At 60.2% G+C, this 50,950-nt stretch carries 41 protein-coding genes and 1 pseudogene; 25 read left to right on the forward strand and 17 right to left on the reverse strand.

Annotation, left to right across the window (positions count from 1 at the left end; all coding sequences use genetic code 11):
- Positions 1-192: 192 nt before the first annotated feature.
- The 10 genes and pseudogenes from ONB52_21650 to ONB52_21695 all read right to left on the reverse strand — a co-directional run bounded on the left by ONB52_21650 (position 193) and on the right by ONB52_21695 (position 12,364).
- A pseudogene (locus ONB52_21650) lies at positions 193-1,200 on the reverse strand (macro domain-containing protein).
- A complete protein-coding gene (locus ONB52_21655; GenBank protein MDZ7418738.1) occupies positions 1,197-1,862 on the reverse strand; it encodes a DUF4433 domain-containing protein in 666 nt (221 codons plus the stop codon). Before ONB52_21655 ends, ONB52_21650 begins: the two are co-directional and overlap by 4 nt.
- Before the next feature lie 373 nt (positions 1,863-2,235).
- Positions 2,236-4,272, reverse strand: a complete 2,037-nt coding sequence (locus ONB52_21660) for an oligopeptide transporter, OPT family (protein MDZ7418739.1) — start codon at positions 4,270-4,272, stop codon at positions 2,236-2,238.
- Between the two features lie 220 nt (positions 4,273-4,492).
- On the reverse strand, positions 4,493-6,901 hold the full coding sequence (locus ONB52_21665) for a carbohydrate binding family 9 domain-containing protein (GenBank protein ID MDZ7418740.1): 2,409 nt from the start codon (positions 6,899-6,901) through the stop codon (positions 4,493-4,495).
- Positions 6,902-7,014: 113 nt separating this feature from the next.
- The gene (locus tag ONB52_21670; GenBank protein MDZ7418741.1) at positions 7,015-7,725 is read right to left on the reverse strand and encodes a hypothetical protein; all 711 of its coding nucleotides are present in this window, start codon (positions 7,723-7,725) and stop codon (positions 7,015-7,017) included.
- A 37-nt stretch (positions 7,726-7,762) separates the two neighbouring features.
- Complete coding sequence (locus tag ONB52_21675; protein ID MDZ7418742.1) at positions 7,763-8,071, reverse strand: hypothetical protein; 309 nt, start codon at positions 8,069-8,071, stop codon at positions 7,763-7,765.
- A gap of 83 nt (positions 8,072-8,154) precedes the next feature.
- On the reverse strand, positions 8,155-9,303 hold the full coding sequence (locus ONB52_21680) for a M4 family metallopeptidase (protein ID MDZ7418743.1): 1,149 nt from the start codon (positions 9,301-9,303) through the stop codon (positions 8,155-8,157).
- Between the two features lie 1,102 nt (positions 9,304-10,405).
- The gene (locus ONB52_21685; protein MDZ7418744.1) at positions 10,406-10,699 is read right to left on the reverse strand and encodes a hypothetical protein; all 294 of its coding nucleotides are present in this window, start codon (positions 10,697-10,699) and stop codon (positions 10,406-10,408) included.
- A gap of 61 nt (positions 10,700-10,760) precedes the next feature.
- Positions 10,761-11,063 (reverse strand): RNA-binding protein, encoded by a 303-nt coding sequence (locus tag ONB52_21690; protein MDZ7418745.1) that lies wholly within the window; start codon positions 11,061-11,063, stop codon positions 10,761-10,763.
- A gap of 50 nt (positions 11,064-11,113) precedes the next feature.
- Positions 11,114-12,364: a DEAD/DEAH box helicase gene (locus ONB52_21695; GenBank protein ID MDZ7418746.1), complete on the reverse strand. Its 1,251-nt coding sequence runs from the start codon at positions 12,362-12,364 to the stop codon at positions 11,114-11,116.
- Between the two features lie 1,266 nt (positions 12,365-13,630).
- Here ONB52_21695 and ONB52_21700 point away from each other — a divergent pair.
- Positions 13,631-15,940, forward strand: a complete 2,310-nt coding sequence (locus ONB52_21700; protein MDZ7418747.1) for a hypothetical protein — start codon at positions 13,631-13,633, stop codon at positions 15,938-15,940.
- A 282-nt stretch (positions 15,941-16,222) separates the two neighbouring features.
- Here ONB52_21700 and ONB52_21705 read toward each other — a convergent pair whose 3' ends face one another.
- Positions 16,223-19,321, reverse strand: coding sequence for an alpha-amylase family glycosyl hydrolase (locus ONB52_21705; protein ID MDZ7418748.1), 3,099 nt, complete (start codon positions 19,319-19,321; stop codon positions 16,223-16,225).
- Positions 19,322-19,638: 317 nt separating this feature from the next.
- Here ONB52_21705 and ONB52_21710 point away from each other — a divergent pair, with 317 nt between their 5' ends.
- Positions 19,639-19,980: an MGMT family protein gene (locus ONB52_21710; protein MDZ7418749.1), complete on the forward strand. Its 342-nt coding sequence runs from the start codon at positions 19,639-19,641 to the stop codon at positions 19,978-19,980.
- A gap of 12 nt (positions 19,981-19,992) precedes the next feature.
- On the opposite strand, the gene ONB52_21715 is transcribed toward ONB52_21710, so the two are convergent.
- Positions 19,993-20,727: a hypothetical protein gene (locus tag ONB52_21715; GenBank protein MDZ7418750.1), complete on the reverse strand. Its 735-nt coding sequence runs from the start codon at positions 20,725-20,727 to the stop codon at positions 19,993-19,995.
- Between the two features lie 46 nt (positions 20,728-20,773).
- Positions 20,774-21,709, reverse strand: coding sequence for a DMT family transporter (locus tag ONB52_21720; GenBank protein MDZ7418751.1), 936 nt, complete (start codon positions 21,707-21,709; stop codon positions 20,774-20,776).
- 966 nt (positions 21,710-22,675) lie between these two features.
- Between ONB52_21720 and ONB52_21725 the strand changes: the two genes are divergently transcribed.
- From ONB52_21725 to ONB52_21745, 5 genes are read left to right on the forward strand one after another with little or no spacing between them, the layout of a single operon-like run.
- Complete coding sequence (locus ONB52_21725) at positions 22,676-23,632, forward strand: cysteine synthase family protein (protein MDZ7418752.1); 957 nt, start codon at positions 22,676-22,678, stop codon at positions 23,630-23,632.
- On the forward strand, positions 23,622-24,074 hold the full coding sequence (locus ONB52_21730; GenBank protein ID MDZ7418753.1) for a M67 family metallopeptidase: 453 nt from the start codon (positions 23,622-23,624) through the stop codon (positions 24,072-24,074). Before ONB52_21725 ends, ONB52_21730 begins: the two co-directional genes overlap by 11 nt.
- A 2-nt stretch (positions 24,075-24,076) precedes the next feature.
- Entirely contained in the window at positions 24,077-24,355 is a 279-nt protein-coding gene (locus ONB52_21735) for a MoaD/ThiS family protein (GenBank protein ID MDZ7418754.1), read from the forward strand.
- A complete protein-coding gene (gene moeB / locus ONB52_21740) occupies positions 24,352-25,512 on the forward strand; it encodes a molybdopterin-synthase adenylyltransferase MoeB (protein MDZ7418755.1) in 1,161 nt (386 codons plus the stop codon). Before ONB52_21735 ends, moeB begins: the two co-directional genes overlap by 4 nt.
- A gap of 56 nt (positions 25,513-25,568) precedes the next feature.
- On the forward strand, positions 25,569-26,498 hold the full coding sequence (locus tag ONB52_21745) for an alpha/beta hydrolase (protein ID MDZ7418756.1): 930 nt from the start codon (positions 25,569-25,571) through the stop codon (positions 26,496-26,498).
- 31 nt (positions 26,499-26,529) lie between these two features.
- Here ONB52_21745 and ONB52_21750 read toward each other — a convergent pair whose 3' ends face one another.
- From ONB52_21750 to ONB52_21760, 3 genes are all read right to left on the reverse strand, one after another.
- Positions 26,530-27,957 carry a UDPGP type 1 family protein gene (locus tag ONB52_21750; GenBank protein ID MDZ7418757.1) on the reverse strand — a complete coding sequence of 476 codons (1,428 nt, stop codon included), beginning with the start codon at positions 27,955-27,957 and terminating at the stop codon, positions 26,530-26,532.
- A gap of 392 nt (positions 27,958-28,349) precedes the next feature.
- Positions 28,350-29,024 (reverse strand): hypothetical protein, encoded by a 675-nt coding sequence (locus ONB52_21755; protein ID MDZ7418758.1) that lies wholly within the window; start codon positions 29,022-29,024, stop codon positions 28,350-28,352.
- Positions 29,025-29,068: 44 nt separating this feature from the next.
- Positions 29,069-29,404, reverse strand: coding sequence for a hypothetical protein (locus ONB52_21760; GenBank protein ID MDZ7418759.1), 336 nt, complete (start codon positions 29,402-29,404; stop codon positions 29,069-29,071).
- A gap of 560 nt (positions 29,405-29,964) precedes the next feature.
- On the opposite strand from ONB52_21760, the gene ONB52_21765 reads away from it, so the two are divergent.
- The 14 genes from ONB52_21765 (at position 29,965) to ONB52_21830 (ending at position 45,050) form a co-directional block, all read left to right on the forward strand.
- Complete coding sequence (locus tag ONB52_21765) at positions 29,965-30,744, forward strand: class II aldolase/adducin family protein (protein ID MDZ7418760.1); 780 nt, start codon at positions 29,965-29,967, stop codon at positions 30,742-30,744.
- A gap of 333 nt (positions 30,745-31,077) precedes the next feature.
- A complete protein-coding gene (secD, locus tag ONB52_21770; GenBank protein MDZ7418761.1) occupies positions 31,078-33,147 on the forward strand; it encodes a protein translocase subunit SecD in 2,070 nt (689 codons plus the stop codon).
- Between the two features lie 42 nt (positions 33,148-33,189).
- Positions 33,190-34,119, forward strand: coding sequence for a protein translocase subunit SecF (gene secF, locus ONB52_21775; GenBank protein MDZ7418762.1), 930 nt, complete (start codon positions 33,190-33,192; stop codon positions 34,117-34,119).
- A gap of 56 nt (positions 34,120-34,175) precedes the next feature.
- Complete coding sequence (locus tag ONB52_21780; protein ID MDZ7418763.1) at positions 34,176-34,514, forward strand: STAS domain-containing protein; 339 nt, start codon at positions 34,176-34,178, stop codon at positions 34,512-34,514.
- 116 nt (positions 34,515-34,630) lie between these two features.
- Positions 34,631-35,905: an adenylosuccinate synthase gene (locus ONB52_21785; GenBank protein ID MDZ7418764.1), complete on the forward strand. Its 1,275-nt coding sequence runs from the start codon at positions 34,631-34,633 to the stop codon at positions 35,903-35,905.
- Between the two features lie 58 nt (positions 35,906-35,963).
- Positions 35,964-36,284 (forward strand): heavy metal-binding domain-containing protein, encoded by a 321-nt coding sequence (locus ONB52_21790; GenBank protein MDZ7418765.1) that lies wholly within the window; start codon positions 35,964-35,966, stop codon positions 36,282-36,284.
- A gap of 77 nt (positions 36,285-36,361) precedes the next feature.
- Entirely contained in the window at positions 36,362-36,955 is a 594-nt protein-coding gene (locus ONB52_21795) for an HD domain-containing protein (GenBank protein MDZ7418766.1), read from the forward strand.
- A 369-nt stretch (positions 36,956-37,324) separates the two neighbouring features.
- The gene (locus ONB52_21800; protein ID MDZ7418767.1) at positions 37,325-39,286 is read left to right on the forward strand and encodes a tetratricopeptide repeat protein; all 1,962 of its coding nucleotides are present in this window, start codon (positions 37,325-37,327) and stop codon (positions 39,284-39,286) included.
- Positions 39,283-40,125: a DUF4292 domain-containing protein gene (locus tag ONB52_21805; GenBank protein MDZ7418768.1), complete on the forward strand. Its 843-nt coding sequence runs from the start codon at positions 39,283-39,285 to the stop codon at positions 40,123-40,125. Before ONB52_21800 ends, ONB52_21805 begins: the two co-directional genes overlap by 4 nt.
- Positions 40,122-41,273 (forward strand): glycosyltransferase family 2 protein, encoded by a 1,152-nt coding sequence (locus ONB52_21810; GenBank protein ID MDZ7418769.1) that lies wholly within the window; start codon positions 40,122-40,124, stop codon positions 41,271-41,273. Before ONB52_21805 ends, ONB52_21810 begins: the two co-directional genes overlap by 4 nt.
- 67 nt (positions 41,274-41,340) lie before the next feature.
- Positions 41,341-42,270: a glycosyltransferase family 2 protein gene (locus ONB52_21815; GenBank protein MDZ7418770.1), complete on the forward strand. Its 930-nt coding sequence runs from the start codon at positions 41,341-41,343 to the stop codon at positions 42,268-42,270.
- 96 nt (positions 42,271-42,366) lie between these two features.
- The gene (locus tag ONB52_21820) at positions 42,367-42,975 is read left to right on the forward strand and encodes a sigma-70 family RNA polymerase sigma factor (GenBank protein MDZ7418771.1); all 609 of its coding nucleotides are present in this window, start codon (positions 42,367-42,369) and stop codon (positions 42,973-42,975) included.
- Positions 42,965-43,645, forward strand: a complete 681-nt coding sequence (locus ONB52_21825; GenBank protein MDZ7418772.1) for a zf-HC2 domain-containing protein — start codon at positions 42,965-42,967, stop codon at positions 43,643-43,645. The genes ONB52_21820 and ONB52_21825 overlap by 11 nt, the downstream gene beginning before the upstream one ends.
- Before the next feature lie 232 nt (positions 43,646-43,877).
- On the forward strand, positions 43,878-45,050 hold the full coding sequence (locus tag ONB52_21830; protein ID MDZ7418773.1) for a hypothetical protein: 1,173 nt from the start codon (positions 43,878-43,880) through the stop codon (positions 45,048-45,050).
- A 367-nt stretch (positions 45,051-45,417) separates the two neighbouring features.
- On the opposite strand, the gene ONB52_21835 is transcribed toward ONB52_21830, so the two are convergent.
- Complete coding sequence (locus ONB52_21835) at positions 45,418-45,789, reverse strand: DUF4430 domain-containing protein (GenBank protein ID MDZ7418774.1); 372 nt, start codon at positions 45,787-45,789, stop codon at positions 45,418-45,420.
- Positions 45,790-45,929: 140 nt separating this feature from the next.
- Here ONB52_21835 and ONB52_21840 point away from each other — a divergent pair, with 140 nt between their 5' ends.
- From ONB52_21840 to tnpA, 4 genes are all read left to right on the forward strand, one after another.
- Positions 45,930-46,535 carry a biotin transporter BioY gene (locus ONB52_21840; GenBank protein MDZ7418775.1) on the forward strand — a complete coding sequence of 202 codons (606 nt, stop codon included), beginning with the start codon at positions 45,930-45,932 and terminating at the stop codon, positions 46,533-46,535.
- Positions 46,536-46,549: 14 nt separating this feature from the next.
- A complete protein-coding gene (locus ONB52_21845) occupies positions 46,550-47,527 on the forward strand; it encodes a hypothetical protein (GenBank protein MDZ7418776.1) in 978 nt (325 codons plus the stop codon).
- A gap of 263 nt (positions 47,528-47,790) precedes the next feature.
- Positions 47,791-49,791: a tetratricopeptide repeat protein gene (locus tag ONB52_21850; protein ID MDZ7418777.1), complete on the forward strand. Its 2,001-nt coding sequence runs from the start codon at positions 47,791-47,793 to the stop codon at positions 49,789-49,791.
- A 245-nt stretch (positions 49,792-50,036) separates the two neighbouring features.
- Positions 50,037-50,525, forward strand: a complete 489-nt coding sequence (gene tnpA / locus ONB52_21855; protein MDZ7418778.1) for an IS200/IS605 family transposase — start codon at positions 50,037-50,039, stop codon at positions 50,523-50,525.
- The last annotated feature ends 425 nt before the right edge of the window (positions 50,526-50,950 follow it).

Here is a 50,950-nt window from a genome sequence, read left to right on the forward strand (position 1 = left end):
GCTCGTTCGCTGCAATACTGCTCCCTGTCCGGAGAGGGCCTTTCTCAGAAGATCTATCCCGGCCACAGGGCCGTTATCTGAATTGCCATTCGGTTGCCATTTCCGGCTGGTCGCCACAAAAGTGCGCACTAAAAAAAGTTCGAAAATACCTCTTGCTTCGGCAAGCTTCAAGATGGGTTCACCGGGTGGATACTGCCAGGCCACTCGAATATGAGCCTCCTTGAACTTTTGCCTCTTGCGTTCATTCCAATTGGAGACCGCTGATATTGCCGAACTCTCATCGGTCGCGGATGGCTCGGCATGGCGGGCAGCCCAATGGACGGTGGCAAGTAATTCCATGCCGTAGGGAGTTTCAAAACCTTCGATGATTTCTGCGACTCTCGCCAGCCGCTCTCTTGACTCGTCATTCTCCCTGAGAAACTCCTCTGCCTCCTCGACCACTCCGGGCAAAAGCGCGATTTCAGCGTCCGGCTTCTGCTGGTCCCCATAGCCGCGGATGAAATGTCCCTCCAGCCGTTCAAGCACTTTGTTCAAGTTTGGCGCAAAGGGTCCGTAATGCCCGGCATGATAACGCAACCGGAGCGGTTCTCCCGCCTCTTGCAGAAAATAAGCAAGCTTTTGGATTTCCAACAGGGTCATTCGATAAGAAAGCTCGAGATATTGTGCCATCAGCTTGATGAGCATGGCGCGGGCAGCCGTCATCGCCGGTCTGGGGGTGTGTACCGGCATCTTGGCAGGAGGCGGTGAACCATGCGGCACATACAAAAGCAGATCAACTTCGGGCACATTGGCAAAAGCTTTTCTGATCATCGGTTCGACCACGCTCCACTGCAAACCACCGAGTCCACAGCCCAGTGGCGGGACCGCGATCGTCTTGATATTCAATTTTCTTACCGTTTGAACGAGCGCGTGCAGACCGGACTCGATATCTTCAATCCGCGACTTGCCGCGCCAATGCCGTTTGCTGGGAAAGTTGATGATGTATTTGGGGCCAAGCAATTGCCCCGTTTCAAACACGAACATTTCGCCCGGCTTGACATTGTGGGCACGGCAGGCTTTGGCATAAGCTTCAAAATTCTTTGGGAAAGCCTGCTTGAATTGCAGCGCAATTCCCTTGCCCATGTAGCCGACACGGTTGACGGTGTTGACCAGGGCCTCGGCATCAGCCTCGACAATGTTGCCTTGAACAATTTTGATCATTGCCGCCGCCTCTCAATAGTAGTACCAATCCCTTCTGATCCTGACCGGCCGCCGAGCCTCCGGCGGGTATTGCTGCAGAATCTGCTCGATTTGGTTTTGATTCCGGCATTCATCACCACAATTTCTCTGATCAACGACCAGTCACAGAACTGATAAATGAGAAACTCTGCTTGCTTGCGCCTTTGTCTGTCCTTGTCGTCCTGCGTATCCGCCCAATAGCGCAGGTTGACAGCCGTCCAATCAACCTTGTCAAGATCGCGAAGGTCATTGTACCATTGCGTGAAGCTTGCCAGCCCGTGTCCATCAGCAAAGACAAAGCGAGTTCCATGCTGCTGAATGTCTTGTGCCGTGGCAATGAGGTAAATCAGCGGCTCCTGACCCTCTGCGTAATCTCTCACCTGCCCCGTCTTGAGCTGCAACAGCATGGGGGAGAGAAAGCCAAAATAGAACGAGACGTAATCATGGATGGTACCTCCCGGGCCACAAGGAATTGCGGTCCGCTGCCGGCGGGATTGGATTTCCATGTTGTGAATGACTTTGTAAGTCAGCCCGTCGGCAGGGGTGTGGTTGGGCGCGTAAATTCCACCTCGCCGCAAACAGATGTGAAGATTGTCCTGGTGCATCAGCCTTAAAATTGTCGTGGGAGTGGGTGCCGGTTTCAAGGCTTTCTTTCCTCAATAAAAATGACTTCTGAGGACTGTTGCGGCGAAAACTAAACTTCTGTCAAAATATTGCACATATAACGGCATTTTCCAATCTGTTTTTTCGGCAAGTGGGCGGGTAGCCAGCGTGAATCTCTGGTTCCTGCAGCATTTACGAAATTCTTCACAACCTCAGAAAGCCTGCAGGCGTGCTGCAACCGACTGCGGCAAGAGACCGCGGCGCTGCAACAATCCCGGGAGTCAATCCTGTTTTCCTTTTCACCTCGCGGACAATCTTGCGGGATTGCGAAGGCAAGGCCAAATGCTTCGCAGGCATCCTGGCTGAATGCCCGGAGCCGTGACTGCCTGCTTGCAAAATTCCAACGCCCGCAGCTCACGCCGCCCGTGCCTTGCGCAGCGGTATGACCACCAGGGCAAACACGATGACGCCGAACATCAGCAGCGACATCCACGCCCCGCCGTTGCCGGCGACAAAGTCGAATTCCGCCACGCCAAACAGCACCTGGGTGAGCGAGGTGAAATCCTCGAACGCCAAAACCAGGCCCGCCAGCAGCACGCCGGTGATCGCCTCCCCGGCGATCAACCCCGAGGCGATGAGCGTGCCGGTATTCTCCACAGTTTCTTTGGCCCCTGCCGCCAATTGCCTGGCCGCCATCCAGCGATCGACAAACAGCCGGATCAAACCGCCGGTGAAAATCGCGAAGGTGGTTTCGAAGGGCAGATACATGCCGACCGCGATCAACATCGGTGAGGGGGCTTTGAGCAAAATCAGCGCGCCGGAGAAGCACATGCCGAAGATGATCAAGCCCCACGGCATCTCACCGCCGACAATGCCCTTGGCGAGCTGCGCCATCAAGCCGGCTTGCGGCGCCGGCAGCAGGCGGTCGCCAATGCCGATGCCGCCGCTTTTGAGATTGCCTTCGTGCAAAATCATGATGGGCGCCACCAGCACGAAGGCCACGACAATCGTGCTCAGCAGGCAGGTGATCTCCATTTTGCGCGGCGTGCCGCCCAGCAAATGGCCGACCTTGAGGTCTTGAATCATGTCCCCCGCCATGGCCGTGGCGCACGCCACCACCGCGGCCACGCCGAGCACCGCGCCCACGCCGCGCAGCCCGGTCACGCCGAAAGCCACCATCAGCAGCGCGGCGATCACCAGCGTGGAAAGCGTCAAGCCCGACACCGGTTGATTCGAGCCGCCCACCAATCCCACCAGCCAGCCGCCCACCGCCGACAGCAGGAAGCCCATCACCAGCATCACCACCGCCGAGACAATCGCGCCGGTGACACTTTGGCTGAAATAATAGTAGAGCAGGCCCATGGGAATCACCAGCACGGCCGTGGCAATGAGAATGATCCTGGGATCGAGATCCTGTTCCAGCCGTGAGGGGGAGGCCACGCGGCTGCCTTTGCGCAACGCGTGCTGAAAGGCCTCGCGCAGCGCGCCGCGCAGCCCCCACATGGTTTTCATCGCACCCACAATCATCGCGCCCACCGCAATCGGCCGCACCTGGTTGTACCAAATCGAAAAGATGACCTCGCTCATTTCCGGCGAGGCGCCGGACAGCATGAGGCGGCCGGGCAGGTCCGGATTGAGAAACACCGCCAGCGGAATGAACACCAGCCAGGCGAGCACGCCGCCGGTGAAGTTGATGGCGGCGACTTCATAGCCGATGATGTAACCCACGCCCAGGAGCGCCGGCGAAATCGCCGGAGTCGCGAGCCGCAACGCGCCGGTGTGCGCCACCTCGCCCATGGGGGTGCGGTTGCTGCTGAAATGATGAATCACCGATTGCGGCAGGTGGATGACCCATTCCAAGCTCTCGCGAAAAATGGTCAGGCCCTTGCCGTCCTTGAAGATTTGCAGCAGCATGCCCAGGCCCATGGCGCCGAAGATGTACTTGGCCCCGCTTTCGCCGTGCTGGCCGGCCTTGACGATTTCAAAGCAGGCGCGGCTCTCCGGGAAGGGCAGGTCGGAATCGACGGTGAGCGTGCGGCGCAGCAGGATGATGAAGAGCACGCCCAGCACCCCGCCGATGAGCAGCATCAGCGAGGTTTCCCAGTAGCGGAAACTCGTCCACAGCCGCTCACCGTTCATTTCCACGATGACGAAGGCGGGCACGGTGAAAATGGCGCCCGCCACCAGCGCCTCGCCCACCGCGGCGGCGATGCGCATGGTATTCTGCTCGAGAATGCTGCCGCGAAAGAACGGCAGGCGAAACGCCGCAATCGCAATCACCGCCGCGGGAAACGTCGCGGACACGGTTTGACCGGCTTTCAGTCCAAGATAGGCATTGGCGGCACCCAGCACTGCGGCCATCACCAGGCCGAGGATGAGCGCCTTGGCCGTCATTTCCGGCAGCGAGGTTTCTGCGGGAACATAAGGCTGCTCACCAGGTTTTTCCGGCATTCCTTCCTCCCTTCGGGTTCAGGTTGTGTCAAACAAAGGCGCGTCATGAGAGCGGCGGCCATGAGCCACCCCTCGAGGCTGGCATCATGCAATACTCTCGTTCTGAACGTCGGGCTCCTGAGGGAGCTGGTGCAAAAATTCTCAGAAGAATCCCCCGTCTCAAATGAGGTTTCGTGGCAGTTGCCTTCGACGCGGAAGGGGCGACGGCGCAAGACTCGCGCTAGGGCTGCAGCCAGTAGCTCATCTTCACCAGCACCACATTTTCCGCGGGCAGGGAGAAGGTTCCGCGAAAGTCCCGGCCCACCGGGGTGTAGAAATCATCGTGGGCGCCGCGGCGCGCCTGGGTCCACACCAGGTAAAGCGTGCTGCCCGGCCGGTATTCCCAGCGCCATACCAGGTTGAGATGAAAGGAACGGTTGTTGAAATCGTGGTTGCCGTTGTATGCCTCGGGCACGAGCGTGGTGGGTGAAACCAGCCGTGCAAAATTGTCGAAATGGCCCTTGGCCAGGAAGGTTTGCGCATAGAGCTGCAGGGTGAGATCGCGGGTGAAAGTCAGGTTGCTGCGCAGTGTGAGATTGTATTCTTCGGTGTCACGCCGGCCGAAAAGGGCGTAGGGGTTTTGCAGGAACAGGGAATCCGGCACATTGGGCACCCAGGCGGTGCGATTGCGGCTGCGACCAAAGCCCAGCTCGCTGCTGATTTGTGCCCAGGTGGTGGGCCGCACTTCGATTTGCAGATTGGCCCGCCACTGGCGGTGGCCACCGGCATCGCGGAGATAGTTTTGGGCAAAGCTGGCGATGAGGGAGCGGCGGGGGTCGGTCGCGACGCCGCCCTCCACCATCAGATAATCAGGCTGGTGGTACAGGCCGCGGCCACGCGACTCACGATCATCATTGTTGTTGAAGGCGTATTTGACGCTCAGGTCGGTGTTCCAATAATTCCACCATTGCGCAACGGCGCTGAGACTGGTTTCGCTGATGAGGCGGGCGCCGTCGAAATTCCAGCGCAGATGCCCCAGGCTTTGGAGATGCCACTGGCGCAGCAGGCGGCCGGGTTGGTCCTCTTTGTAACGCAGTGTCAGCACCGTGCCGTAATCATTGGGACGGAAGAAAAAACCGAGGTCGTTGATGTTGTAATGCCGCGTGGTGAAATCGCCGCTGAGCGCGTAAAGCCAGTGGGTGCCGCCATCCTTGCCGAAGCGCAATTTGCCGGCGGAACCGCTGATGCGGCGGGATTCGCCCTGCGTGGTGTGGGAGCCGGCCCAAAAGCCGTCGATCACGTAGCGGCTTTGCTGGAAGCGCAGATTCCAATCCACCCCGCCGGTGAAAGCGGGATAACGCTGCGCGCGTGCCACCGCGGTGGCCATCATGCCCACGGTGGAATGGTCGAGCAGATCCTGTTTCAGACGGACCAGGCTGTAACTTGCCGCCGGCTCGCTGATCAGCGCCTGTTCTTCATCGGTGACGGCTTGCAACATGCCAAAGGACAGGCCGCGGCTGGTCTTGCCGGTGAGTTTGGCGGCCCCCAGAATGGTGGCGGCCTCATTGCGGCCGGTCAGCGGCCGGCCGATGCGGCGCGAATAAAACAAGCCCGGCCCGAAGTCACCGCCAAAAGTGGTGAAGCGCAAAATCTGTGTCCCCTCGATGAAGAACGGCCGCTTCTCTGGATAAAAGGTCTCGAACGTGCTGAGATTCAGCACCGCCGGGTCGGCTTCCACCTGGCCAAAATCCGGGTTGACGGTGAGATCGATGGTGAGATTGCTGGTCAGGCCGTATTTGAGATCGAAGCCGGCAGCGCTGCGAAAATCAGCCGCATTCGATCCCGGCGGCCGCAAGGCGGGGCTGGTAAATTGCCCCTTGGCCACCGCATAAGGCTGCAGCTCCACATGCCGGGGATTGGGCAGGCGGCCGTGCAGCCGCAAATGCCCAAAATGCGAGACGAAACCATTCTGGCTCTTGCGCACCAGCGCCCAAAAGGAGGTTTCCTGCTTGCGGCTGATGCGGCGAATGACATTGAAGCCCCACTCGTTGTCGCCGCCGGCCGCAGGGGTGTAGCGCAGCATGTTGAAGGGGATTTTGAACTCGGCCGACCAGCCGCCCGCAGGCCGGCCGTTGCCGGCAAAGGGGGCGTGGCTGTGCAGAATTTGCGTTTTGACCTCCCAGATGGCATCCCACGAGTTGTCTTCCTCCGCGCCGTCATTGTATTGCAGAATGTCGATTTTGACGCCGGAGGCCAGCACGGTGAACTCGAAGGCGGTTTTTTGATCGTGAAAGCTGTCGAGCCGAATCGAGATGAAATCGGATTCGATTTCGTTGTCGCGGCGCGTCAGGCGGGCGACGATCTTGTCCGGTTCGGCATCGTACATCATGCAGCCGAAATAGATGGCCTGTGCGTCATACAGAATGCGGATCTCGGTTGGCTCGCTTGCAGGCCGGCCTTCGAACGGCTCGTATTGCAGAAAGCCGTTGACGGTCGTGGCTGTTTGCCAGACCGCTTCCTCGAGGCGGCCGTCGATTTGGGGTGGCGTGGTGGTGGGCGTGGCAATGGCGAAACGTTCGTTGTCGCCGGCATGGAGAGCGGTGCCGGGCAACATGCCCGCAGCAAGCAGCAGCAGAACAATTTTCTTCATTCGACCTCACGGAAAGTCATCCGGCCGGTGGCGCTTGCAGGCAGGCGGCCCCGCAACCGGCATTTGAATCCTGCACGACACATTTCAGTCAATTGCCGCAAGACGCAGCCAGTTTATGGCTTTTGCCCCAGCCGCTCGAGATAGAACCCGGCGACGGCGCGCAGGCGGTGCACGAACGATTCTTCGTGCACGAGCGTGCCGAGAATGCCGGCCTTCAAGCGCGCCCATTGCCAAAGGCAGAAATCAAACTCGCCGCGTGCCCGCCGGCGCAGCTCGACCAGCACGAAAAAGTCGCCGATCTCCGCCAACTGCAAGCCCCATTTGCTCACCGGCGAGACGTTTTGCGCCAGCAAGCGCACGCTGGTGCCATCACTCTGCAGGCTCGCGCGGTAGATGACGCGCCCCAGGCGGTTGTCAATTTGATAAAAATAGAAGGCGGTGTCAACAGGCAAGCTGCGAAAGACGGGCGCAGGCACAGCCGAACGCGCGGCTGGATGGGCCAGCACGGCGCTGACTTTGAACAGCGTGGTGTGTTTTTTCTCGGTCCGGGAATAATATTGCAGCCCGGTGAGCCGGTGCAGCGCCGCCAGGCTGTCGGCGATTTGCAAAACCGTGAGCCGGCTCTGCACCCGCCCGCGGGCACGCAGCAACAATTTGAAGGGCCGGTGTCGGGGAAATTCCACGGGCAGCGTGTCCGCGCCCAGCTCCTGCAGTTTGTGAAAAATTTCCACCCGCAGCGAATCGCCGCCACTGCCGGCTGCCGCCATGACCGGCCGGGCAGAAACGCAGAGGGTGAGCAGCAGCACCGTGCAATGCTGCCTCATTGCACCTCCCTGCGAGGGCGGAGCTTCTTCCCTGCCTTCATGCCGATTTCCGCTGCCGGCCGCGCACGCGCAGCCGCGCGAGCAAAGGCTCGAGCGCAGGCGGCAGCGCGGATTCGCTGGTCTCCAAAGTGTGCTGGCGGTCGTTGTTGATCACACGCAAGCGGTAATGAAACTGATCGGCCGTGGCCGCGGCATTTTCCAGATGGCTGGGCAGCTCGAAAAAACCCGTGGCCTCGACCAGTTGCTGCCATTCGCGTGCTTCCTCGGGCGGCAATGTTTCGGTATCGATGACCGTCGTGACCCGGCGGCCCATGAAACCACCGCTGCGTTCAAAGTGAATCTGCATTTTCGGCCTCCGTTGTCAGATTCTCCCGGCTTGCCAAGTCGTGGCGGCATGTCAACATTGCCGGGTGTGGCATCTTTGTTCTTTCAGCGCCGGAGCGCCGCAGTCAGCACACTCACCGGCACCAGCAGGCAGCCCTTGTTGCCGCCGCCGCCACCCGGCTCGGCGATGGTGAGGCCCACTTCCGCCCAGCCGGTGCGCACCGCCTGCTGCTCCAGGCTGCCCCTGCCAAAAAGCTCGCCGGCCACCTGATAAGTGAGATTGGCCGCCTCCTGAAAATCGGAGCGCGTGGCGAGTTTGTCGCGCAACGTGACATACCAGATGCGGCCGGCTTTTTCCCAGGCATGGCCGCCCAGCTCGCGCGCGACGACGTAGAACGCATGATTGGGAATGCCGGAGTTGATATGCACGCCACCGTTGTCATAGTCGACGTTCCGGTAGGCGCTCATGTGGGCCGGCTGTGGATCCTCACCCAGCACGGGATCGTGGTAAGCCGTGCCCGGCGCTTTCATCGAGCGCAGCGCCACGCCGTTGACGTTGGCAGTAAGCAGGCCCTGGCCAATGAGCCAGTCGGCCTCGGCCGCGGTTTGATGGCGCTGGCGTTGCTTGACCAATGCGCCGAACACGTCGGAGAAGGATTCGTTGAGCGCGCCGGCCTGCTCCCAATACACCAGCCGTGCCTCATGCTGGGTGACGCCATGCGTCAGCTCGTGGGCGATGATGTCCACCGCAATGGTGAAGCGGTTGAACAGACGCTCGGCCACCGGCAGATCCTCATCCCCGTCGCCATAGACCATTTGCTCGCCGTTCCAGAAGGCATTGTCATAGCCCTGGTCGTAATGCACCGTGGAAGTCAAGCGCAGACCGTTGCCGTCGATGGAATCGCGGCCGTAGACTTCTTTGAACAGTTGATACGTCGCGCCCGCGCCCTCATAGGCTTCATCCACCGCCGGATCGCCGCTTGCGGGTTCCCCCTCACGGCGCACCTTCTGGCCGGGCAGGGACTTGCCGTGGCGCGCGTCATACACCACGCGCTCCAGTTGTTCCGCACGCGCCAATTTGGCGAGGGTGACATGCTCGGTCAGCGTCTGACGCTGGCTGCGGAATTGTTCGGAGACTTCCAGCGTGCGTCGCGCCCATTGTTGCTGTGCCGGCGTGCCGTGCTCCGCGATGCGCTTGAGCAGGTGTGGCGGCACGATGCATTGCATCCGGTTGCCGCGAGTGTGCTGATGCATGGACCTTGCCTTTTCAGGAAGAGTAAGCGGTTCGAGCTTGCATTATCGGCGGACACGTCTTGTTAACGCCGCCGGCAGTATCGTCGCAATCGGCCTCAACTTACAACAAAACCGCAGAAAGTCAATCGCCAATTTGGGGAGTTGTGATCTGCCCGGCAACTGCCCGTCCTGCCAGCTCGATCCGTCGCAACCGGGCTGTGCGGCTCCGACACCCGGCATCTCCCGTCATTGGGGTTTGGAATAAGCGCCTCTGCCCGCTGGGTCATGCTGCCAGTCTCTCCCCGGCTTTGGGGGGGAACCGCCGATTGCAGAGAAGATTCTGTGCCGGAGTAGATGCTTGCGGGATCACAAGCATGGCGATGCTCCGCACCACAAAAATCACACAGACCGCCAGGTTTCCCCTCGTGCTCTTGGTGGATTGCGTGGTTCGAAAACCTTCGCGGTGACGGTACCGTGCCCTTTCTGATCGGTCACGGCTTGGCCGTGGCATTCCGGCAGAGAGCATCCGCAGGATCGCAAGAGCAGGCCACGGTCGAACCGTGGCGGAACGTTGATCCTTTGCGAAACCCCTGCGGCTTCGCGTCCTGGCGTGTTCTGGCTTTTGGGATTTTATCGTTTCGAAAAAGTTGGCAGCATTGGGCTTCCAGCCTGCCTGCAGGCCTTTTCGTACCTGAATTTTGCACTGAATTGGCTAAAATCGCAATTCAAGCGGTTCAGAAATTGTTTTGATTCACCCAGTGGGTGTTGCAAAAAATTTTTTGCACAGCTGGCTTTGCTTTTAACTCCGCTGGAAGTGGGATGTTTATAGCAGCAGTGCGCTGTTTAGGTTTTGAAAACTCCGTCGGAGTGAAATGTGCTTCTCGCCAAATAATCGAGGCGTGTATCAACGAAGTGCGACATGTCACTCCTGCGGAGTTTGAGAATGGTGGTAACTTGGAATTGACTACAAACATTGCACCCCTGGCGGGGTTAGTCAGAGTGCACAACCGATCACAATTAACTGTGCCCTTTGCTGCAAAATTCAGATCGTAACAAACTTGAACCGCGAAGTCGGGAAGAACACCGGGCTGGTATTGCTTTGTGTACTTGGCGGCCTGGCGCTTCAAAAAATCTTCGTGGTCGGGATTTGGGGGGGGGCATCATTGTCATGCGTGCGCCCATCCGGCACACTGACAACGTTGCGCAGATTTTCTGTCTGCCTGCGGGCTGGAATGCTGTGCCACGGCATTTTCGGAGGAATGTCCATGCCGCTCGCGGGACACCCATCACGATGAAAATGTAGCGCAGACATCTTGTCTGCCTGCAGGCTGGAAGCCTGCGCTACGGCATTTTCGGAGGAATCAAGGGGACGGCGGAGGAATCCAGAGGGCAGTGATTGCGCGGGCTTTTGTTTCATGACAGGATTGCCGGCCGTTGCATGCAACCGCCGGCAATCCTGAATTTTTCCTGTGCCAGGCTTACCAGGAGCGGCGTCCGCCGCCACGGCGCTCGAAACCGCCGCTGCTGCGCCGCTCATTATTGCGCGGCCGGGCCTCATTGACGTTCAGCGCTTTGCCATCCAGATCACGGCCGTTCAAGCTGGACATGGCGGCTTCGGCTTCGCTTTTGGCGGGCATTTCCACGAAACCAAAGCCCTTGGACTCGCCGCTGAATCTGTCCTTGATGACTTCGGCCGAGGTCACCTGCCCGAAGGTCTCGAACATTTGTTGCAGGGCATCGGAGGTGACGCGGCGCGAGAGGTTGCCAACGAAAATTTTCATGGGAAAACCATCCTGAAATTAAATGTGAACAGCATGAGTGTGAGTGATGACTAATTGAAAGCAAAACGTCGGCTGCGCGTCCGGCCGGCGGCCGGACCGCCGTGGCGCCGGGCAGGAACCCGCGCATGAAAACTGCGCGGCCGGCGTTCGCGCGGTTCGGCGGTGGCGGAAGACGGCCGGCTGTAGTCAAAATCCGCCAGGGTGTGGCGCGGGATTTTGACCTTGATCAAATGTTGAATGGCAGCCAGGGCATTTTCCTCCGCCGGTGTGACCAGGGTGAGCGCCTCGCCCACGGCTTGCGCGCGGGCGGTGCGACCGATGCGATGCACGTAATCCTCCGGCGTCACCGGGACGTCGAAATTGATCACATGCGAAATGCCGTCGATATCCAGGCCGCGCGCGGCAATGTCGGTGGCCACCAGGATGCGATAGACACGGTCGCGGAATCCTGCGAGCGCAGCCAGTCGCTGGCCTTGCGTGCGGTCGCCGTGAATCATCGCGGCCTGGAAGCCGCTGTCCTTCAGGCGGAGCGCCAGGCGCACCGTGCGATCCTTGGTGCGCGTGAAAATCAACACTGACTCCATCTCGTGCTGCTGCAGCAACGCCAGCAGCAGCTCGGTCTTGAGATGGCCCGGCACCGGATAAGCAGCCTGGCTCACGCCTGCCGCCGGCGCCGCCTGCCGGCCGACTTGCACGGTGGCCGGGTCGCGCAGAATTTTGCGGCTGAGTTCGAGAATCTCCCGGGGCATGGTGGCGGAAAACATCATGGTCTGGCGCTGCGGCGGCAGACGGGCAATGATGCGGTTGACGTCGGGCAGAAAGCCCATGTCCAGCATGCGATCGGCCTCGTCGAGCACCAGCACCTCCAGGCCGTCGAAGCGGCCCACGCCGCTCTTCATGTGATCCAGCAGCCGGCCGGGCGTGGCCACGATCACGTCGGTGGCCAGGCGCAAGGCGCGCTGTTGCGGCGCCAGCCCGACCCCGCCGTAGATGGCGGCCGTATAAAGTTTGGTGTATTGCATCAGCCCCTGCATGACTTCGTTGATCTGCGCCGCCAGCTCGCGTGTGGGCGTGAGAATCAGCGCGCGAATCCTGCCGCTCAGGATGGGGTGCAGCCGGTTCAAAATCGGCAGGGCAAAGGCTGCGGTCTTGCCGGTGCCGGTTTGCGCGCAGCCGATGAGATCCCGGCCGCGGAGGGCAAGGGGGATGGCCTGTTCCTGAATGGGCGTCGGCTCATGATAGCCCAACTGATCGAGTGCTTTCAGCAGATCGGCATGCAGGCCGAAACGGTGAAACGACATGATGGTCCTTGAAAATGGGTCGCAGCGGGAAAGTGCAAAGAGATCACTCTCTTCCGGAAGCGATTGCAGGGAGAAATGTTACCGTGGCCCGGGAATCTCTTTGTCTTCAAGTCAGCTCTTGATTTCTTCCACCGATGCCAACGGCAGCAGGGCAGGGGAGGCGGTGCGGCAGGCAGCCGCACAGAAGAGATGAATGCGAAGAATTTCGGCAATAACCACTGAATGTTTGTGGTGGGATCACGCGCGGATTGAGAACAACCGGGGCTCATCACCACCTGTGTCACGTATCAACTTTTTGCCGCCGCTCCCGGGCGAATCTTGTATCTTCGCCCTGTGCAGCCCGTTTGTGATACGCGGGGTCAACATACGAATAACTTTCGCCGAAAACAAGCACGATTATAAATTATTTTCAATTTGTCACAGGCGGGCATGCTGCTCACTGCCACAGCCGGTGAGGTCGCACGGCGCGTGACAAAAGCCGGTCCCCGGCAAATCTGCCGTGAGCGTATAATCCCGCCGGCGTAATCCTTCAGTAATGTGCGGAGCACCGCAGGCAACCCTGCCTGCAGACGAGAAGCCCCATGCTGCCAACTTTTTCGCAGCGATAAAATTCAAAAACCAAAACATGCAGGGATGCGCAGCCGCGGGTTGCGCAAAGAATAACCGTTCCGCTGCGGTTTGACCGTGGCTTTATCTTGCGATCCGGCGGAAGCTCTCTGCAGGAATGCCACGGCCAGGCTACGGCAGATCAAAGTGGTTGACCGTCGGGATCAAATCGGCGTTCCCCGCTGACGGGATCAATCTGAGTGCAAAATTCAGGGTGAAAAATTAGTGACATTGGAGAAGAGCGCTGTGCCAAGTCCCAACACGCAACTGAGGCATTACCCTCCGGTATGCGTCGCTCTCCGCCGCACCGCGTGTCGCGCTTGGAGAAAGGCACGGCCCCGGCTCGTGGAATTGCAGTTGCTTTTCGTTTCCGAAAATGATTCTTTGCGCGTGAAAAACGGCCGCCAACCGGCACCTTGGTGCCACAGTGTCAAGCTCTAAAATCCGCTGCACAACTCAAAACTGTCATTCATTCCAGGGGGGAATTTGACATCTGTATTTGTACACCCATCACGATGAAAATGTAGCGCAGACCTCTTGTCTGCGGGCAGGCTGGAAGCCTGCGCTACGGCATTTTTGTGGGGAGATTCTTACAGCGTGACCTCTGGTGGGTGGAGGTGCCAACTTAACGCTGCCCTTCGTCTGATACCGTAATTTGCCATGAAGACCATTCGCCCGAGTCAAATTTTTGCCCTGGTCATCCTGCTTTCCAGTTTTTACTACCTGGGCAATGCGCCACGCCAATGGCAGGATCCCCGCCACTGGCCCGCGCGCGAGCAAATTCTGGACGCGCTCTTTTCCGGCCGGAGGCTGCTTTTTGTCTACGGCACAGGGCGGCCGGAGCTGGTGGCGCAATACCGCGCCCGGGCCGCCGCATACCAAAAGCGCATGCGCCGGTTGCAAGTCATCATCAAAAGCGATCGCGAAGTGACGCGCGCGGAGCTGGCCGCCCAGCCCGTTTATCTTGCCGGCACCCTCGCCTCCAATTCCTGGCTGGCGCATTTCTCCCCCCGGCTGCCGGTGCAATTTCACCATGACAGCTTTCAGTTTTTGGGCAAGGTTTATCGCGAGCCCGGTGATCTCATCGCACTGTTTTATCCCAACCCGGAGAATCCGCAACAGCCCCTGCTGCTGTTGGCCGGCAATCGTGATGAAGCGGTGCTGCGTTCCGAGTTTTTTCGCCCCGGCGGCGATTATCGCCTCTTGCGTGAGGGCGAATGTCTTGTGTTCGGCAACTTCTCACAAGCCGCCGGCCGGCGCTGGGCCTTTGATCCCGCCGGTCACCACGACTTTGCCGCGGAAACGCGCCTGGCGAAGGTCACCGAACATTTTCGCTTCCACCTCCACGGTGAGGTGTTGCCGGCCGCCGGGCTGGAAGCGTTTGCCGCAGAGCGCGAGCGGCACCTGCAACGTCTTTCTGCGTTTCTCGGCAATCCCTCCGCCGGCACGCGTCTGGATTATCATCTCTATCCCAGTTTTGAAATCAAGGGGCTGATCACCGGCAACACGGAAATCGCGCATTGCGATCAGGCACGCCAGGCGGTGCATGTCACGGTCAATTCCTGGGTGCGCGGGGAGACGGAAGGCTGTGAAGCGGATTTGGTGATCGCACGCTCGCTGGGTCTGCCCCGGCACACGCTGCTGGCAACCGGTCTGCGCCTCTCCTTCACGGACAACTGGCGCGGCCGCGGGCATGCGTATTGGGCCGGCCGGCTTCATCTCTCCGGCAATGTGCCGGCGCTGGCCGAGATGCTCGACAACGCCAGTTTCGAGCGCGAATCTTGTCTGCTCATGGCGCCGCTGGCCGCGGCTTTTGTCGATTTTCTCATTCAGCATTGGGGCCGCGAAAAATTTCTGGCAAACTACACTCACTGGTCGCCGGCGGCGGCGGAAGTCGAGCGTCTTGATCGGCAATGGCGCGCTTACCTCGAACGACTGGCGCAAAACTTTCGCGCGCAAATCGCCGAGGATCGGGCGCGTTTTCCCCGGGCAGATGTCTTCCAAAAAGGCTTCTGCCACGCCCACGAAGGTTATCAAATCTTCAACGGCTATCTCTCGCGCCGCTCCGATGCCGCGCTCGCCAGGCTGGCGGAGCTGGGCGTGAATGCCGTGTCGCTCACGCCCTTTGCTGCGATCACAGATCCGCAGCGGCCCGAGTTTTTCCGCTTCTGGCGCAGCGCCGGCAGTGAAAACGATGAAAGCGTGATCCATGCCGCACGCACGGCGCAGCAACTGGGCATGGCGGTCATGCTCAAACCGCATATCTGGGTGGGACACGGCGGTTGGCCGGGTGACATCAAAATGACCACGCCACAAGACTGGCAGCGCTTTTTCGATTTTTATTATCGCTGGATCCGCCACTATGCCCTGCTGGCGGAGATGTACGGCATGGAAAGACTCTGCCTGGGCGTGGAGCTGTCACAGACCACGCTCGGCCATGAGCAGGAATGGCGTGCGTTGATTGCCCGCCTCCGACAGCTCTACAGCGGCGAGCTGGTCTATGCCGCCAATTGGGGGGAGGAGTTCGAAAATATCCGTTTCTGGGATGCGCTCGATTATATCGGTCTCAACTGTTACTACCCGCTCAGTGAAAAGGAGAACGCCAGCGATGCCGATCTCGCAGCCGGCGCCACGGCCGTGATGGAGAAGGTCGCCGCTGTGGCCCGGCGTTTTCGCAAGCCGGTGTTGTTCACCGAGGTGGGGTTCACCAGCACGGCTGCGCCCTGGCGGCAGCCGCATGCCGATGGTCGCGGCCGGCCGCTGAATTTGACGGATCAGGCGCGCTGTTATGAAGCCGTGTTGCAGGCACTCGCCGGCAAGTTTTGGTGCCGCGGCCTTTACTGGTGGAAGTGGCCGAGCGATCTCACGCAGGGCGGGCCGCAAGACACGCAATTCACACCCAACAACAAACCGGCGGAGCAAGTAGTGGCGCGGTGGTATCGCCACGGTCTGGCAGCGCCGGCTGAGTGACGGGAGGAGTCGCATGTCTCAGCGGCGCAACCCGTGCCACCGCCCGGGCGGTGGCATGAAGATGCTGCCGATGTTTTCCGCCAGGCCGCTCGAGACCGAAGGCCTGCGGAGCAAAATTTCGCGGGCGTGATCGTTTTTTGCCGTGTGGCTGTGCCTGTCCGCTTGGGCCGCCAGCACGATGAAAATGCCGCACCGCCCTCTTGTCTGCCTGCCGGCGGACAGTCTGCGCCGGTGTATTTTCATGCAGACAGGCGCGGTCGCCACCGTCCGGGACATTTGTTACTATTTTGCCAGCAACATCTTTTTCACAGCCATGTTTTCACCGGCCTCCACCCGCAGCAGATAAATGCCGCTGCCTGCAGGATGGCCGGCGGCATCCCTGCCCTGCCACAGCAAACTGTGCCGCCCCGCCGGCTGCCAGCCGTCGAACAGGGTCACGACTTCGCGGCCCAGCACGTCGAAAATGCGGATGGTCACATGCCCGGCTTGCGGAAGATCATAAACGATCTTGGTCGCGGGATTGAACGGGTTGGGATAGTTCTGGGACAGGGCAAACACCGCGGGCCAATCGCCGCCGGGATTCTCCACCACCGAAGTGATGGGCGGCAATTGCACGCGCTCCGCCTCTTTTGAAATCACGAAAATGGCCGTGCCGGAGGCGGGCAGCGTCACGTTCACCGCGGCCAATGCCGCGCCGGAGACGGTTTGCTGCGTATCGTTGTAGAGATCATTGAGGTAATACGTCCCGCCGGCCAGCAGACCGCCGGTGAATTTGAGCAAATTGGCGGCGGTCAAATCCAGGGTTACGGATTTCTGCGCTGCCGCGAAATTGACCACGGTCAGGCCGTTGTGATCGGGATAGGGTCGTGCGAAGGCATACACCAGGCCGTCGCCGGTGTTCACGCGAATGAAGTCCGGCTCATCACTACTGTTGACGTTGAAATCGCGGTTGGTATCCTGCTTGTGCTGGTGAAAGGCGGGGAATTGTGCGCGGATGTGCGCGAGCTTTTGATAATGAGGCAGCAGCAGGGCGCGGCCGCTGAAGTTGAAATCCACCACCCGCCGCACGCGGTCTTCCTCGTCGCCGGGGAGGCCTTTGCCGTAGCCCACCTCCTGCCCCTGCATGATGCCGGGCAGGCCGGGCGCGGTGAAAAGCACGCTCGCCATCGGCATGGTTTTCTCGAAGGAATCATAGCGGTAGGTGATGCGATCTTCATCCTGTGTTTCCATGAAACGGAAATAGTGGGAGTTGGTGCCGGGATAGAACTCGCCGTTGAGCAGTTCATTGTGCAGATTGTTGACGGCCGTGGCGCTGAAGCCGAAACTGCGAATCTGGTTGAAATAGAGCTTGAAGTCATAGGCGGCGTCGACCCCGCCGTCGCGATCGGCGTAAATCACTTCGGTGCCCGGGCCGGTGCCGTCGTCTTCGCCGAGCAGCAGGAGGTCGGGTTTGATTTTCTTGAGCGCGGCGCGCAGCGGCCGGTCGAACAAGGTCTCGCCGTAGCGGCGATGCGGCCCCCAGTAAACATCCAGGCGGTAGCCATCCAGGTTGAATTCCAGCAGCCAGTGCTGCATCACCTCGAGCATGTAGCTGCGGGCATCGAGGTCGCTCCAGTCCCAGTTCAGCAACTGCTCGCTGAAACCGCTGTAGTAGTAGAAGCCGAAGGCATCAGCCGACTGCCCCAGGCCGTTGGTGTTGTGCGGAATGTTGCTGTGCTGATAAAACGGCCAGTAGGGGGAATCAATGCCGTGCAGCCGCGCATGCTCGGCAAAGGGATGGAAGCGGCTGCTGTGATTGGGCGTAAAATCGAGAATGACTTTCAGGCCCAACTCATGGGCGCGCACGATGAAATCTTTGAAGTCCTGATTGCTGCCATATTCCGGTGCGACGTTGTAAAAGTCCACGATGTTGTAGCCGATGCCGTAGCGATTGTCGATGGGAAAGGCGTTGTCCATCACCGGCAGAACCCAGAGCACGCTGAAACCGAGGGCTTTGATCCTTTCGAGAAACGGCAGGGCGGCCTTGATGGTGCCGGCGGCGGTGAGGCCTTTGAAGAACATGATGTAGATGCGGGCCTGGCGCACCCAGGCGGGGTTGTTGCGGGCCGTGTTGAGGGTGATTTCGCCGGAGGGTGCGACGGTGACGAACTGCCGGCTCCAATCCTGATTGCCGTCAGGGTCGCGCGCGGTGAGCGTGAAGAAATATTCCCCCGGCAGCCGCGGCCGGTTCACTGTCACCACCGCGCCGCTTTGGCCGTTGACGCCAAGCAGCGCCGGATTGTCAGCATCTTCCTGCCAGGTGAATTGCAACAGCGCCGCCTGGCCGGGATCCGGATCCGTGCTTTGAAAAGCCTGCAGCCGCAGGTCGCTGCGGCTGGTGTCAAAGGTGATCACCGCCACGGGACGGTGATCGACAAGCCGCTTGATCAACACCGGCGAGGAGAGGTGCACCACCCCGCCGGGTGCGGCCTCAAAGCGGAAACTGTTGTCACCTTCCAGCAACGCCAGCGTGGTGTCGAACTTGCCGGCGTTCATGCTCACCCGCCAACGGAGTTCATTCTGGTACAGCACGCCGCTGCTGAGCGCGTGGTCGAGGGAGCCATCGGGTTGGTAGACTTCCCCGCGCACGCGCCAGCTTGCCTTGCGCGTGGTCGCCGGCTGCGTCAGAATCTGCACGACATCGCCCAGCACTTCGAAAGTCGTGCTGTCGGTGGTGAGACTGCCGGCGGTGTTGCGCACCGAGAGTTTCAGCGTGTGCCGGCCGTTGCTGAGCGGGGTGGCGGGCGTGAAGCTCAACAGTTTGTTGTTGGGATCGTAGAAGGATTCGAGATTGGTGTAGGCGGTGCCGTCAATCTCCAGGCGCAGGCTGGCGGGATCGAGGGCATGCTGGCGCGAGGGAAAAATGTAGGCGGTGATGCGCGGCAGGCGCGCCTTGACCACGCCGGCAACCGCGTTCGGCAGGAGGTAGTGAATCGTCGGGCTTTTGACATAAAGGATCGAATTGTTGAAGTCGGAGGGATTCTGCCGCGGATTGAGCGGATCCGACCGCCAGCCCGAGCTGGTGCCGTTTTCGTTGAATTTGTACTGATAGGCGCCCGGCACACGCCCGCCACTCGCCGGTCCGCCCACACGCAACCGCACGGTCTTTTCCCAGCGGCCGGCTGCGGCATTGAAGGTCATGCGGGAAGGCGCGTTGGGTGCAATCACGCCACTGCTGTTGGGCCCCCAGTTGTTGAATTCGCCGGGAAGAAAAACCACGCTGGGATTGCCGGTGGGTTTGTAGTAGAAGAAGACATCGACGCTGTCGGATTGGGCGCGGCCGGCGGGCGACAGCAGCAGCAGAAGCACGGCGGTCAAAACGGGCAAACGTAAACGGCACATGAGTTCCTCCGAAAGGATTTGGCATGCCAACATGCGTGCAGCAAACCACGCGCTCGCTCTGGACAAGGTCGGAACGGACACGCCGCAGCAGGGCTGTTCCGGCGCTTGATGCAAAACCCGCGGGAGTATGATTGGTGTCCAGACAAAGCGTCCCGGCGCTCCGCCCCAAAGCCGGCGCACGTCGAAATAAAAATGATCCGGTTTATGAAGAAGCGCCCGGGCGCCGGCAATTCTGATGATGCGTTTGCAGCAACGGCCCGGTCGTTGCGCCACACTGCATTCCCCGCCCGTCGCAGCGCATGAACTCGAGTGCAACCATGCCGAAATCCGGCCCCGTCTCCTTCACGGCACGCGTCAAGCAACGGCTCAGGAAGATTCCACGCGGCAAAGTGGCCACCTATGGCCAAATCGCCGCGCTTGCCGGCAGGCCGCGGGCCGCCCGGCAAGTCGCCTGGATTTTACATTCCTCGGCGGAAAAGGAACGGCTGCCGTGGCATCGCGTCATCAACCGCTTCGGCAGGATTGCGCTGCCTCACCTGCAGGGTTACGAACGGCAGCGTGAGTTGCTGCGCCGCGAGGGCGTGGCGTTCGGCAGGGGTGAGGTCATCGATCTCGAACGCTTTCAATGGCGGCCGCGGCCGGTTCGGCCACGCCGGTGAAAGCCGCGGATGTCACTCGCTCTTCACCTGCACCCGGTCGAACCAAATCACGCGCTTGCCGTCATGCGAAACCCGTCGCAGCGAAAGCGTCACCGCGCCGAAAGCTTTGTAATCCTGCCAGAAATAGCCGCCTTCACGCCCGCTCTCCAGTTGGTAGCGCCAGCTTTGAATACGAAAACTGACGGGATCGATGGCGAGCCAGTACTGATCGCCCGGCGTCAGACCCACACCCGCGAACGACAGATGCAACACCCGCACACGCTTGCCCTCGCTCTTTTCCGCCGGCATTTCCCGGAGGTTGACGCCGGGATCGAACAGCTTGAATGGCATGATCAGCCAGTAGGTGTCGTTGATGAACAGCGCATAGCCGCGCTCGAGCATCTGTCGGACGGTGGAGTCCGCCGGCGTCCGGCCATCGATCGACACCGTGCCGGTTTTCTGATAAATGTTGTCGAACGCCAGGCGGTAGGCGCTGCCGTTGCGGCTGTCATTCCAGGAGAGAAGATAGCCATTGGTACGGCGATTCCACACGTGATGGCGGCGGGTCACTTCCGTGCCTTCACTGCTGACGACAAAATCGAAAGCCAGCTCGGTGGTTTTTTCCCAGTTTTGGATGCCACCCAGGGCGTTCATCACCTGCCGGGCCAGCTCACGCGCGTCGTCCGCCTGCGGTTGTGCGAGGCTGACCGGCGCGGCGGCTGACAGAGCCGCGGCGATTACCAAATGCAGCGCTGCTTTCGTCATCATGGGGTTTCCCTTGCATACGGTTCAACGGCGGCGCGCCCATGCCGGCTCACGGCCGCCGCGCCAGCATGATGCCGGCGATGACAGCGAGGGCACCGAAAGCCTGCGACAACGTCATGCGCTCGCCCAAAAACAGAACACCGGTGAGCACGGCCACCACCGGCACGAAGTTGGAGTAGATCGCCGTCTGGCTGGCGCCCAGGCGGGCGATGCTGTGATTCCAAATCACGTAGGAAAGTGCGATGGAAAAGATGCCGGAATAACACACGCCCAGCCAGCCGAGGCCATCGATGGCCAGCCAGTCCTGCCGACAGAGTGCCGGGCCACTCCAGAGCAGCATGGGCGCCGTCCCATACAGGTGCGACAACACCGTGAGCTTCAGCGGCGAGAAGCGCTGGAAGGTTGGTTGCGCCAGCACGGTATAGGCCGACCAGCACAGCACCGCCGCCAGCGTGAGCAAATCGCCCCGGAGGTTGCTGTTGGAGAACTCCAAACCCTGCTCGCCGCCACCGATGACACTGACGAGTCCGAGGAAAGCCAGGCCAACGCCGAGCATGGCTGGCAGGCGCATGCGTTCTCCGCCAGTGACATGGCTGGCCACCACCACCAGCGCGGGTGAGGCCGCGAGAATCATCGCCGAGTTGGCGGAAGTCGTGCGTGCGATGCCTTCGATGAAAAAAATCTGATAGAGCGTGATGCAGAGCAGGCTCAAGCCGGCAATCTGCGCGGCCTGCTGCCGGGGCACGCGCAAGTCGAGGCGGCGCCGACGCGCCAGCAGCAAGAGCAGGGCGCTGGAGAGCACAAAGCGCACAGCATTGAAAGCAAGCGGGGAGAACTGGCGCAGACTGGCTTTGATGATCGCGTAGTTCGTTCCCCAAATCATAATGACCAGCAACAGCAGCAGCTCCGTGGCATGGGCGGCGGAGTCGGAGCGGGCGATGGGCTGCGAAACGCGACCGCGCTCCGCCGTTAGCGAGTGTTTCACGCGGGTGGAACAGCTCCTTTCAAAAGCCGGCATAAACGCGGTAGCCGCAACGCCGGTTCTCGTGTTTGGGAGAGCAGCGGGCAATCACGAGGGTGCACATGCAGTCCGCGTCGTGCGCGGAGGAATCGTTGTGTCCGGAATTGCCGGGCAATATAACAATGGCCGGTGGTGGAGTCAAGGTTGGCAGCAGGTGCCTCTGAAAAAGTGCCGGCAGGCAATTTTGTGGCAAACAAATGCAAAGTCGCTGGAAGGCCGGGCCGCCAGCAACCCCGCGAGGTTTTCCTTTGTGGCTTGGTGACACCGCGCCCTGGCGTTTCGAAAAACAGCAACGGTTCAGTCCCCTAGTTGATCTGGCCCGGCTTGGCGTGGCATTCCTGCAGCTTTCGTGGTAATTGCCATGCCGCGCGTGGCAGTCATCAGAATGAAAATGAGTCGTGCCTTCAGGCACCGACCCTGAAGGGTCTACTACAAAAGTATTCGCAGCACAGACCTCCTGTCTGCCGGCAGGCCATTTCGTGGCAGCAGCTTTTTATGGCAAGGCACAGTTCGCCGCAGCCCCGGCGCTTTCACGATAGAAACAGGTGTTTTGCCTTTCTAAAAAAATTGGCAGCATTAGACAAGCATGCCGGCGCTATTCCGCACGCCACTGAGGGATTACCGGGCGGCGCAAATACGTCTTGCATTTGTAAGCGCGTGCGCTTATCTTGGCAGCACATTTGTGACGATATCGACCATGATTCTTTTGATGCAAAATTCGCTTTCCTCTTTTCCCTGCTGGCGCTGCTTGTGTCGCCGGCGGGGAGGCGCCGTCATGCGGTAACCTCGACCTGCCCCGCGATTTTCCGGCCTGCCCTGGCAGGTGCCGCGGCCTCCCCGCCTTCTTCAGCATCCCATAACAGACATCTCCTCTCATCATCACCTGCGCGGGTCCACCCCTGGCCGGACCGGCAAAGGAGGCCCTTGCTCATGCCGAAGCGAATTGCTGTTGCAGTGCGCCGCCGTGATGGTGCGTCAGAATGTGCCTCTGCGCGTTCCGTTTTTGCCCTGGTCGGCAATACCCCGTTGCTTGATTTGTCGACTTACTCGCCGCATCGCCGCGTCAAGATTTTCGCAAAAGCAGAATGGCAAAATCCCGGGCGCTCGGTCAAGGACCGTGCCGCCAGCCGGATGATCCAGGTGGCGCGGCGCCGCGGCCAGCTCACGTGCGAAAAAATTTTGCTGGACTCCACCTCGGGCAATACCGGCGTGGCCTATGCGCTTTTCGGCGCGGCGTTGCACTTGCGCGTCCGCCTGGTGGTGCCGGAAAATGTGAGCCGCCATCAGAAGAATCTGCTGGCGGCCTACGGCGCGGAGGTGATCTGGACCAGTGCGAGTGAAGGCTCCGACGGCGCCCTGCGCGTGGCGCGCGCCCTGCAGGCCGAAGCCCCGTCGCGTTATTTTTACATCAACCAATACGACAATCCGGAGAACTGGCGGGCACATTTCCACACCACCGCCCCCGAGTTGTGGCAGCAGACGCACGGCCGGCTGACGCATTTCATCGCAGGTCTGGGCACCAGCGGCACTTTTGTTGGCACCGGCCGCTGCTTGCGCCAGTTCAACCCCGCCATTCGCCTGATCGCGCTGCAGCCGGATTCGCCGCTGCATGGCCTGGAGGGTTTGAAACACATGCCCACGGCCATCGTGCCGGCCATCTACGATCCCCATCTGGCCGATGACCATCTCGCCATTGCCACCGAGGAGGCCCAGGAGCTGGTGCGGGACGTGGCGCGACGCCACGGCTGGCTCATCGGCCTCTCCAGCGGTGCCGCGCTGGCGGCCGCGCGCCGCGTGGCCGGGGGAATCACGCACGGTGTGATCGCGACCATTTTCCCGGACGGCGGGCACCGTTATCTCGAGGAGAGTTTTTGGCATGAAGCGTGAAAAAGCCGTCATCGCAGCGGAAGTCCTGGCTGCCCTGGGGCAGCAGGCGGAAGCGGCTTTCCCACAGGAATGTTGCGGCCTGCTGCTCGGCAGGCGCACCGAGGCAGGCTGGCACATCGTGAGCGCACAGGCACTGCGCAATGCCAGCCGCCAGCCGGAGCAGGGCTTTGAGTTTGACGCCGTCGAACAACTGCGCGCCTATCGCGCCGCCGATGCCGCGGGCTGGGAAATTCTCGGGCATTATCATTCTCATCCCAACGGCCGCCGGCAGCCCTCGCCGACCGATTTGCGCTTTGCTGTCGAACGCTCGGATCACGGCCTATGGCTGATTCTGGCAGTTGGGCAAGCGCGCTTTCTCGACGCGAGTTTGTGGCGGTTGCACCAGGAGGGCGCTGCCTTTCAACGCGTGACCATGGAAACGAAACCCTCATCAGGAGAATAGTCATGGCATACCTCGTCATTCCCTCCGCCCTGCGTGGATACACGGAACAACAGGCCCGCCTCGCGATCAGCGGCAGGACCGTCGGCGAAGTGCTCGAACAACTCGCCCGGCGCTTCCCGGAATTGCGGCGGCACTTGTACGACGAGCAGGGCCGGTTGCGCAAATTCATCAATGTGTTCGTTGGCGACCAGGACATTCGCCATCTGCAACAGGAGGCCACGCCGGTGTCGGATGACGATGAAATCAGCATCGTGCCCGCGGTGGCGGGAGGTGGCAGATGAGCAACGGCGCCTCGTTTGCCCTCTCCCATGAGGAGATTCAACGCTACAGCCGGCATTTGATTCTGCCGGAAGTGGCGCTGGCCGGGCAAAAGAAGCTCAAGGCTGCCAGTGTGCTGCTCATCGGCACTGGCGGCCTGGGCTCTCCCCTGGCGATGTATTTGGCCGCTGCCGGCGTGGGCCGGCTGGGTTTGGTGGATTGTGATGTGGTGGAGGCTTCCAATCTGCAGCGCCAGGTGATGCATTCCACCCGGTCGGTGGGCCGGCCCAAATTGGAAAGTGCGAAAAACTTCATTGCCGGCCTCAATCCGCACGTGCAGGTGACGACGCATGAAACCCGTTTCACTGCAGCGAACGCGCTGGCCCTCGCCCGCGATTACGACATCATCATCGACGGCACGGACAATTTCCCCACCCGCTATCTGGTAAATGATGTGTGTGTGCTGCTGCACAAGCCGAATGTCTACGGCAGCATCTTCCGCTTCGAAGGTCAGGCCAGTGTGTTCTGGGCGGAGCAGGGACCGTGCTATCGCTGCCTGTATCCCGAACCGCCGCCGCCGGGTCTGGTGCCAAGTTGTGCGGAAGGCGGCGTGCTGGGTGTGTTGCCGGGCATTATTGGCACGATTCAGGCGAATGAAGCCCTCAAGCTGATTCTCGGCATCGGCGAGCCCCTGGTGGGCCGGTTGCTGCTGTTCGATGCGTTGACGATGCGCTTCCGCGAGATGAAACTGCACAAGGATCCCGCCTGCCCAGTGTGCGGCGAGGCGCCCACCATTACTGCGCTGATCGATTATGAGCAATTCTGCGGTATGCCAGGGGCGGGCGATGTACACGGCGGTCACAACAGCTTCGACATTTCCGCCACGGAGCTGGCGCGCAGGCTGAAAACGGAGGACATTTATTTGCTGGATGTGCGCGAACCGTATGAATTTGAAATCTGCGCGCTGCCGGGCGCCCACCTGGTGCCACTGGCGCAGTTGCCCGAACGCCTCGCGGAGATCGATGGCAGCCGGCCGATCGTGGCATACTGCCGCTCCGGCAAGCGCAGCGCGCAAGCGGTCAGGCTGCTGCATCAGGCGGGCTATCCCTCTGCGAGAAATCTGGCCGGCGGCATCCTCGCCTGGTCGGAGGAGGTGGATGCCACGGTGCCGAAGTATTGAGCGCGCGATTGGCGACGGTTTCCGCTTGATTCAGGAGTGAGGAAGGAGTGAGGCGGATGAGTTTGCAAATGTGGGTCATCAAGTTGATCGTGCGGTTGTATCGTTTCATGGCCTTGCGTCCGGACCGCACGATCGCCGGGCAGCGTGCCGTGCTGCAAAAATTTTTTGCGCGCTTCAAGGGAGTGCCCGGGATCGAATGCCGGCGCATTTTTGCGCAGGGCGTGCCGGTGGAATGGCTGCTGCTTGGCACGCCGGCGGATGAGACAGTCGTGCTTTACCTGCACGGCGGTGGTTACAACCTGGGTTCACTCGATACGCACCGCGAGCTGGCCGCGCGTCTCGCGCTGGCCTGCCAGTGCCGTGTGCTCGCGGTGGGCTATCGCCTGGCGCCCGAGCATTTGTTCCCCGCGGCACTGGAAGACGCCATGCGGGTTTACTGCTGGTTGCTTGCTGAAGGTGTGTCAGCAGAACGCATAGCCCTGGTCGGCGACTCTGCCGGCGGCGGTCTCGCCATCGCCACGCTGGTGGCGTTGCGCTACCATGGCGAACCGTTGCCGGCCGCGGCCGTCTGTCTTTCGCCCTGGGTGGATTTGGAATTGACCGGGCATTCGATGCTGGCCAGGGCCGGGCAGGATCCGGTCTTGACGCGGAAGGCCTTGCAGCAATGGGCAAGAAATTATCTCGGCGGCAAAAGTCCGCGCACCCCGCTGGCCTCGCCGCTGCATGCCGACTTGTCCGGTTTGCCGCCGTTGTTGATTCAGGTGGGATCGGATGAGATTCTGCATGATGATGCCGTGCGTCTGGCGGAGCGGGCGCAGGCGGCGGGCGTGCGGGTGGAACTGGAGGTCAGCCCGGGAATGATTCACGGCTGGCATTTCTTTGCCGGCAAATTACCACAGGCGCAACAGGCACTGGCGCGGGTTGCTGCGTTCATTCGCACCCATTGCCGCGAGAGCCGCACGCCCCTGCAGAACCGGCGGGTCTGAGGGGGCACGTACCACGCCGGAAAAGCGGACTTCAACGCAGATAAACTTCCTCCCCAACCTTGAAATCCGGCCGGATTTTCTGCGCGAGTTCGGCGGCGTCCAGCGCGAACAAGGGACTGATTTCGATTCTGGCGCGGACGTTGCCGTCGCGGTCGCGCGGCACGGTTACACCACACTGTTCCAGCCATTCTCCATAGAAATTGTAAAAGTCTCGCCGCGCCGTTTCCGGCGAATCGACGCCGCTGGCATTTTTGATCGGGCTGAATTCCTGCCGGCGCTCCACCTCCAGCACCACACTGCCCCGCGCCTCGCCCAGGGCATCGAAGATGAAGGTTTCAAATTTATAGCCGTTGGGTTGGGTGGGTCTGATCAACTTGCCGGCTTGATTGATGAAGGGGATGGTTTTGTGCGCGACATGCCACGGCAGGGCAGTTCCGCTTTCGATCAGCCGCGCGACGAAATCGACCTGCAGCACGTGAATGGCAATGCTGCCACTGTTGTATTTGAGCGTGCCATCAGGATTGCGCATTTCCTTGTCGGCTGCGCTCATGTCGCTGTATTCGATCACCGTCAGGCGGCCGTGCCGCCTGCCGATCACTCCGATCTTTTCATGCGGGTCGCGTTTGCTGCACACCTTTGCGCTCATCTCGGCGCCGGCGGCGGCGTGATAACCGAGAAAGAGCGGATCGCACATTTTGATCAAAACATTGTCGATCTGGAAATAGAAGAGCTGTTCGAGGCCGCGGCGGCGCATGTCCGCCAGCGCGCCGCTTTTGCCGAGTGCGGCCAGCGTGCCGCCGTGGCCGTCGGGGTTCATGAAAATGTGGTCCGGTGCATCGAGAATGATCCTGCCCTCCGCATCGATCGCCGGCATCATGCCCTGCTGGAAGAAAAAGACATCGGAGGGGGGCAGGCCGAAATATTCATTCTCCCTGAAAAAAGCCTGCGTGGCCGCATGATTGGCCTCGCTGGTCATGATGTACCACGGAATGGCCGCGCCATAGCGCCGTGCCATGGCCCTGATTTTTTCGGCATGCACCTGGAAGAGACTTTTGCCACTCGGTGTGCCGAAGGTATAGATTCCCTTGGGGCCTTCGAAACCCAGGCGCGAACCCTGGCCACCGGCGACCAGGATCGCCGCCACTTTGCCACGGCGCAACAGCTCGGCGCCGGCTTCGCTCATGGCGGCACACTCCCCGGGGTGGCTTCTTTGATGGGAAAGCGAAATCACTTCCGCCGGCTCCAGTGACATCTGGCTGCCACCGGTACGACGCTTCCGGAGCAACTCGGTGTAGATTTTGGACAGTTGTGCGAAATCGATGGTCGAGACTTGGGACAGCAGCCGGCGGCGGCTGTGCTCGTTGAGCTGGTGCCAGTGGCGAAAAATATGGCCTTGACCGGCAGCCTCGGCTGCCTGCTTGAGAGAAGCATAATCCGGATGTGTGGACATCATCGCCATGATGCGGAATCTCCAGTTGCGGGTCCATCTCTTCCCCGGCTTGCGCCGGCACCTCCGGAAGGCCGTCTGCAGACTCTCACTCTGACGCGGAACAGGCCAGAGACAATGCAAGCTGAAAGACGAGCAGGACTTCCGGCCGGTTGACGGGCAGAGCCTTTGGACAGACAATGTACGAAAAAAAATCTCGTGCGCAAACAGGGGGTGAGTGGGTGAATTTTAAAAAAAAGAAATCCTTTGCCGCCAGTGGCAGGGAAATTAGGGGAGCAGGAAGGAGTGTGCTGCAGAATGCCAGGATTTTTCTGAAAAATAAATAGCCTTCGCCTCGGTTATGGTTTTAAAAACGAGGCGCGCTGCCCGGGGCAGTGAGCCGGCTAAAAAAGTTTGAGCCTTGCCTACCTTGTGGTTGTGGCCAGATAGCCACTCGTTTTTTGTTTTTCCTCCTTTTTACGCTCTTTGGCAACCGGATGAGGCGCCGGCCGTGTTGTGAACCGGGCCGAGGTGGTCAGGCCAATCAGGGCCTTTTGCACCTGGAGCTCCAACTCGGCCGCCCGCCGCAGCACTTCCGGGAAGTTTTGAAGTTGAATCAAAGCCAGCATGGATTCGACATCCTTGTGATAGCGCCGCAGGCGATGGACGTGGATGTCATGCCGGTTTTGATCGACATAAGTTTGACGCGGCAGGCCGGCGATGGTTTTCTCCAGAACCTCGAGCTGGGAGCTGAGCAGTTGCACGCGCTGCCGGCTCGCCGCCTCTGCCAGCCGCCGCAGTTGCAGGAAGGCAATGCTGCAACTGTCCAGCTTTTGACAAACGCGGGCGAGCGAGATATTGGCGCGCTCACGGTCGTCGTGGCGAATGAACTTTTTCGCCTCTTCGATGCCCCGCCGTGCCTCGGCCAGCTCATAGGTGAGGTATTGATCCGCCCCTTTGGACTCCAGCCCACTGAGCAACTTTTCCGCTCGGGCCAGTTGCTCAGTCGGTGAAGTCGAACAGGCGACCAGTGCCAGCGCCAAGAGAGCGAAGAAGCCACCTGGCAACCGGCGAGCGACCACACGCACGTTTGCTCGCATCGTTTTGCCCTCCGTACCTCATGTTTGGTTTTTCCTCCATGTTCCTACCCTTTCAGTAAATGATGTTTCAAATTGACCGCCGGCACACGGCACATGCGCCGACCGCTCTGAAACATCAGGATCCAGCACAGCAAATGGTGCTCCGCGGACACCCAGCTACCCTGGTTGGGTGAACCGGTCTTTCCCATGCGAAAAAACGCCAGACTGTCTGTCTCGTTGCCACCGGCAGGGGAGACCGCATCGCGCCCGGCAACAAAACTGATTCGCTCGTTTGAAAAAATCGCTCCGATTGAAAATGAAAACTGAATGATGTAAGGAAAAAGGAAATTGAAAAAAGAAGGAATGTTACGCAGAGGAGAAAATGGCAAGCGGGCTTTCACGTTTGGGGGTATCATAGGCCACGCTCAATCACACGGGCTTGCTTGTTTTGCGCGCGCTTGGATTAGAATCATGTCTGCACCTTACCCCCCCCCCACTCATCCGATTGAGTGATACAGCAGGGACAGTTCCCGCCGCGCGTGCCGTTGCACGCGACCGTTACCCTGCATGAAAGAGTTTTAAACAGTAGGAAGTAACAGCTTGGTTGGAGGAAACGGGGTCACTGTTGCGGTGCGCATTCCATGTCACACGTGTCGCACAACATGGATTACTCCAACCTCCGACAACAACGGAAACAATGTCAGGCAGCGCCTTGCGATTCGTCCTGGCAAGCAACACTTCCATGTGTTTCGAGGGCGGCTCTGCAACAGAGCCCGTCCTTTTCGCGAATGGTGCGCGGAATATAATATCGTTGCAGGCTAAACGCAAACAAAATGTTGCACCGTTTCAACATTTTTGAAAAAAATATTGCGAAGTTGCTTTGACCCGGCCATATTGGCGTTGCCAACCATGAAATCTGCAGGTGAACTTTTGCTGACCATGAGTTCTGAAGCCACGCATCATGTCCGACGAAAGCACATACCGGCAGCGTCTATGTGAAATCGGTAGACGAATCCATGCCCGCGGCTTTGTCGCGGCCAACGACGGCAACCTCAGCGTGCGGTTGTCCCGCGGCGCGATTCTCGCCACGCCCACCGGTATCAGCAAGGGGCTGATGTCACCGGAGGCCATGGTGCTGGTTGATTTGCAGGGCCGGCTGTTGAGCGGTGGCAAGCCGTCCAGCGAGTTGCCCATGCACTTGTTCATTTACCGTGAGCGTCCGGAAGTGAATGCCGTGGTGCATGCCCATCCCGTTTATGCCACCGGTTTTGCCACGGCCGGTCTCTCCCTGGAATCCTGTGTCGCGGCGGAGATCATTGCCACGCTGGGTTCGGTTCCGCTGGCGTCATATGGTACACCCTCCACCGCCGAACTGCCTGAATCCCTGCGGCCGTTCATCCACCGCAGCGATGCCATTCTCCTGGCCAATCACGGCGTGGTGACAGTGGGACGGGAACTGGAAGAGGCCTATGACCGGCTGGAGCGGGTGGAGCACTATGCGCACATCCTGTTTGTGGCGCGGCAACTCGGCGGCGAGCGCCTGCTGTCGCGCGAACAGGTCGAAAAGCTTTTTGCCTTGCGTGGGAAGTACGGACAGACCGGCCTCAATCCCGGTTGTGCCACCTGCGCGGGCGACTGCCTGGAAAGCCTGTGCCCAAACTATGCGGAAAAATTCGACCCCGGCGGCAGGGATCATCTCGGCATGCTGGTCGATCGCATATTGACGCGTCTGCGTGATTAGAGTGCCCGGGCAACGCAGCCAAACCGCCAAAAGCGGCGTGCAGATGTTGTGATAAAGGACTTAAGCCGACCTTTCGCTTGACTTTCAAAAGCAAATCATCTATATTGGCAGCCGTTTTAATTTTTCAAACATCTTTAAACATCATCGACGCATACAACATTCAGCCCGCCTTTCTCATCGCTAGAAGATACCGCACTGCTGTGCACAAGCCGGTCCCTCCATCCGCAGCAGCGGGCAGGACCGGGCCGGCACGGGCTGCATGCAGCACAATTTGGCTGGAACTTTTTCCCCGCGCGACGCGCGCTTACTACTTTTTTGGAGGCAGAGCCGTTCATGAGGCGCAATAACACGCTGCGCACCATCATTGTTGTGGTGATGATTCTATGGGCGATTTATGAGCTGTATCCCACCTTTGTCGTCAGCTCGCTCAAGGGCAAGACCGACGCGCATGTCAGTGCCCTGACCAAGCTCACCCACATTCAATATGACGATATCAACCAGGCGCTCACCAAAGGTGTGCTGGAGCAGAGAGTTCGACAGGCGCTGCAGGGCCGTAATGGCGAGCTCTCTGCCGCTTTAAAAGAAGTGGAAGCCCTGATCAAGCTCAATGATGAGCTGGCCAAATATGAAGGTCGCGCGATCAAGCGCGGCCTGGATTTGCAGGGCGGTTCCTATCTGGTTTATGAAGTCGACCTGGCTAAAATGGCGCGCGATATTGCGAAGAACAAGGACGCGCGCTTCGATGAAATCATGCGTGAAGTCGAAAGCGAGGCTGCCAAGCCCAACGTCGATTTCTTCGAGGTGCTGCAGCAGCGTTTTGCCGCGCGAGAGATTCGTCTGAATCGCTATTTTGGCGAGCGCTCGCAGACGGACACCGAGGTCATCGCAGAGCTGCGCAAGAACGCCACCGACGCGGTCGATCGCAATTTGGAAATTCTGCGCAACCGCATCGACCAGTTCGGCGTGTCGGAGCCTTCCATCACGCGCCAGGGTGACCGCCGCATCGTCATTGAATTGGCCGGCATCTCCGATGTCGCCCGCGCCAAGAACATCATTGGGCAGACGGCCTTGCTGGAGTTCCAACTCGTCTATGATCCTGAAGTCGTCAACGACGTCTTCACCAAGATTGATGCCGCGGTGAAACGCAACCTTGCCGGTGGCAGGGACAGCAACGCAGCCGCCAGTGCGCCGGTCGACACCGCGTCACACGCCGCCAAAGTGCGCGAGGAGCAGGAAGTCAGCGTCAAGGATCTGTTCGGCGGCTCTGCGATTTTGGGTGGCGACACCAGTGCGGCGCAAGCCACAGGCATTGACTCGACCGTGGCTGTGGACAAGGAAATCTTTGGCGAAAAGCCGTTTCTCTCACTGGGGGCGGCACTCGGCCCGGACTTTGCGTTCCCGGCCAGGAATCAGCGCATCGTCGAGCGCATCCTCAACAGTCCGGAAGTGCAGCGCGTCATCCCGCCGGATGCCGAGCTGGCCTGGTCCAGCAAAGCCGAGCCGGTGGCCGACAACCAATATTACCGCCTCTATTTGCTCAAAAAAGAAGCGGAACTGACGGGCACCTATCTCACCGAGGCGCAGGCCACCATCAGCAGTGGCGCGGGAGTGGTGCGGCAGGGTGACTGGCAGGTCAACATGAGCATGAACGACCAGGGTGCCAAAATTTTCTCGCGGGTGACCGCGGCCAACGTCAACAAGCGTCTGGCCATTGTGCTCGACGGCAAAGTGGTGATGGCGCCCAATATTGATGAGCGCATCCCCAGCGGCTCGGCGGTGATCCGCGGCAGCATGAACGCCGAAGAAGCACAGGATCTCGCCATCGTGCTGCGCGCCGGCGCGCTGCAGGCGCCGATGAAAGTCATTGAAGAGCGCACCGTCGGCCCCTCCCTGGGCCGCGATTCCATCGCCAAAGGCCAGTATTCCGCCATTCTCGGCTTTGTCCTGGTCGTCATCTTTATGATCTTTTACTACAAGTTTTCCGGCTTTATCGCCACGGTGGCCTTGTTGCTGAACGTTATCTTGGTGATGGCGGCGCTGGCTTTCTTCAAAGCCACGCTCACCTTGCCGGGGGTGGCGGGCATCATTCTTACCATCGGCATGGCGGTGGATGCCAACGTGCTCATTTTCGAGCGCATCCGGGAAGAGCTGCGCACCGGCAAGACCGTGCGCGCCGCCATCGAAGCCGGATACAACCGGGCCTTCTGGACGATCTTTGACGCGAACCTCACCACGCTGCTGACCGCCCTGGTGCTCTATCAATTTGGCACCGGCCCGATTCGCGGTTTTGCGGTCACGCTTTCCATCGGTATCATCGCCAGCATGTTCACGGCCATCATGGTGACGCGGTTGATCTTTGATTTCATAACCAGCCGCCGGCGCATGGCGGCCCTGAGCATTTGATCTGGCCGATCCTCATCCTGTGTGAAGGAGCAGATTCGTCAAATGGAATTCTTACGCCAAACCAATATCGACTTCCTGGGCCGGCTCAAATTCGCCCTGGCCTTTTCGCTGACCATGATCGTGGCGGGCATCGTCTCCCTGCTGCTCAAGGGGGGCCCGCTTTACGGCATCGATTTTCTGGGCGGCACCGAAGTCAATGTCAAATTTCAAAACCCCCAGCAAACCGCGCAGGTGCGCCAGGCGCTGTCGGCGCAGGGGATCACCAAGGCGGAAATCAAGCAGTTTGGTGACCGCACGGATTTTCTCATTCGTGTGCAACAGCAGGAAAGCGGCACCCAAATTTCGGAGGGTATTCTTGCCGCCCTGCAGAAAGCCTTTCCCCATGACCCCCCTGCCTTGCAGTCGGTGGACAGCGTGGGACCGAAAATCGGGCAGGAGCTGCGCGATGCCGCAATTTGGGCCATCATCATTGCCCTGGGCCTGATTTTGATCTACATCAGTTTTCGCTTTGAGTTCGTCTTTGCAGTGGGCGCGGTGATCGCGCTCGTCCACGACGTGATGATCACGCTGGGGTTGTTTTCCCTCTTCAACATGGAGATCAACCTGGCGATTGTTGCTGCCTTTCTGACGCTGGTGGGCTACTCCCTCAATGACACCATCGTGGTTTACGACCGCATTCGCGAGAACATGGTTTTGCTGCGCCGGGAAGCCATGACCATCGAGAAGGTCGTCAACCTGAGCATCAATCAGACGTTGAGCCGCACCATCCTCACCTCCGGCACCACGCTGATCGTGGTGGTGATCCTGTTCCTCTTCGGCGGCGAAGTCATTCGCGGCTTTTCGTTCTGCATGCTGGCCGGCATCATCGTCGGAACATACTCCTCGATTTTTATCGCGGCGCCATTGGTGGTGGAGTGGTACCACCGCCACCAAACCGCCAAGATCAAGATGAAACCGGTGGGAGTGCGGTAAGCCCGCGCCTGCCCCCAACTGGCGCAGCCCTGAACCCATGACACGAGAGGTGTGACATGAATGTGCAGGAGAAGCAGGTGGGTGAGGTTGTGGTGCTGGAATTGTCGGGCAGAATCATGGGCGGCCCGGATGCCAGCCTGCTCAACGACAAGCTGCATGAGCTGATCGACAGGGGCAAGGTTCATATTGTTGCCGATATCGGCGGCGTGGAGTGGATGAACAGCTCGGGTTTGGGCATTCTGATCAGCGGGCTGACCACGATGCGCAACAACGGGGGGGAACTCAAACTCGTCCATGTCACCGAGCGCATCCAGAATCTGCTGATGATCACCAAATTGCTGACAGTTTTCGAGACCTATGAATCACTCGAGCAGGCGATTGCCAGTTTCCATTGAGCCCGCGGGCCTGCCGCTGTGCAGCCCGCCCTCTGCCGTTGTCCGGCCTGCAACCGCTTCGCCTCCATCCGTTGCTCACTTGCATTCATCTGTTCATCCTTGACTTCCCCGCATCCATGCCCGTTCAAGTCGTGATTGGCGCCCAGTGGGGTGATGAGGGCAAAGGCAAGATTATCGACCTGCTGAGCGAAAGCGCCGCAGTGGTGGCGCGCTATCAGGGTGGTGCCAATGCCGGTCACACCGTGGTTCATCGCGGCGAAAAATTTGTGTTGCATCTCATCCCCTCCGGCATTCTCCACCCTCACATCAAGTGTGTGCTGGGCAACGGGATGGTGATCGATCCCGTGGCGTTTCTCGCCGAGGTGAGCCTGCTGGAACAGCGCGGCCTCTCGCTCGCCGGTCGCCTGTTCATCAGCCATCGGGCCCATCTTGTCATGCCCTATCACAAGCTGCTCGACCAGAGCCGCGAAACGGCGAGTGAACTCGAACCGATCGGCACCACCGGCCGCGGCATCGGCCCGGCTTACGTCGACAAGGCGCTGCGCATGGGCATCCGTGTGGTCGATCTGCTCGATGCCGGCCTGCTGCGCCGGAAGATCGAACAAAATCTCCAGGAAAAAAACGCCCTGCTGAGCACGCTCTATGGTCACCCCCCGCTGGACCCGGATGATATTTTGCGTGAGTATCAGCACTTTGACGCCTTGCTCGACCCCTACATCACCGATACCGCCCGGCTGCTGCAGCAGAGCCTCGCCGCCGGCCAGCGGATCTTGTGCGAAGGCGCGCAGGGCACGCTGCTGGATCTCGATTTTGGCACCTATCCTTTTGTCACCTCCTCCAGCCCCACGGCTGGCGGCGCCTGCACCGGGTTGGGGATTGGCCCCACCACGATCGACGAAGTGCTGGGCGTGGTCAAGGCTTACACCACGCGTGTGGGCCGGGGCCCGCTGCCCACCGAAATTCCCGATGACAGTGGCATCGATTTGCGCCGGTTGGGCGCGGAGTTTGGCGCCACCACCGGCCGGCCGCGGCGATGCGGCTGGTTCGACGCAGTGGTGGCAAACTATGCCGTCCACATCAACGGGCTGGCGGCCTGGGCCGTGACCAAACTGGATGTGCTTGATACCCTGTCCGAAATCAAGGTGTGCGTGGCCTATCGCCATCGCGGCAGGGAGCTGCGGCATTTTCCCGCCGATTTGCAGGTCCTGGAGAATTGTGAGCCGGTTTATGAGACCCTGCCCGGTTGGTGCACACCCACCGGCGGCGCGCGCACCTTCAAAGAATTGCCCGCACGGGCGCAGGATTATTTGCGCCACCTGGAAAACCTGACCAAAACACCGGTGCGGATCGTCTCGGTGGGTGCCGAGCGGGAACAAATCCTGTGGCGCTGAATCCTGCTGTCTGCCGGTGGCGGTTTTCCCGGGGTTCCATCTTTCGGAGGTAGGTGAGATGCTGATGACCACCACAGACACCATCGAAGGCCGGAAAGTTGTCCGCTATCTCGGCATCGTCACCGGGGAAGCGGTCATTGGCTCGAATTTGGTGGATGATTTGTTCCGCGGCTTGCGCGGCATCGTCGGCGGCCGCACCAGCAAATACGAAAAGAACCTCGTCACTGCCCGCAGTCTGGCGCTCAAAGACATGCAGACCAATGCCGAGCAGCTTGGCGCCAACGCTGTCGTGGGGGTGGATTTGGATTATGAAGTCTTCAGCGTCGGCGAGACGATGATGATCGTCATTGCCAACGGCACCGCGGTGCAAGTGGAATAAACCCCGCCGCGCACGGCGGCGGGCAACCCTGGCCGGCCCCTCGGGCTTTCGTGCCGGTGATCTTCAACGAGTGTACCATGACCCGTGAACAAGCCTATCAATTGATGTGCGAATGGACCGCTTCCGACAGTCTGCGCAAGCACATGCTGGCCGTCGAAGCGGCCATGCGATTCTATGCGCGCAAATTCAACGAGGACGAACAAACCTGGGCGGTGGTTGGTCTGCTGCACGACATGGACTACGAGCGCCATCCCTCCAAAGAGGAGCATCCCTACCAAACGGTGAAGCTGTTGCGGGAGCGCGGCGAACCAGAAGCCATTTGCCGCGCCATTCTCGCGCACGCGGATTACACCGGCGTGCAGCCCGAAACGCTGATGGAAAAAACGATCCTGGCGGTCGACGAGCTGTGCGGTTTTCTCACCGCTGTGGCACTGGTGCGGCCCAATAAAAGCCTGCGGGAGGTCGAAGTCAGCTCGGTGAAGAAAAAGCTGAAAGACAAGGCCTTCGCGCGTCAGGTCAGCCGCGAGGATATCCTGCGTGGCGCCACATTGCTCAATCTCTCCCTGGACGAGCACATCGCCAATTGTCTGGAGGCGATGAAAAGCGTTGCCGCCGAGCTGGGGCTGCAGGGGGAGGCCAAAGCGACGGTCTCACCCGTCACCCCGGGGTGAGCAAAGCCGGGCTGCGGTGATGCCCCGGCCGCCACGTCACGGGTGTCATGCCGGGGCTGTTCGAGCAGCTCCAATTCATTCCGCCGGCCGGCGATATTTTGCCCTCCGATTCTCCAGCCTTAGAGAACATGGCGACCTTTGTCCTTGACCATGCCCCTCTGCCCTCCCGCCTGCCTGCTGCCGGTGGCAATGACTGCAACTGCCGCGGAAAACTTCTTGTTATTCGCCGGCACGTGCGCTATATTTTGCGGCCTCCAAAGCGCACGAGCTCAATATGATCTCGATTTTTGTGACAATCCCGCTTTTCGCCGCGGAGGTGAGAGGCGGGGAGGGGAGAGCAGAAATCTCCGCTATTTTCCGGAAAGATACATGAAGCGATTTTGCGTTGTCTGGCTGTTGCCGCTGCTGCTGGGAATCTCCTGGCTGGGGTGCACCACCTCCGCCACCAAAAAGAGTGGTGAAAAGAGCGTGCGTCGTGACCGCTCCATGGCGGCGGCCGATCCCCGGGCCGCCGAGCTGGTGATCCGCGGGGCGCTTGCCGAGTTGCAGGAAGACTACGCCGCGGCGCTCAACGCCTATCAGGAAGCCGCGGTCTATGACACTGCCTCCGCCTCCCTGATGAATGCCATTGGCGAAGCCTATTTGGCGCTGGGCAATCTCCCCACCGCCGAGCAGTCCTTCAAGCGTGCACTCCGTCTCGATCCCACTTACATTCCCGCGCGCGAGAATCTGGCGCATCTCTACCAACGGCAGGGCAGGAGCAGCGCGGCTGCCCGGGAGTACGAGACCATCCTGACGTTTGATCCGGAAAATGCCGCCGCCTTGTTCAATCTGGCGGCGCTCAGCATGGGGCAGCGCGATTCCCGCCGCGCTATCGAGATGCTGCAACGGCTGGTCGATCTCGGCAAGGCCGGTCCGCGCGAATGGCTGGCGCTCGGCACGCTCTATCTCAGCGAAAAAAACTATGATGAAGCCGAAGCCGCTTTTGCCTATTTCATCAAGGATGCGCCCGGCGAGGAACAGGGTTATCTCGCGGTGTCGTCGGTGTATGCCGCCCGGCAGGACACGCTGCGCCTGATCAACTGGTATGAAAAAGCGCTCGCCCGAAACGCCGAATTTCACCGCGTGCGCGACAGCCTCAAAGAAATTTTTCTCGCGCGTGGTGACCGCCGCCGTGCCATCGCGCTGATCGAGCAGCGCGCCGCGCTCGACAGCACGGATTTGGAAGCGCGTCTCGAACTGCACCAGCTCCATCTCGCCAACGGCGACACGCTGGCCGCGCGCGCCAGCCTCGACCAGGTGGTGCGTTCCTTGCATCAGCGCTGGCAGCGCGATTCCAGTGACGTCCGTCTCATGCTGCAACTGAGCGAGCTCTACCGGTTGCGCAATGATTCGCTGCAGGCCGCCGCCATGACCGACCGCGCCATCGCCGCGCTGCTGCGCAAAGTGACGGATGATTCCTCCGACATCGAGGACACCGAGATGCTCGGCCGGCTCTATCTCAGCCGCGGTGACACCGCCGGGGCGCAGGCCACCTACCAGCGCTGGGTTGCACGCGCGCCCGGGGATTTTCGCGGCTACCTGCTGCTCGGCCGGCTGTCCTACAACAACAAACAGTGGCAGCGGGCCGTGGATTATCTCGAACAGGCCCTCCAGATCGAAAACGCCCTGCCCGACGCCTGGATGATGCACGGGCATTCCAATCTGCTGCTGAATCGCACCGCGGAAGCGCAGCAGAGCTTCGAACGGGCGGTCGAGCTCGATCCCGGCAACCCGCTGGCCAATTTTTTTCTGGGTTTCTGCCTGAGCCAGTTGCGGCAGCATGAGCAGGCCCTGCCTTATCTGCGGCGGGCGGTCGCGCGCAATCCCGGCGAGGCGGGCTGGTGGGGCACGCTGGCCGCGACCCTGGATGAACTAGGCCGCCATGCCGCCTCGGATTCCGCCTATCAACATGCGCTCAAGCTCGCCCCCGAGGATGCGACACTGCTCAACAACTACAGCTATTCACTCTCCGTGCGTGGCGAACGTCTGGAAGAGGCGCTGACGATGGTGAAAAAAGCACTGGAAAAGGAGCCCGCCAACGGCGCCTTTCTCGACACCATCGGCTGGGTGTATTACCAGATGGGAAAATACGAGCTGGCCCTGGAATACATTCAAAAATCCGTGGCCGTGCGTGACAACTCCGCAGAGGTGCTGGAGCATCTCGGCGACGTGTATGACAAGCTCGGCCAACCCGAACGGGCACGTGAATACTGGCAAAAAGCGCTCGAGCTGGAACGTGACCGCGCCAGTGTGAGACAAAAGTTGGGCGTCAGCCGGGACAAACCATGAGCCCGCTTCGTTTCCCGGCAGGTGGCACGCGCCGCACCGGTTTCACCCTGCTGTTCGGCAGTCTGCTGCTGCAGGGGTGCGCGGCCCTGTCCACCTCCCGCAAGCCCGCCGTGTCCGCCACGGCCGCCGAAGTCTACTTGCAGGTGGTGGAGAACTATCGCCGGGTCAAGTCCTTTCGTGGCACCGGCCGCTTGATCATCGACACGCCCGGGCTGCAAACGCATGCACCCGCCACCGTGCTGGTGCGCAAACCGGACTCCATGTTCATCAAACTCGAAGCCGTGTTCGGCATCGATGTCGGTTTCTTCTTCGCCGATGGCCACCGCTTCGAAACCTACTCGCCGCTGGAAAACACCTATTTTTATGGCGACCTCGGCGGCATGCAGGCACTGTTGTTGTTTCAGATGGAAATCACCTACGACGAGTTGATGAGCAGCGCCGTCGGCACCATCCTGCCGCCTTTCGACAGCACTTTCACGATGACCCCGGCAGAGGGGGCTTATCGGTTTGATGGCCGGCGCGGACAGTGGCAGGTGACGTACTGGGTCGACGGCAGCCGCGGCGCCGTGACCCTGGCCGAGCAGCGCGATGAAAACGGCTTGTATGCCCGGCAGACCTTTCGCAGTTTCCGCAAGGTGGAGGGCGTCTGGCTGCCGCGTCTGATTCAGATCGACAAGCCGCGACTGCGCGAGCGCCTGACCCTGTTTTATGACGAGGTGAGGCTCAACCGCAACCTGGCACAGGCAGACTTCAGTATGCGCGTGCCGGCTTCCGCCAGGCGCATCCGAGTGACTCAACCCGCTGATGATGCCGCCGGCCAACCGGACAGCAAGCCATGAATGATTCTCCCGAGACTGCCGAGCAACCCGTGCCGCGGCGCCGGCGTTCTTCGCGCCATCGTCGCCGCCAGCCAAAAGCGAGCCAGGCGGGCGCAGCAGAGAATTCCGCCACCGCTCCCCCGCCGCCCAATTCCCCGGCCGCCGGCGAACTCCAAAAAAAACGGCCGCACCGCCGGGAACTTGGCCGCGAGCCCGCCGGGAAACCCACGCTCTCCGTGGTGGTGCCGTTGTACAACGAAGCGCCGTCACTCGCCGAGCTGCATGAGCGCATTGCCGCTGCGCTGCAGGAACTCGACCTGTCCGCCGAAATCATCTTTGTGGACGACGGCTCGACCGACGGCTCGTTCGAAGTGTTGCAGAACCTGCGCCGCCGCGATGCGCGCGTGCGGGTGTTGCAGTTCCGCCGCAATTATGGCAAGTCCGCCGCGCTGGCGGCGGCCTTCAGCCGGGCGCGCGGCCGCTTTCTCATCACCATGGACGCCGACCTGCAGGACGATCCCGCCGAGATGAAGGCGCTTTTGGAAAAACTCGAAACCGGCTATGACCTCATCTCCGGCTGGAAACGCCGGCGCTATGATTCTTTCATCAAACGCGTCACCTCGAAAATCTTCAACCGTGTCACCGGCAGCCTCACCGGCCTGCGGATTCATGACATCAACTGCGGCCTGAAGGCCTACCGCCGCGAAGTCACGCAAACCATCCCGGTGTATGGCGAACTGCACCGCTACCTCGCCGTGCTGGCGCATCGTGAGGGCTTTCGCGTCGGCGAAATCGAAGTCAAGCACCATCCGCGCAAATATGGCAAGAGCAAATTCGGGCCCTCGCGTTTTACCAAAGGCTTTTTGGATTTGTTGACCGTGCTGTTTCTCACACGCTACACCAAGCGGCCGCTGCATCTCTTTGGCCTGGCCGGGATCATTTCCTTCCTGCTGGGCTTCGGGGTGACCGCCTACCTGGCGGTCGAGCGGCTGTTCTGGTCGGTTTATCTCACCAATCGGCCGCTGTTGTTTCTCGGCATTTTGCTGATGATCATCGGCGTGCAAATGTTTTCCATCGGCCTGCTCGGCGAGATGATCACCGCCACCAGCGCGCCGACGACGGCTTATTCCATCAAGGCGGAGCTGGGCTTTTCTGCCGAGCGGCAATGATGCGCCGGCGCCGCCATGCCCCGCCGGCCGCCTGTGCGAATGCCCAGGATTCATGCCCGCGCTGCTCATGACTGCATCGTACCATCCCGACCCGCAAACCTCCAAGCCCCTGGTCTGGATCGTCATCGTCAACTGGAACGGCAAGGCCGATACCCTCAACTGCCTGGCCTCGTTGCGCCGGATCACCTATCAACCCCATCTGGTGCTGGTGATCGACAATGCCTCGACCGACGGCAGCGTGGCGGCCATCCGCGAGGCTTTCCCCGAGGTGCGGATTTTGGCCAACGCGCGCAACGAGCGTTATGCGCGCGCCAACAATCAGGGCATTGAGCTCGCGCTGGCAGCCGGCGCGGAATTCGTGCTGCTGCTCAACAACGACACCGAAGTGGCGCCGGATTTTCTCGATCATCTCGTGCTGGCCGCGCTGTTTCGCCGGGAAGTCGGCATGGTCGGACCCAAAATCTATTATCATCAGCAGCCGCAGCTCATCTGGTTTGCCGGCGGCAAGATCAACTGGTGGAGCGGGCGCATCTACCATCTCGGCCTGCGCCAGATCGATCACGCCTCGCTGGCCGCGCCGCAAGCAGTGGACTATCTCACCGGCTGTGCCCTGCTGGTGCGCCGCGCCTGTGTGGAAAAAATCGGCCTGCTCGACGAAGCCTATCACATGTATGCGGAAGACGCGGACTGGTGCCAGCGGGCGCGCCAGGCCGGCTTCCTCTGCCTGTATCAGCCGGAGGCCCGGGTCTGGCACAAGATCAGTGCCAGCACTAGCGCGAGCTATAAAATCTACCACAAAGTGCTCGGCAATTTTCGGTTCTATCGCAAATATGCCCGCTGGTATCACTGGCTGACCATTCCCTTCGGCGTGGCCTGTGGTGCGTTGCATGAAATCCTTCGGCTGGCTCTCACCCGGCCCCGTCAGGCGGATGAACTGGCGGCTGCCCTGGCGCGCGGCTTCCGCGATGCGCTGTTGCGCCGGCAGGCATCCCCTTAAAACTTTTTTCCCAGCCCCTTCGTCCAATCCGGTGGACCAAAGCAGCGCTTGCCCGGGTCGGGCAGGAGCGCCTCACGCAGCAAAACGGCGGTTCTTATGACAGATGCGGACCTGATCGCCAGATTTGTCAAAGGTGATGTCAATGCCTTCAACACCCTGGTGTGGCGTTGGCAAAAGACAATCTACAATTTTGTGCTCCGGTACGTCGGCAACCGTGAGGAAGCGCATGACCTGACCCAGCAGGTGTTCATGCGCGTCCATCGCAGCCTGCCGCGGCTCAACAAGCCAGCCAGCTTTTCGACCTGGATTCATCAGATCGCCGCCAATCTCTGCCGGGATTGGATCAAGCAGCGCCGCCGGCGGCCGGCAGTCTCCCTGGAGAATTTGCAGGAAAACGGCGCGGCCGATCTGCACAAGCATCCGGCGCTCACCCTGTTTCCGGAAGCCAGCCAACATCCCGACCGCATCGTCAGCCGCAATCAACTGCGCGAACTCATCGAAAAAGCGCTGCAGGAAATTCCCGAGGAGCAACGCGTGGTGGTGATCATGAAGGAGTATCAAGGCCTGAAGTTCACTGAAATCGCCGAGGTCTTGGGCGCGCCGGTGAATACGGTCAAATCCCGGCTGTACTATGGCCTCTCCGCCCTGCGCAAAGTCCTGGCTCGTTGGCAACTTGATGATGAGGTGCTGCACTATGAGATGTGAGGATACCAAACTCGCGATGATGGACCTGCTCCACGACGAGATCGATGTCGAGAGCGGGCGGTTGCTTCGCACTCATCTCGCCCATTGCGAAGCCTGCCGCCGGGAATACGAAGAGCTCAGCCGGGCCAGCCTCGCCCTGCATGCCTGGCCGCCGGAGAACCCGCCGGCGGACTTGGTGTTCGTCCACCCGCGCACCAGTTGGCTGACTGCTCTGAAGCAGCTCATCCTGCCCGAAGGTGCGCCGCTGGCAGCGCGTCTGGCCGTGGGCTTCACCGGCGCCCTGGTCGCGGCCCTGGTGACCAGTGCGCTGCTCAATCTCGAGATCCGTTATCGTGACGGGGAATTCACTTGGCGCAGCAGCCTGACGCCGCACCGCACCGTGGAACTGACCGAACAGTTCAAGCAGGAAGTGACCGAGCAGTTGCGCCGGGAAAACCGTGAACTCGTTGCCCAGCTCGTGCAGGCGCATTATCAGGAACAACAGGCTGAGTTCGATCGCACCCTGGTCAGTCTGGCCACTGAATTCAACCGTCAGCGCCAGCAGGATATCCTCCTGCTCGGCCACGGCCTGGAAAAAATCGAACAAAACACCGCCCAACGTTTGCGCCAAACGGATCGCATCCTGGACCAACTGCTGCTGCGCGTGGGCAGTATTCCGCCCAGCCCTTGAGAAACCCGGTGGGGCTTGGCGCAAGGTGACAGAGACCGCGAAATTGCCGCGGCCGGCGAATCAATTGCCGCGCAAATGTCTGCCGGCAGATAAAGAAGTTTGTGCTGGATTTTCATCGTGAAGGGTGTGCAGAGGCACATGACAATTTCCCCGGGAGGAAACAGCACGAGGTTGAACGGCGACCGCCCGACGGAGCGGGTTGCAGCCCGGACTTGATGAGATTGAAACGAGTATGAGAGGGAAAAGACTGCTCTCCCTGCTGCTGCCAGCCGCGCTGGCGACCAGTCCCCCTGACGCTTTGCAGGCGCAAAAGCTGGTGCGCATGCCCGCCGGCCTGCAACGCGACATGGAGATCCTGGAGCTGGTGCTCGACCGTTTGCTGGAAGTGCAATCCGCGCAGGCCTTGCATTGGCGCGAACCCGTCACCCGGGCGACTTATTTGCCCGGCTTTGGCGTGCTCTTTAAAGTGCCGGCCCCCTCCGGCAATTTTGCCTTCTTCAAGTGGGAGCAAGAACACTCCGACTTTGCCGGGCAGCCGGAGTATTACAGCGCGCAGACCGGCACCCCGCGACAGAACAACCGTGCGGCAGCCGCGGCTGCCGATGAAGAGGCGCTGGTTGATTTTTTCACCGAGTGGGCGGATGCCCTCGAACAGTTGGGTGCGCAGGAGCAAATTGCGGTTTATCGCGAAGCCGGGCCGGCATGGTCCGTTTCCCTGCAATTGGGCGGAGAGCCCGTCCGGCAGTTCGAGAGCCGGCCCGGGGAGTTGCTGGCGCGGGTGCGCAAGCCGGATCTCGATGCCCTGCGCGCCGGAACGTTGAGCCGCGCGCAATTCCGCAGCCGCATTCAGCAACAGCGTTTGCCCGAACGGGAAACCGCCCTGGCAACCATCGCGGCGGCACTTGAGCGAACGCTCGCCAACCGGCCGGGAGAGGCGCGCAGCATTTATCTGGAGAATTACGGCGTGGTGTTCTTCACCAATGCCCGCCTGGGACGAAGCTTCGACGAAAATTTTTGGCAGGATTTGAGCGCCGCCGCGCAAGAGCAGTCCGCCGCCTTCGAGGAATTCAAAACCGCTTCGCAAGTGATGGCGGAGTTGAAACGCCGGATGGAACGCCACGCGCAAAGGATGCAAGCGCTGGTCGCCGAGCGCCGTCAAAGCTGGCTGGCGGAATATGGCCGGCTGCGCGTGCAGCTGGCGGAAACGCTGGCCGATCAAAGCAGGGCCTTGCCCCGCCTCGCGCCGCAGGAGTGGCTGGTGATTGCCACCGACCTGCCAGATGCCCCACCCGATTCACCCGGCCAGTTGATTTGCCGGCTGCGCAAGCAGGATGCCGACGATTTTGCCGCGCACAGAATCTCGCGCGAGCAATTGCTGAAAAGGGTCATTTATTCCGAAAACTGACCACGGCCTGCCTCCCGTGGCAAAGGAATAGTGCCCGCATCAAACCCAAAAATTCGCCCTCGAAAGCGAACTCCCACGAAAAAACATTTTCGTGGGAGTTCATTTGCGTGGGCGAAAACATGAGTCGCTGTCAACATCAAACGCAAACATTCCGCCCTCGGAAGCGAAGTCCCACAAAAAAACATTTTCGCGGGCGAGGGGCCATGACGCCTTAAAATTGTTTTGCCCGCGTGCCGTGGTGCAATTCACGCGCACAAATCAACACAAAATCATCCGCCGGCGCCGCGTTGCGTCGCACCGCCCGCCATGACAATGCCGCATGCTCACAGAAATGCCGCCCTCTCAAATTGTTTGCGAGCGTGCGGCCTCAATATTTGGCCAGCCGCCAGCACAGCCGCATCGGCCTCTGAATCACCACCCCGGCAATTCCAACCTTTGCAGTCTCGCCATCGATTTCGAGTTTCCAAAACTGGCGCTGGCGCGACTCGGCTTTGAAGCCGGCAATGCCCGTCACAAATCGGCGGGTGAAATCGGCATAATCCATTTTGAACAGCCGCTCCATCAGATCGCGGCCATTGGTGCCCGGTGCCACCTGCAACCGCGCCTCGAGATGATTGGACGAGTCGGCAAGGATTTCCACCACCACGGCCACACCGCTGCCGCTTTGCGCCGCGGCCGTCAGCGTGCCCCCCGCCAGCAGTCCCCATCCCAGGCATACGAACCACACGAGGGTTTGCATGTGCTCTCCTTTGCTTGAATGGCAGGCGGCAAGATAACGCAACGCCCCGCCAGTTGCAACCTTTGACATTACGCCGCCGCCATTGTATATTGCCGCCGGTTGGCAGGCAACAGCCGCAGACATCAGCACACGAGGCCGAGATGCCCCTTACCCCAACAACCGGCAACCGGCGCGAACGCTTGCGCGCCATGATTCTCACCAGCTTGTTCACCGCGCTCACCGCATTCGGTGCCTTCCTCCGTATTCCCCTGCCGCTGGTGCCGTTGAGCCTGCAGGATTTCTTCGTGCTGCTCTCCGGCAGCCTGCTCGGCCCCGTTTTCGGCTGTCTCAGCCAGTTGCTTTATCTCGGTCTGGGACTCGCCGGCCTGCCGGTCTTCACGCAGGGCGGCGGCCCGGCTTATGTGCTGCAGCCGACGTTTGGCTATCTGCTCGGCTTTCCGCCCGCCAGTTTCCTCACCGGCATTTTGATTCACGGCCGCTCCGGCGGCGGCCGGCAGCTTCCCGCCCTGCCCCTCCCCCGCCTGCTGCTGGCTTATGCCGCCGGCATGGCTGCGATTTTTACACTCGGCATCGGGTATCTCTGGCTGAATGCCAGATTCGTTTTGGGAAGCGGCCTGACTTTGACCCAGGCGTTGTGGACCGGCGGCCTGATTTTCCTGCCCGGCAGCCTCGTTAAGCTCGGTGCACTCAGCATGCTCTACCGGTTGTTGCAGACGCGTTTGACGGTTGCCCCACCCCATCTCTGAGGAGTCATGTGCACATGGCAGAATTCATTCTTGGTATTGAAGGCGGCGGCACGGCGCTGAGCGGCTGCCTGCTGCGCGGCGACGGCGTCATTTTGGCCTGTGCCCAGGCGGAACCGGTGATCTATGCGCAAGTGCGCGGCGGCATCAGCCAGCCGATTCTGCAGTTGCTGCGCCGTCTGCAGCAACAGGCACAGCTTCCGCCGCAACCCGTTGACTTCGCCGGCGTGTGTTCGACCGGCATCGGCCGCGCCACCGACCGCCAAATTGTGAGCGAAGCGCTGGCGGCAGTGAACCTCGCGCGCCATCTCACGGTGGACAGCGACGCCATGAGCGCGCTCACCGGCGCCTTTGCCGGCGCGCCCGGCATCATCGTGGCGGCCGGCACCGGCTCCTTTGCCTTTGCCCGCACCGGAGAGGGACAGTTCGTGCGCGTCGGCGGCTGGGGATACCTGCTGGGCGATGAAGGCAGCGGCTTTGCCCTGGCACGCAACGCCATCAATGCCGCCCTGCAGGATTGGGACGGCCGCGGCGAGGCCACCAGTCTGCGCCGGGTGTTCGAACGACATTTTGAGGTGGAAAGCATCGAGCTGAGCATCAGCAAGATTTATCAACCCGGTTTCGATCGCGGCCACATGGCAAAGCTCGCGCCCCTGGTTTTTGCGGAAGCCGAGGCCGGTGACGCCGTGGCGCAGCGCCTGATCGCCGAGACCGGCTTCGCGCTCGGCCTGCATGCCCGCGCCGCGCTGGCCAGGTTTCACACGCAACAAACCATTCCCCTGGCGCTGCTTGGCGGACTCTTCCATCGCCGCGAGCTGCTGCTGCCCTCCTTCTGGCAGGCGCTCGGCGCCGCGCAGGCGCGCCTGCGACTGGTCGAGCCCCGTTTCCCGCCGGTGATCGGTGGAGCCTTGCTCGCGCTATTGCAGGCCGGCCGCACGCTCGATGAAACTTTTCTCGGCAGGCTCGAACAATCCCGCCGCCATTTCAACATATGAAGACCTGCTGCAAGATATTTTGAAAAGGCGCGGGCTGCCGGCCCAATGTCACCAACTTTGCAGGCAAAGCAAAAACTCTCCGGCCAGGAGGCGAGTCCGCAGAGGTTTTGCAAAGATTTTCAAACCGCAAAACCCACCAGGAGAACGAGGGAAAATTTTGTGGCCTTTGTCATCTTGGTACTGACGCGACTCGTGTTTGTAATGCCTCAGTCACGTGCGGAGAAGCAGCACAGCCCTCTCGTCTGCCTGCAGACCGGCAATCTGTGCAACGGCATTTTCCTGGCAACGTCATGCCGACATCTTGTCGGCATCCAGTCTTGGCAATACCACAAGGGGGTATGATGAACGCTTCCGCTCTCCCCTACATCCCGCGTCCAAATTTGGAAGAAGATGTGAGACCTTTCCTCCTCGCCAATCTCACCCCGCGGCCCAGTACCACCAAGGCCTTGTTGCTCAGCGGCAAAAAAGGCATTGGCAAAAAAACTCTGCTCGCTCGCCTCCTGCAGCAGGAAACGCAGCTCAGCCGGTATACCAGCTTCATTTTGGATCTGAACAAACAGTCTTTGTATGATACTGCGAAACGGGATCGCGGGCTGCACCAGAAAGCTTTCGACAGCGCCACCGAAATTGCAGCAGAAGCCAGTCCCTTCCTGCTGCAGGTGGTTTGGATCATCTTTCAGAACTTTGCAAAAGACCTGATCTTCCCCGCGAAATCACCCAAAACTTTCGAGACTCTCGCAGAGGTCGAGGACGCCATTTTTGCGCTGGCCGAAGAAAAACCGCTGCTGTTGCATATTGAAAATTTTAATGACCAGGATCCTGAGCACGCGCGCACCCTCGCTCATCTCGTGAATGAAGGCTATCTGCGAAAATCGGCCTGGGTGATTGCCATACTCACCCATGAAGAGCAAGTGGATGACCAGAACCCCTCAAAAAATATCCGGCGCTTTCTCAGAAACGATGATCACTTGCGCTGCTTTGCCGTCCCGGCGCTTGCAAAAGACGCCTGCGTGACCAGGCTGGCAGCTTGCGGACTGTCGCCGGAATGGGCGCAAACCCTTCATAACTTTTCCGCGGGTCATCCCGGCCTCATGAATTCTCTCTGGCAACTTCTACAGGAAGAAGGCATTCTAGATCGAACTGGAACGGATAAATGGAACGCCCGGGACGACCCTCAGCCCCTTCTCCCGGCGGATTTGGCGCGCCGGGGTCTGCAGCGTCTGATTGCGCAGCGTTGCCCACAACTTTCACCGCCGTTCGATGCTTATTTGCTGGATGGCCTGTTCATGGCGGCGGCCATGGGAGAAACCTTCCTGCCCCAGGCCGTTGCCGAAACGGTGATTCCGGCTGAGCGCAAACACAGCGATGAGGAAATCGGAGCGTGGGAGGATACGTGGTATGAATTTTTGGAAGCCGGCGATGAAACCTCCCCTCCCATGGCCAAACCCATGCAGGAAAACGGTCGGAATAAAACCATATCAGGCGCCAATAACCGCCTCTTTTTTGTCCATGCGTTCGAGGATCAAAAGTGGAAATACCTGTTGAGCCACATCGCCCGACAAATGTGCGATCCGCTGGCGTGCAACCGTCCGTTTTACGAAAGCCTGGCGCAACTGGAAGACTGGTTGCAGAGGTGGTTTCAGGAAAATTGGCTGCTGGCCCTGCCTTATCGCATCGCCGTCAATCGCACCCTCTGGCGATTCGATTTGGCGGCATCGTTGGAGAAACAACTGCGCCGGCATCATTTGCTGACCGAACTTCCGCCAAAGATCAACCAAGAACGCCAACGGGTGGCAACCGGCGCCGCGGCAGGAACCTTGTATCAGCTTCTTTTGTGGTATGGCGAGGTATTACGCGATTGCGGTGAGTATCCCACAGCGCTTGAAATTGTCTTGGAAGCGCAGCAATTGGTCGATCAACATAAAGTCACCCTCAGCGAATTGGAACTTGCCTCGCTTTTAGATTTTCTTGCTCGATGTTATCATGATAATGGTCATTATGCCGCGGCCGAGCCGCTGTATCGCCGCGCGCTGGGAATTTACGAGCAGCACCTGGGCCCCGAGCATCCGGAGGTCGCGAGGAGTTTGAACAATTTGGGGATGTTGCTCCAAGATCAGGGCCACTATGCCGCGGCCGAGCCGCTGTTTCGCCGCAGCCTGAAGATTCTTGAGCAGCACTTGGGCCCCGAGCATCCGCACACCCGGACCGTGCGGAAGAACTATGAATTGCTACTCGCCAAGATGGCCGCCCCTCAGTCCCGCTAGGGACGACCTGTTTATAGCCCAGGAATTATTCAACCCTCCCAGCCCCGGCGAGGCGGCCTGTTCCTCGCTCCGCTGGAGCTGTTTGTGCCTCGGCCTGAAGATGAGAGATGGCCGCCCCTCAGTCCCGCTAGGGACGACCTGTTTATAGCCCGTTAGGGACGCCCTGTTTGTAGCACAGGAATTATTCAACCATCCCAGCCCCATCGGGGCGACCTGTATCATCTCAACACGGAACAGAACCACCAATGGCCAACACCTACACCCAAATCTACATTCATGTGGTCTTTGCCGTACAAGGCCGGCAGAATCTTCTCCAACCGGAACATAAGGAAGAGCTGCATAAATACATCACTGGCATTGTACGCAACCGAGGCCAAAAACTCATCGCCATCAACAGCATGCCCGATCATGTCCACCTGCTCATTGGCTTGAAGCCCAGCATCGCCTTGTCGGATCTGGTACGTGACATCAAGGCAGCCTCCTCCGGATTTATCAACGAGAAGAAATGGGTGCGAGGCCGCTTCAACTGGCAGGAAGGCTTCGGTGCATTTTCCTACAGCCATTCGCAGGTGGATCGGGTGGTGAAATACATCAACACCCAGGAGCAACATCACACCAGGAAATCATTCAAAGCCGAATACCTGGAATTGCTCAAAAAATTTGAAATCGAGTATGACGAGAAATATGTGTTTGATTGGATCGCCGCGGGCGTGGGCCGCTCCTCCGGAGCTTGAATTTTGTGGGTTGGACGGAGCTATAAACAGGCCGCTCCGCTGGAGCTGTATCGCCGCCGCCTGAGGATTTTCGAGCCGCCTTTGGGTCGGAGCATCCCCACACCCAAACAGTGCGAGAGAACTATGAATTTCTACTCGCCAAGATGGACGCCCTTCAGTCCCGCTAGGGACGACCTGTTTATAGCACAGGAATTATTCAACCATCCCAGCCCCATCGGGGCGACCTGTTCCTCGCTCCGCTGGAGATGTTTTCGCCGCGGGCATGGGCCGCTCCTCCGGGTATCCCCTCGGTGAACCACATCTTTCCTCTTGGTGAATCGCTGCGTATCTTTGCGCAAAATTCACCAGGAGGAGTCCCATGTGGTCTCGCAGACGGCGGGTGTGTCCCGCGGCGCGTCTTGCCCTCATCAAAAAGTATCTCGCCA

The sequence above is a fragment of the candidate division KSB1 bacterium genome (genome assembly GCA_034506255.1).
Lineage (GTDB): Bacteria > Zhuqueibacterota > Zhuqueibacteria > Zhuqueibacterales > Zhuqueibacteraceae > Coneutiohabitans > Coneutiohabitans thermophilus.

What these genes read in the sequence shown, in the direction of transcription:
- ONB52_21660 (MDZ7418739.1), bottom strand. Translation starts at nt 4,272, where the DNA reads ATGCCGGAAAAACCTGGTGAGCAGCCTTATGTTCCCGCAGAAACCTCG.
- ONB52_21665 (MDZ7418740.1), bottom strand. Translation starts at nt 6,901, where the DNA reads ATGAAGAAAATTGTTCTGCTGCTGCTTGCTGCGGGCATGTTGCCCGGC.
- ONB52_21670 (MDZ7418741.1), bottom strand. Translation starts at nt 7,725, where the DNA reads ATGAGGCAGCATTGCACGGTGCTGCTGCTCACCCTCTGCGTTTCTGCC.
- ONB52_21675 (MDZ7418742.1), bottom strand. Translation starts at nt 8,071, where the DNA reads ATGCAGATTCACTTTGAACGCAGCGGTGGTTTCATGGGCCGCCGGGTC.
- ONB52_21680 (MDZ7418743.1), bottom strand. Translation starts at nt 9,303, where the DNA reads ATGCATCAGCACACTCGCGGCAACCGGATGCAATGCATCGTGCCGCCA.
- ONB52_21685 (MDZ7418744.1), bottom strand. Translation starts at nt 10,699, where the DNA reads ATGAAACAAAAGCCCGCGCAATCACTGCCCTCTGGATTCCTCCGCCGT.
- ONB52_21690 (MDZ7418745.1), bottom strand. Translation starts at nt 11,063, where the DNA reads ATGAAAATTTTCGTTGGCAACCTCTCGCGCCGCGTCACCTCCGATGCC.
- ONB52_21695 (MDZ7418746.1), bottom strand. Translation starts at nt 12,364, where the DNA reads ATGTCGTTTCACCGTTTCGGCCTGCATGCCGATCTGCTGAAAGCACTC.
- ONB52_21700 (MDZ7418747.1), top strand. Translation starts at nt 13,631, where the DNA reads ATGAAGACCATTCGCCCGAGTCAAATTTTTGCCCTGGTCATCCTGCTT.
- ONB52_21705 (MDZ7418748.1), bottom strand. Translation starts at nt 19,321, where the DNA reads ATGTGCCGTTTACGTTTGCCCGTTTTGACCGCCGTGCTTCTGCTGCTG.
- ONB52_21710 (MDZ7418749.1), top strand. Translation starts at nt 19,639, where the DNA reads ATGCCGAAATCCGGCCCCGTCTCCTTCACGGCACGCGTCAAGCAACGG.
- ONB52_21715 (MDZ7418750.1), bottom strand. Translation starts at nt 20,727, where the DNA reads ATGATGACGAAAGCAGCGCTGCATTTGGTAATCGCCGCGGCTCTGTCA.
- ONB52_21725 (MDZ7418752.1), top strand. Translation starts at nt 22,676, where the DNA reads ATGCCGAAGCGAATTGCTGTTGCAGTGCGCCGCCGTGATGGTGCGTCA.
- ONB52_21730 (MDZ7418753.1), top strand. Translation starts at nt 23,622, where the DNA reads ATGAAGCGTGAAAAAGCCGTCATCGCAGCGGAAGTCCTGGCTGCCCTG.
- ONB52_21735 (MDZ7418754.1), top strand. Translation starts at nt 24,077, where the DNA reads ATGGCATACCTCGTCATTCCCTCCGCCCTGCGTGGATACACGGAACAA.
- moeB (MDZ7418755.1), top strand. Translation starts at nt 24,352, where the DNA reads ATGAGCAACGGCGCCTCGTTTGCCCTCTCCCATGAGGAGATTCAACGC.
- ONB52_21745 (MDZ7418756.1), top strand. Translation starts at nt 25,569, where the DNA reads ATGAGTTTGCAAATGTGGGTCATCAAGTTGATCGTGCGGTTGTATCGT.
- ONB52_21750 (MDZ7418757.1), bottom strand. Translation starts at nt 27,957, where the DNA reads ATGGCGATGATGTCCACACATCCGGATTATGCTTCTCTCAAGCAGGCA.
- ONB52_21755 (MDZ7418758.1), bottom strand. Translation starts at nt 29,024, where the DNA reads ATGCGAGCAAACGTGCGTGTGGTCGCTCGCCGGTTGCCAGGTGGCTTC.
- ONB52_21765 (MDZ7418760.1), top strand. Translation starts at nt 29,965, where the DNA reads ATGTCCGACGAAAGCACATACCGGCAGCGTCTATGTGAAATCGGTAGA.
- secD (MDZ7418761.1), top strand. Translation starts at nt 31,078, where the DNA reads ATGAGGCGCAATAACACGCTGCGCACCATCATTGTTGTGGTGATGATT.
- secF (MDZ7418762.1), top strand. Translation starts at nt 33,190, where the DNA reads ATGGAATTCTTACGCCAAACCAATATCGACTTCCTGGGCCGGCTCAAA.
- ONB52_21780 (MDZ7418763.1), top strand. Translation starts at nt 34,176, where the DNA reads ATGAATGTGCAGGAGAAGCAGGTGGGTGAGGTTGTGGTGCTGGAATTG.
- ONB52_21785 (MDZ7418764.1), top strand. Translation starts at nt 34,631, where the DNA reads ATGCCCGTTCAAGTCGTGATTGGCGCCCAGTGGGGTGATGAGGGCAAA.
- ONB52_21790 (MDZ7418765.1), top strand. Translation starts at nt 35,964, where the DNA reads ATGCTGATGACCACCACAGACACCATCGAAGGCCGGAAAGTTGTCCGC.
- ONB52_21795 (MDZ7418766.1), top strand. Translation starts at nt 36,362, where the DNA reads ATGACCCGTGAACAAGCCTATCAATTGATGTGCGAATGGACCGCTTCC.
- ONB52_21800 (MDZ7418767.1), top strand. Translation starts at nt 37,325, where the DNA reads ATGAAGCGATTTTGCGTTGTCTGGCTGTTGCCGCTGCTGCTGGGAATC.
- ONB52_21805 (MDZ7418768.1), top strand. Translation starts at nt 39,283, where the DNA reads ATGAGCCCGCTTCGTTTCCCGGCAGGTGGCACGCGCCGCACCGGTTTC.
- ONB52_21810 (MDZ7418769.1), top strand. Translation starts at nt 40,122, where the DNA reads ATGAATGATTCTCCCGAGACTGCCGAGCAACCCGTGCCGCGGCGCCGG.
- ONB52_21815 (MDZ7418770.1), top strand. Translation starts at nt 41,341, where the DNA reads ATGACTGCATCGTACCATCCCGACCCGCAAACCTCCAAGCCCCTGGTC.
- ONB52_21820 (MDZ7418771.1), top strand. Translation starts at nt 42,367, where the DNA reads ATGACAGATGCGGACCTGATCGCCAGATTTGTCAAAGGTGATGTCAAT.
- ONB52_21825 (MDZ7418772.1), top strand. Translation starts at nt 42,965, where the DNA reads ATGAGATGTGAGGATACCAAACTCGCGATGATGGACCTGCTCCACGAC.
- ONB52_21830 (MDZ7418773.1), top strand. Translation starts at nt 43,878, where the DNA reads ATGAGAGGGAAAAGACTGCTCTCCCTGCTGCTGCCAGCCGCGCTGGCG.
- ONB52_21835 (MDZ7418774.1), bottom strand. Translation starts at nt 45,789, where the DNA reads ATGCAAACCCTCGTGTGGTTCGTATGCCTGGGATGGGGACTGCTGGCG.
- ONB52_21840 (MDZ7418775.1), top strand. Translation starts at nt 45,930, where the DNA reads ATGCCCCTTACCCCAACAACCGGCAACCGGCGCGAACGCTTGCGCGCC.
- ONB52_21845 (MDZ7418776.1), top strand. Translation starts at nt 46,550, where the DNA reads ATGGCAGAATTCATTCTTGGTATTGAAGGCGGCGGCACGGCGCTGAGC.
- tnpA (MDZ7418778.1), top strand. Translation starts at nt 50,037, where the DNA reads ATGGCCAACACCTACACCCAAATCTACATTCATGTGGTCTTTGCCGTA.